Annotated in this window: 67 protein-coding genes (2 of these 67 only partly in view); 53 read left to right on the plus strand and 14 right to left on the minus strand. The window is 47.3% G+C overall.

Annotated elements, in window-relative coordinates:
* From larA to iadA, 10 genes are all read right to left on the minus strand, one after another.
* Positions 1-213, minus strand: the beginning of a protein-coding gene (gene larA, locus C7E00_RS01740) for a nickel-dependent lactate racemase (protein WP_105302641.1). 1,071 nt of this gene lie to the left of the window's left edge; only the first 213 of its 1,284 coding nucleotides appear in the window; it begins with the start codon at positions 211-213; the stop codon falls past the left edge of the window.
* A gap of 210 nt (positions 214-423) precedes the next feature.
* Entirely contained in the window at positions 424-954 is a 531-nt protein-coding gene (locus tag C7E00_RS01745) for a TetR/AcrR family transcriptional regulator (protein WP_105302642.1), read from the minus strand.
* Positions 955-988: 34 nt separating this feature from the next.
* On the minus strand, positions 989-1,804 hold the full coding sequence (gene larE / locus C7E00_RS01750) for an ATP-dependent sacrificial sulfur transferase LarE (RefSeq protein WP_105302643.1): 816 nt from the start codon (positions 1,802-1,804) through the stop codon (positions 989-991).
* Positions 1,801-3,015 carry a nickel pincer cofactor biosynthesis protein LarC gene (gene larC, locus C7E00_RS01755; protein ID WP_105302644.1) on the minus strand — a complete coding sequence of 405 codons (1,215 nt, stop codon included), beginning with the start codon at positions 3,013-3,015 and terminating at the stop codon, positions 1,801-1,803. The genes larE and larC overlap by 4 nt, the downstream gene beginning before the upstream one ends.
* On the minus strand, positions 3,012-3,788 hold the full coding sequence (larB, locus tag C7E00_RS01760) for a nickel pincer cofactor biosynthesis protein LarB (RefSeq protein WP_105302645.1): 777 nt from the start codon (positions 3,786-3,788) through the stop codon (positions 3,012-3,014). The genes larC and larB overlap by 4 nt, the downstream gene beginning before the upstream one ends.
* Positions 3,748-4,485 carry an energy-coupling factor ABC transporter ATP-binding protein gene (locus C7E00_RS01765; RefSeq protein WP_204378536.1) on the minus strand — a complete coding sequence of 246 codons (738 nt, stop codon included), beginning with the start codon at positions 4,483-4,485 and terminating at the stop codon, positions 3,748-3,750. Before C7E00_RS01765 ends, larB begins: the two co-directional genes overlap by 41 nt.
* A complete protein-coding gene (locus tag C7E00_RS01770) occupies positions 4,482-5,285 on the minus strand; it encodes an energy-coupling factor transporter transmembrane component T family protein (protein ID WP_105302646.1) in 804 nt (267 codons plus the stop codon). The genes C7E00_RS01765 and C7E00_RS01770 overlap by 4 nt, the downstream gene beginning before the upstream one ends.
* Positions 5,282-6,283: a cobalt transporter CbiM gene (cbiM, locus tag C7E00_RS01775; protein WP_105302647.1), complete on the minus strand. Its 1,002-nt coding sequence runs from the start codon at positions 6,281-6,283 to the stop codon at positions 5,282-5,284. The genes C7E00_RS01770 and cbiM overlap by 4 nt, the downstream gene beginning before the upstream one ends.
* 100 nt (positions 6,284-6,383) lie before the next feature.
* Positions 6,384-6,794 carry a DUF3842 family protein gene (locus C7E00_RS01780; protein WP_105302960.1) on the minus strand — a complete coding sequence of 137 codons (411 nt, stop codon included), beginning with the start codon at positions 6,792-6,794 and terminating at the stop codon, positions 6,384-6,386.
* A 95-nt stretch (positions 6,795-6,889) separates the two neighbouring features.
* Positions 6,890-8,035 (minus strand): beta-aspartyl-peptidase, encoded by a 1,146-nt coding sequence (iadA, locus tag C7E00_RS01785; RefSeq protein ID WP_105302961.1) that lies wholly within the window; start codon positions 8,033-8,035, stop codon positions 6,890-6,892.
* 112 nt (positions 8,036-8,147) lie between these two features.
* Between iadA and lysA the strand changes: the two genes are divergently transcribed.
* Positions 8,148-9,344 (plus strand): diaminopimelate decarboxylase, encoded by a 1,197-nt coding sequence (gene lysA, locus C7E00_RS01790; RefSeq protein WP_105302648.1) that lies wholly within the window; start codon positions 8,148-8,150, stop codon positions 9,342-9,344.
* On the opposite strand, the gene C7E00_RS01795 is transcribed toward lysA, so the two are convergent.
* Complete coding sequence (locus C7E00_RS01795) at positions 9,335-9,931, minus strand: class I SAM-dependent DNA methyltransferase (RefSeq protein ID WP_105302649.1); 597 nt, start codon at positions 9,929-9,931, stop codon at positions 9,335-9,337. The two genes, lysA and C7E00_RS01795, sit on opposite strands and share 10 nt — an antisense overlap.
* A 196-nt stretch (positions 9,932-10,127) precedes the next feature.
* Here C7E00_RS01795 and C7E00_RS01800 point away from each other — a divergent pair, with 196 nt between their 5' ends.
* The 11 genes from C7E00_RS01800 (at position 10,128) to C7E00_RS01850 (ending at position 24,675) form a co-directional block, all read left to right on the plus strand.
* Positions 10,128-11,882 carry an EAL domain-containing protein gene (locus C7E00_RS01800; protein ID WP_105302650.1) on the plus strand — a complete coding sequence of 585 codons (1,755 nt, stop codon included), beginning with the start codon at positions 10,128-10,130 and terminating at the stop codon, positions 11,880-11,882.
* 57 nt (positions 11,883-11,939) lie between these two features.
* Positions 11,940-13,469: an alpha-L-fucosidase gene (locus tag C7E00_RS01805; protein ID WP_105302651.1), complete on the plus strand. Its 1,530-nt coding sequence runs from the start codon at positions 11,940-11,942 to the stop codon at positions 13,467-13,469.
* A gap of 125 nt (positions 13,470-13,594) precedes the next feature.
* On the plus strand, positions 13,595-14,815 hold the full coding sequence (gene glyA, locus C7E00_RS01810; RefSeq protein WP_105302652.1) for a serine hydroxymethyltransferase: 1,221 nt from the start codon (positions 13,595-13,597) through the stop codon (positions 14,813-14,815).
* Between the two features lie 645 nt (positions 14,816-15,460).
* A complete protein-coding gene (locus C7E00_RS01815) occupies positions 15,461-15,898 on the plus strand; it encodes a hypothetical protein (protein ID WP_105302653.1) in 438 nt (145 codons plus the stop codon).
* Between the two features lie 19 nt (positions 15,899-15,917).
* A complete protein-coding gene (locus C7E00_RS01820; protein WP_105302654.1) occupies positions 15,918-18,749 on the plus strand; it encodes a DNA methyltransferase in 2,832 nt (943 codons plus the stop codon).
* A gap of 419 nt (positions 18,750-19,168) precedes the next feature.
* The gene (locus tag C7E00_RS01825) at positions 19,169-19,714 is read left to right on the plus strand and encodes a hypothetical protein (RefSeq protein WP_105302655.1); all 546 of its coding nucleotides are present in this window, start codon (positions 19,169-19,171) and stop codon (positions 19,712-19,714) included.
* A gap of 493 nt (positions 19,715-20,207) precedes the next feature.
* A complete protein-coding gene (locus tag C7E00_RS01830) occupies positions 20,208-20,591 on the plus strand; it encodes a hypothetical protein (RefSeq protein WP_105302656.1) in 384 nt (127 codons plus the stop codon).
* Positions 20,591-21,967 (plus strand): FtsK/SpoIIIE domain-containing protein, encoded by a 1,377-nt coding sequence (locus tag C7E00_RS01835; RefSeq protein WP_105302657.1) that lies wholly within the window; start codon positions 20,591-20,593, stop codon positions 21,965-21,967. Before C7E00_RS01830 ends, C7E00_RS01835 begins: the two co-directional genes overlap by 1 nt.
* Positions 21,960-23,087, plus strand: a complete 1,128-nt coding sequence (locus tag C7E00_RS01840; RefSeq protein ID WP_167836420.1) for a replication initiation factor domain-containing protein — start codon at positions 21,960-21,962, stop codon at positions 23,085-23,087. The genes C7E00_RS01835 and C7E00_RS01840 overlap by 8 nt, the downstream gene beginning before the upstream one ends.
* Positions 23,080-23,319 carry a helix-turn-helix domain-containing protein gene (locus tag C7E00_RS01845; RefSeq protein ID WP_167836421.1) on the plus strand — a complete coding sequence of 80 codons (240 nt, stop codon included), beginning with the start codon at positions 23,080-23,082 and terminating at the stop codon, positions 23,317-23,319. Before C7E00_RS01840 ends, C7E00_RS01845 begins: the two co-directional genes overlap by 8 nt.
* A 114-nt stretch (positions 23,320-23,433) precedes the next feature.
* On the plus strand, positions 23,434-24,675 hold the full coding sequence (locus C7E00_RS01850) for a tyrosine-type recombinase/integrase (protein ID WP_105302660.1): 1,242 nt from the start codon (positions 23,434-23,436) through the stop codon (positions 24,673-24,675).
* Positions 24,676-24,738: 63 nt separating this feature from the next.
* On the opposite strand, the gene C7E00_RS01855 is transcribed toward C7E00_RS01850, so the two are convergent.
* From C7E00_RS01855 to C7E00_RS01865, 3 genes are all read right to left on the minus strand, one after another.
* A complete protein-coding gene (locus tag C7E00_RS01855; RefSeq protein ID WP_105302661.1) occupies positions 24,739-26,250 on the minus strand; it encodes a recombinase family protein in 1,512 nt (503 codons plus the stop codon).
* Positions 26,251-26,602: 352 nt separating this feature from the next.
* Positions 26,603-27,112 carry an SWIM zinc finger family protein gene (locus C7E00_RS01860; protein ID WP_105302662.1) on the minus strand — a complete coding sequence of 170 codons (510 nt, stop codon included), beginning with the start codon at positions 27,110-27,112 and terminating at the stop codon, positions 26,603-26,605.
* 13 nt (positions 27,113-27,125) lie between these two features.
* Positions 27,126-27,455, minus strand: a complete 330-nt coding sequence (locus C7E00_RS01865; protein ID WP_105302663.1) for a helix-turn-helix domain-containing protein — start codon at positions 27,453-27,455, stop codon at positions 27,126-27,128.
* Positions 27,456-27,610: 155 nt separating this feature from the next.
* Here C7E00_RS01865 and C7E00_RS01870 point away from each other — a divergent pair, with 155 nt between their 5' ends.
* From C7E00_RS01870 to C7E00_RS02070, 41 genes are all read left to right on the plus strand, one after another.
* Positions 27,611-27,865: a DUF739 family protein gene (locus tag C7E00_RS01870; RefSeq protein WP_105302664.1), complete on the plus strand. Its 255-nt coding sequence runs from the start codon at positions 27,611-27,613 to the stop codon at positions 27,863-27,865.
* Positions 27,866-28,092: 227 nt separating this feature from the next.
* Positions 28,093-29,217 carry a ParB/RepB/Spo0J family partition protein gene (locus tag C7E00_RS01875; protein WP_167836422.1) on the plus strand — a complete coding sequence of 375 codons (1,125 nt, stop codon included), beginning with the start codon at positions 28,093-28,095 and terminating at the stop codon, positions 29,215-29,217.
* Positions 29,214-29,735, plus strand: a complete 522-nt coding sequence (locus C7E00_RS01880; RefSeq protein WP_105302666.1) for an ORF6C domain-containing protein — start codon at positions 29,214-29,216, stop codon at positions 29,733-29,735. Before C7E00_RS01875 ends, C7E00_RS01880 begins: the two co-directional genes overlap by 4 nt.
* Complete coding sequence (locus C7E00_RS16585) at positions 29,732-29,866, plus strand: hypothetical protein (RefSeq protein ID WP_275656049.1); 135 nt, start codon at positions 29,732-29,734, stop codon at positions 29,864-29,866. Before C7E00_RS01880 ends, C7E00_RS16585 begins: the two co-directional genes overlap by 4 nt.
* A gap of 51 nt (positions 29,867-29,917) precedes the next feature.
* Complete coding sequence (locus tag C7E00_RS01885) at positions 29,918-30,160, plus strand: hypothetical protein (RefSeq protein ID WP_105302667.1); 243 nt, start codon at positions 29,918-29,920, stop codon at positions 30,158-30,160.
* Positions 30,142-30,369 (plus strand): hypothetical protein, encoded by a 228-nt coding sequence (locus C7E00_RS01890; RefSeq protein WP_135358131.1) that lies wholly within the window; start codon positions 30,142-30,144, stop codon positions 30,367-30,369. The genes C7E00_RS01885 and C7E00_RS01890 overlap by 19 nt, the downstream gene beginning before the upstream one ends.
* A complete protein-coding gene (locus tag C7E00_RS01895) occupies positions 30,362-30,706 on the plus strand; it encodes a hypothetical protein (protein WP_105302669.1) in 345 nt (114 codons plus the stop codon). The genes C7E00_RS01890 and C7E00_RS01895 overlap by 8 nt, the downstream gene beginning before the upstream one ends.
* Complete coding sequence (locus tag C7E00_RS01900) at positions 30,703-31,065, plus strand: hypothetical protein (RefSeq protein WP_105302670.1); 363 nt, start codon at positions 30,703-30,705, stop codon at positions 31,063-31,065. The genes C7E00_RS01895 and C7E00_RS01900 overlap by 4 nt, the downstream gene beginning before the upstream one ends.
* Entirely contained in the window at positions 31,049-31,279 is a 231-nt protein-coding gene (locus C7E00_RS01905; protein ID WP_105302671.1) for a hypothetical protein, read from the plus strand. The genes C7E00_RS01900 and C7E00_RS01905 overlap by 17 nt, the downstream gene beginning before the upstream one ends.
* Positions 31,272-31,433 carry a hypothetical protein gene (locus C7E00_RS16085; protein WP_167836423.1) on the plus strand — a complete coding sequence of 54 codons (162 nt, stop codon included), beginning with the start codon at positions 31,272-31,274 and terminating at the stop codon, positions 31,431-31,433. Before C7E00_RS01905 ends, C7E00_RS16085 begins: the two co-directional genes overlap by 8 nt.
* A 196-nt stretch (positions 31,434-31,629) precedes the next feature.
* Complete coding sequence (locus C7E00_RS01910) at positions 31,630-33,009, plus strand: AAA family ATPase (protein WP_105302672.1); 1,380 nt, start codon at positions 31,630-31,632, stop codon at positions 33,007-33,009.
* Between the two features lie 3 nt (positions 33,010-33,012).
* Complete coding sequence (locus C7E00_RS01915; RefSeq protein WP_105302673.1) at positions 33,013-34,059, plus strand: ATP-binding protein; 1,047 nt, start codon at positions 33,013-33,015, stop codon at positions 34,057-34,059.
* A gap of 13 nt (positions 34,060-34,072) precedes the next feature.
* Positions 34,073-34,597: a hypothetical protein gene (locus C7E00_RS01920; protein ID WP_105302674.1), complete on the plus strand. Its 525-nt coding sequence runs from the start codon at positions 34,073-34,075 to the stop codon at positions 34,595-34,597.
* A complete protein-coding gene (locus tag C7E00_RS01925; protein ID WP_105302675.1) occupies positions 34,594-36,189 on the plus strand; it encodes a DEAD/DEAH box helicase in 1,596 nt (531 codons plus the stop codon). The genes C7E00_RS01920 and C7E00_RS01925 overlap by 4 nt, the downstream gene beginning before the upstream one ends.
* Positions 36,186-38,426, plus strand: coding sequence for an AAA family ATPase (locus C7E00_RS01930; RefSeq protein WP_105302676.1), 2,241 nt, complete (start codon positions 36,186-36,188; stop codon positions 38,424-38,426). The genes C7E00_RS01925 and C7E00_RS01930 overlap by 4 nt, the downstream gene beginning before the upstream one ends.
* A 223-nt stretch (positions 38,427-38,649) precedes the next feature.
* On the plus strand, positions 38,650-38,898 hold the full coding sequence (locus C7E00_RS01935; protein WP_105302677.1) for a hypothetical protein: 249 nt from the start codon (positions 38,650-38,652) through the stop codon (positions 38,896-38,898).
* 14 nt (positions 38,899-38,912) lie between these two features.
* On the plus strand, positions 38,913-39,209 hold the full coding sequence (locus C7E00_RS01940) for a hypothetical protein (RefSeq protein WP_105302678.1): 297 nt from the start codon (positions 38,913-38,915) through the stop codon (positions 39,207-39,209).
* Entirely contained in the window at positions 39,206-39,628 is a 423-nt protein-coding gene (locus C7E00_RS01945; protein WP_105302679.1) for a RusA family crossover junction endodeoxyribonuclease, read from the plus strand. The genes C7E00_RS01940 and C7E00_RS01945 overlap by 4 nt, the downstream gene beginning before the upstream one ends.
* Positions 39,628-39,774 carry a hypothetical protein gene (locus C7E00_RS16090; RefSeq protein ID WP_167836424.1) on the plus strand — a complete coding sequence of 49 codons (147 nt, stop codon included), beginning with the start codon at positions 39,628-39,630 and terminating at the stop codon, positions 39,772-39,774. The genes C7E00_RS01945 and C7E00_RS16090 overlap by 1 nt, the downstream gene beginning before the upstream one ends.
* Positions 39,775-40,027: 253 nt before the next feature.
* Complete coding sequence (locus C7E00_RS01955) at positions 40,028-40,276, plus strand: DUF6275 family protein (RefSeq protein WP_105302681.1); 249 nt, start codon at positions 40,028-40,030, stop codon at positions 40,274-40,276.
* 3 nt (positions 40,277-40,279) lie between these two features.
* Positions 40,280-40,789, plus strand: a complete 510-nt coding sequence (locus tag C7E00_RS01960; protein ID WP_105302682.1) for a class I SAM-dependent methyltransferase — start codon at positions 40,280-40,282, stop codon at positions 40,787-40,789.
* A gap of 207 nt (positions 40,790-40,996) precedes the next feature.
* Positions 40,997-41,560 (plus strand): hypothetical protein, encoded by a 564-nt coding sequence (locus C7E00_RS01970; protein ID WP_105302684.1) that lies wholly within the window; start codon positions 40,997-40,999, stop codon positions 41,558-41,560.
* Positions 41,557-41,976: a dCTP deaminase domain-containing protein gene (locus C7E00_RS01975; RefSeq protein WP_167836425.1), complete on the plus strand. Its 420-nt coding sequence runs from the start codon at positions 41,557-41,559 to the stop codon at positions 41,974-41,976. Before C7E00_RS01970 ends, C7E00_RS01975 begins: the two co-directional genes overlap by 4 nt.
* Positions 41,973-42,338 (plus strand): hypothetical protein, encoded by a 366-nt coding sequence (locus C7E00_RS01980; RefSeq protein WP_105302686.1) that lies wholly within the window; start codon positions 41,973-41,975, stop codon positions 42,336-42,338. Before C7E00_RS01975 ends, C7E00_RS01980 begins: the two co-directional genes overlap by 4 nt.
* Before the next feature lie 50 nt (positions 42,339-42,388).
* The gene (locus tag C7E00_RS01985; protein WP_135358132.1) at positions 42,389-42,787 is read left to right on the plus strand and encodes a hypothetical protein; all 399 of its coding nucleotides are present in this window, start codon (positions 42,389-42,391) and stop codon (positions 42,785-42,787) included.
* 856 nt (positions 42,788-43,643) lie between these two features.
* Positions 43,644-44,282 carry a hypothetical protein gene (locus tag C7E00_RS01995; RefSeq protein ID WP_105302689.1) on the plus strand — a complete coding sequence of 213 codons (639 nt, stop codon included), beginning with the start codon at positions 43,644-43,646 and terminating at the stop codon, positions 44,280-44,282.
* Positions 44,260-46,221 carry a phage terminase large subunit family protein gene (locus tag C7E00_RS02000; RefSeq protein WP_105302690.1) on the plus strand — a complete coding sequence of 654 codons (1,962 nt, stop codon included), beginning with the start codon at positions 44,260-44,262 and terminating at the stop codon, positions 46,219-46,221. Before C7E00_RS01995 ends, C7E00_RS02000 begins: the two co-directional genes overlap by 23 nt.
* Complete coding sequence (locus C7E00_RS02005) at positions 46,221-46,544, plus strand: hypothetical protein (protein WP_105302691.1); 324 nt, start codon at positions 46,221-46,223, stop codon at positions 46,542-46,544. Before C7E00_RS02000 ends, C7E00_RS02005 begins: the two co-directional genes overlap by 1 nt.
* Entirely contained in the window at positions 46,544-48,196 is a 1,653-nt protein-coding gene (locus C7E00_RS02010; RefSeq protein WP_204378537.1) for a phage portal protein, read from the plus strand. The genes C7E00_RS02005 and C7E00_RS02010 overlap by 1 nt, the downstream gene beginning before the upstream one ends.
* Positions 48,197-49,372: a head maturation protease, ClpP-related gene (locus C7E00_RS02015; RefSeq protein ID WP_105302692.1), complete on the plus strand. Its 1,176-nt coding sequence runs from the start codon at positions 48,197-48,199 to the stop codon at positions 49,370-49,372. It begins immediately after the preceding gene.
* Positions 49,372-49,713, plus strand: coding sequence for a hypothetical protein (locus tag C7E00_RS02020; protein WP_105302693.1), 342 nt, complete (start codon positions 49,372-49,374; stop codon positions 49,711-49,713). Before C7E00_RS02015 ends, C7E00_RS02020 begins: the two co-directional genes overlap by 1 nt.
* An 11-nt stretch (positions 49,714-49,724) precedes the next feature.
* A complete protein-coding gene (locus C7E00_RS02025) occupies positions 49,725-50,789 on the plus strand; it encodes a major capsid protein (RefSeq protein WP_105302694.1) in 1,065 nt (354 codons plus the stop codon).
* Between the two features lie 10 nt (positions 50,790-50,799).
* Positions 50,800-51,108 carry a hypothetical protein gene (locus C7E00_RS02030; RefSeq protein ID WP_105302695.1) on the plus strand — a complete coding sequence of 103 codons (309 nt, stop codon included), beginning with the start codon at positions 50,800-50,802 and terminating at the stop codon, positions 51,106-51,108.
* Entirely contained in the window at positions 51,109-51,435 is a 327-nt protein-coding gene (locus C7E00_RS02035) for a hypothetical protein (RefSeq protein ID WP_105302696.1), read from the plus strand.
* Positions 51,435-51,989, plus strand: coding sequence for a hypothetical protein (locus C7E00_RS02040; protein WP_105302697.1), 555 nt, complete (start codon positions 51,435-51,437; stop codon positions 51,987-51,989). The genes C7E00_RS02035 and C7E00_RS02040 overlap by 1 nt, the downstream gene beginning before the upstream one ends.
* Positions 51,990-51,995: 6 nt before the next feature.
* Positions 51,996-52,499 carry a hypothetical protein gene (locus tag C7E00_RS02045; protein WP_105302698.1) on the plus strand — a complete coding sequence of 168 codons (504 nt, stop codon included), beginning with the start codon at positions 51,996-51,998 and terminating at the stop codon, positions 52,497-52,499.
* Positions 52,496-52,783, plus strand: coding sequence for a hypothetical protein (locus C7E00_RS02050; RefSeq protein WP_105302699.1), 288 nt, complete (start codon positions 52,496-52,498; stop codon positions 52,781-52,783). Before C7E00_RS02045 ends, C7E00_RS02050 begins: the two co-directional genes overlap by 4 nt.
* Positions 52,784-52,787: 4 nt before the next feature.
* Positions 52,788-54,236 carry a phage tail sheath family protein gene (locus tag C7E00_RS02055; protein ID WP_105302700.1) on the plus strand — a complete coding sequence of 483 codons (1,449 nt, stop codon included), beginning with the start codon at positions 52,788-52,790 and terminating at the stop codon, positions 54,234-54,236.
* Positions 54,237-54,254: 18 nt separating this feature from the next.
* Positions 54,255-54,773, plus strand: a complete 519-nt coding sequence (locus tag C7E00_RS02060) for a phage major tail tube protein (RefSeq protein WP_105302701.1) — start codon at positions 54,255-54,257, stop codon at positions 54,771-54,773.
* Between the two features lie 104 nt (positions 54,774-54,877).
* Positions 54,878-55,225, plus strand: coding sequence for a phage tail assembly protein (locus C7E00_RS02065; RefSeq protein WP_105302702.1), 348 nt, complete (start codon positions 54,878-54,880; stop codon positions 55,223-55,225).
* A gap of 141 nt (positions 55,226-55,366) precedes the next feature.
* Positions 55,367-56,292 carry the start of a phage tail tape measure protein gene (locus tag C7E00_RS02070; RefSeq protein WP_105302703.1) on the plus strand. It continues 3,172 nt past the right edge of the window, so only the first 926 of its 4,098 coding nucleotides appear in the window; it begins with the start codon at positions 55,367-55,369; its stop codon lies off the right edge, out of view.

Here is a 56,292-nt window from a genome sequence, read left to right on the forward strand (position 1 = left end):
GCTGGTCACGATGACGACTTTCTTCTTGCCCTTGGCAAGTTCTTCCAGCTTCGGCGTTCCGATCGGATTGTCCATCGCTTCTTTCACGATTTCCGTTTCGGTCTTCTCTGTTCTGAATTCATGCATCTTGGCGCGGATTACTGCTTTCAGATTCTTTTCGTCAACATGCAGCTCCATATGGGAGGTGTAATACGGAATTTCAATGGTCTTCATGATTCCTCCTGATGTGTATGATGTATACAATCTACACATAGTAAAGCATTCGGAAGAATCAGTTTCAATATGTAAGGGGTTACACAAATCGGGATTGTGCAAACATCAGACTTCAAGTAATATGAAAAAACCTTTCATCAAGGCTTTTATGTCACATGCATAAATCATGGATGCAGGGAATGCAGGCATTTCTGAAGATCAGAAATCCAGTTACTTTCTCGGCAGATTCTCAAATCCGCTGATGATGAAGCTATCTATATTCTTCTTGTTGGCTGCCCATTCTTCGTCGCTGCGGCTGATCATGTGGCGGGTTGCATGCATGCAGCCATTCAGCTGGAAGTAGAGAAGACCTACCAGCTCACTGTCCGTGGAAGAAACCTTCTGATGCATGACTTCCAGATATTCTTTCCGGTTCATCGATACGAATTTGCGGATCACGGTATGAATGATGGCATCATCCGTGAAGAGGTTGCGGTACTCCGGATGGGAACGCACGAAAACACAGAGCGGGACTTTCTCAGCTGCCTTAAAGCCAAGCAGTTCTGTCTGCACGCCATCCACCTCTGAAAACAGCGTCTCCAGAACTTCGTCGAGAACCTCGGCGGTATTGCTGAAGTGCTTATAGAAACTGGTACGGCTGATTCCTGCTTCCTGGCACAGCATGGTCACGGTAATCTCAGAGAAATGATATTTCCGGATCAGCTGCAGGAAAGCTTTCTGTATTTTCTGATCGGTGTTCATTACCCTTATTATAGTTCGAAATCTGACTGCTGAATCACTCGTGGTTCTTGAGTACCCGATTCATACTGCCGCTATTGAATCCTTCCAGATCCATGGATACATAGGCAAATCCTGCCTGCTTCAGCACTTCAGCAGTTTCCTTACGCAGGGCTTCATCCTGGAAGCGATCCATCTCCTCCGGGAGCACTTCAATTCTGGCTAGGGATCCATGAACTCGGACACGCACCTGAGTGAATCCCTTCTTCAAAAGAAAGGTCTCTCCTGCTTCAACCATATGAAGCTTTTCTTCCGTGATTTCTTCTCCATAGGAAATCCGGGAAGCCAGGCAGGCAAACGATGGCTTGTTCCAGGTCGGAAGATGCTGTTCTTCAGAAAGGACTCGGATCTCCTGCTTATGAAGACCAGCTTCTTTCAGCGGACTGCGGATTCCGAGTTCTGCCAATGCCTTCAGTCCAGGCCGGTAGTCGCCGAGGTCATCCAGGTTCGTTCCTTCCATCACGCAGGCAAAGCCGTCTGCTTCTGCCTGGCTCTTCAGGGCAGAGAAGAGGGCGTGCTTGCAGAGATAGCAGCGGTCAGAGGGATTCTCTGAAACTCCTGGCACGCTCAGAATATCGAACTTGAGAAGTTTATGAGGAATTCCATCTTCCTTGCAGAAGGCAATGGCCTCCTCGTTCTCCCAGGAAGGGAAGAACGGAGATTCTGCGGTATACGCAATCATCCGGTCTTTCAGTACTTCGTGTGCTTCTTTCAGAAGATAAGTCGAATCTACTCCTCCGGAAAATGCGATGGCAGCACTGCCTGCTTCTTTCAGGATGCGATGAAGCTCGGCTCGTTTCTCTTCGGTATTCATTCTGCTTCGTCCTTTACTTCCCAGAGGGTCTTTCCGTTCTTCCGCGCAATCTCTGCAACATCGTCATACTCCATCTTGGACTTCTCAATTCCGTATCCGGAAGCATTCTTCTTCCGGATCGTTCCGTCTTTCACAAAGATCGGTTCCTGGCTGCGTTTCAGTACTGCCCGGTCCATCAGCTGATACCTCACTCCGAGGGTCGTCGTATAGCGGAAGATACATTGCAGAATCGTTTCCTCATCCTTCGGATGGCATAGCACGGATAAGAGATAAGCTGGTCGGTTTTTCTTCATGAAGATCGGAGTGATGAACACATCTCTCGCTCCAGCTTCAAATAACCGTTCCATCGCAAACCCGATCTCTTCGCCAGTCATGTCATCAATGTTGGTTTCGAGTTTCTCAATCTTCTGGTTCCTGCTTTCGGTCTGATCTTCACCAAGGAATGCCCGAACGCAATTAGCAGCTTCAAAGTCTTTTTCACCCATTCCGTAACCAGTCTGCTCAATGGTCATGATCGGTCTGGAACCAAAGGAAGACGCAAACGCCTTCAGCAATGCAGCACCGGTAGGGGTGCAGAGTTCTCCTCTGAACTTCTCCATGGAATAAGTCGGAATTCCTCTCAGCAGATATTCGGCCGCAGGAGCAGGGACCGGAACGATTCCATGCATGCAGCGGACTTCGCCATAGCCGGTATTGATCGGAGAGATGATCACCTGTTCTGCATGGATGGTATGCATCAATAGACAGACAGCAGTGATGTCCATGATGGCATCCTTCATGCCTACTTCATGGAAATGAATCTCTGATACGGGCATCTGATGGGCATGGCTTTCTGCCTCTGCAATCAGCTGATATACCTTCATCACATTGTCTTTCACTTCATCCCGCAGCGGGAATGAACGGACGGTATCTTCAATGGATTCCATCGAGGCATGATGATGTTCCTGTGCTTCGTTATGATGATCATGATCGGAATGGTCATGAACGTCATGGCTCTTCTCTTCTTCTCCATTTACGAGCACATGGAAATGCTTTCCGGCAATGCCGCACTTCGTGCTTGATTCCAGAGAAACAGAAACTCCTTCGAGGCCGAGGCTGTTGAGCTGATTCAGAATTTCATTCTGTTCTTGCTCGCTGAGCAGATCCAGCAGGGCACCCGCCAGCATATCTCCGGCCGCACCCATATTGCACTCCAGATACAACGTCTTCATTGATTGCCTCCCAGATATTTCGGATGATTGATCATGCTTGCCTGATAGGCAGCCCCGAATCCGTTATCGATATTCACGACACTTACTCCGCTCGCGCAGGAATTCAGCATGGACAGAAGTGCTGAGAGCCCGTGGAATGAAGCACCATAGCCGACACTGGTCGGGACTGCAATGACCGGACAATCCACCAGCCCGCCGATCACACTGGCAAGTGCTCCTTCCATGCCAGCCAATGCGATGACCGCATTTGCTGACATCAGAATATCCAGATTGCTTAACAGTCTGTGCAGTCCGGCAACGCCTACATCATAGAGACGAACTGTTTCATTGCCGAATGCCTCACACGTCAGCACTGCTTCTTCTGCAGCTTTCTGATCGCTTGTTCCGCCGGTTGCGACGACAATCTTTCCAAGTCCATCCGGCTCCGGAATTTCCCCGAATACTGCTGCTTCGGCAAGCTCATTGTAATGAATCTCATAGGGAGGATTGCTTGCGGCAATCAGGTCTTTCTTCTCCTGATTCATTCGTGTGACCAGAATGGTTTTCTGTCTATCCTGCCATGCGCGTTCTGCCAGCAGGCGGATCTGCTCTCCGGTCTTGCCTGCACCATAGATGACTTCTGCCTGTCCCTGTCTTAATGCCCGATGACGATCCAGCTTAGCAAAGCCAAGGTCTTCATAAGGCGCTTCTTTCAGTTTCAGCAGAACATCGTCTTCCGAGATTTCTCCTGCTTTATAAGTTTCCAGAAGCTGTTTCAGTTCTTTCTGATTCATGCCAGTCCTCCTTTGGTCCATCATAGATGATGGTATGAGATTCGCTGAGTTCGATGATCCGTTCCGGAATGAGACGGAGAAGTGTTTCATCATGACTTGAGATCAATAGGGTCTTTCCTGCATGCTTCCATTGTGTCAGGAAGCTGAGCATCCATTCTCTTGATTTCCGATCCAGTCCATTCAATGGTTCATCAAGAATCAGAACTTCCGGATTCATGGACAGCACACAGGCTAAGGCAGTCTTCTTCTGCTCTCCGCCGCTGAGATGATAAGGCGGTCTTGAAGCAAGATTCTCCAGTCCGATCATCTTCATGACATCATCAGTGCGTTTCTTTACTTCTGCTTGGGATAATCCGAGCTGTCTTGGCCCGAAGGCAATCTCTTCTTCTACGCTGCCGCAGAATAGCTGCACTTCAGGGTTCTGAAACACATAGCCGATGGAAGCGTGCAGTGTCCTTGCGACTTTCTGATTCTTCATGCTGGACGCATTGATTTCCTGGCCCAGGAAGGTCCAGGATCCATGATCCGGAAACAGAAGCCCGTTCAGAAGCTTCAGCAGGGTCGTCTTCCCGCATCCGTTGTCGCCAGCGATTCCGATGCATTCTCCCTTAGAGATAGAACAGGAAAGATCTGCCAGGGCAGGAATTTCTTCATAGTGATAGGAAACATGTTCCAGACGGATCAGTTCTTCGCTCATAAAGGCCTTTCTGAATAGAAAAACAGGAATACATAGAGAATCAGGATTGCTAAGAGGAATACGTCATAGCGATTCAGTTTCTCGGGCTTGCTGGAATGAATCGTGCCATCATACAGCCTGCACTCCATGGCATCAGAAGTCTGGTGACCGTAGTCTGCTGCCTTCAGAAACAGAGTTCCGAGAATTCCGGAAAAGCTTTTCTGATGATCTCTGCTTCTGGAGAGGTTTCTTAACTGCAGAGCAGTGAGCATTTCTTCTGCCTTTCTGCCGAGCAGCTCGATATAGCGCAGCGTCAGATCCAGAATGAATACCACAATGGAAGGAATATGAATCCGGTTCAGCGACGCAGTCAGCTGATTCCATGGCGAAGAAACCGAAACATAGGAAAGCATTCCGACCGACAGAAATACTTTGACGGTGATTGTGATAAATGCCATGGAACCGGAAAGAAAATATGCTGGGAACATTATCATGAATGACAGGAATGCAGCTCCGGCAGCACTTTCAATCACATCTTTCAGAATCTCAATCCGCTGAAAGCTCAGAAACAGTAAGAACGCGGCCGCGACGGTCAGCGTGAAATAGAAAGCCGGAGACAATGCGATCAGCAGAATCAGGACAAATGCCGCAAGCAGTTTGATGCCGGCATGGGCTTTCGTATCTGAAGATTGTTTATTGAGATCGATCTTCCGGAACAGACGGCAGAATTCCAGGAGGGAGTGCGTGAGAAAACCGTCCTGGCCTTTTACGGTCACAGGACGAGTCTCTTCTTTTATCCATTCCGGAAGAGAAGTACTCATTTCGAGTACGCAGGTTCCTTTCTGGTATTCGCTGCGAGGCGGAAGATGATGATCAGGAGGGCGACTCCGATCACAGCTGAGACGATATAGCCGAACGCATCCGGAAGACCGGAAACGGAATAATCCGGGAATAGAGTGCTGAGCTCAAATCCATTGGTCATGCCTGCAGGGGTATAGCCGAGGACAGTTCCTGCACTGGCATCTGAGGAAATCTCTTCTGCTCCCCATTCTCCCCATGCAGTTCCTTCCGCAAGGAGTCCCAGCGGGACGAGAACGATCAATGTACTTAATAATGCATAGAGCGGCTTCGTTTCGGAAACGGTGACAGAAGAATTCTTTACGAGGTCGGGGGACGTGCGGAGCACGAAGGCAAGCACGCCGGCTGTGAAGATGATTTCTGCTAATCCGAAGATCGTAAGGTGACCGATCATCATAGCCGGAATGGAAATAGAAAGACCATACGGGCAGTACAGAGCCTGGCCGGCAGTGTCATGGAATAATGCAGGCTGGATTCCGAACTCGATCGCTGCACAGAAGGCGGCAGCGTTGATGCCGGCATAGGAACCAAGTCCTGCCGCAAAGAGCCTGCGCTTCTGGCTGACTTCTCCTTTTGTCAGAGACTTATAGATGGCATAGCCGAGAAATGGCAGCACGAAGGCCATATTGAAGCAGTTTGCCCCGAAGGAAAGAATTCCCCCATCTCCGAACAGCAATGCCTGCAGGAGCAGAGCAACCGATACGGCAATACAGGCTGCTTCAGGTCCGAGCAGAATTGCAATGAGTGTTCCTCCCACCGCATGTCCGGTCGTTCCGCCAGGAAGCGGAACATTGAACATCATCGCCACAAATGAGAAAGCGGCGCCGACGCCGATCATGGAGACTTTTTCTTTCGGGAGTTCTGTTCTGACTTTTCTGACTGAGTGGATCCACACGGGTACCATGGCTGCAGTCATAACTGCGCAGGTGGAAGGACTGAGATAATTCTCCGGAATATGCATGATCTGTGTTCCCCTTTCATAGGCGCAAAAAGGCATGCACCATCATTCAGCGCATACCTTCGTGATATACCGATCCGCGGCTTCTGCCGTTTCCTGTTTTTCAGTGATTGAGATCAGCGAGAATCAGATTGACTGCTTCGCTGACTAAATGGCTGATGGAATAGTCTTCTACTCCGGCAACCGTATTATCGCAATGATGCATCGGAATCAGAATCCGCTTTGCCCGGCTTCTGCCGATGGCTGCGGCCATTTCTGCAGTGATCTCGCCATACATCGCATCTGCGATGACGATGCCGATGGGACCGAGAATAAAATCTGCTTCTCTGGAACAGACGATCACGGAGTTCTCTCCGCTTGCGGCGTGATCTGCACCAGCCTTGAGCATTGCTTCAGCTGCCCGGCTGTTGGTTCCTACTGCGATCACTTCTGCCTCAGGAAGTTTTGTCTTCAATGAGGAAACGAGGGCCTTCCCGATGCCTCCGCCCTGGCCGTCAATTACCAGTATCTTCATTCCGATTGTTCTCCCGGCATCTTCAGATGCCGCTCCTGTATTCATACAGTAAGGCTATTATACCATCTTGTGAAAAATTTCAGAAGTATTTCTGATCAGTCGTAGTCGTAATAGTTCTTCGCCTTCAGAACTTTGTTTTCCATCATGACCTTGCCGAGGGCAATGACGCTGTCAATGGAATAGTCTGTTTCATTCAGCAATACGAGGTCTGCATCGCTGCCGCAGGCAACCGATCCCTTGCGCGGATAGAGCAGAAGTCCGGTCGCGACGGTCTTCGTGATCGGAGAGATTGCATCACTGACGGAGACGTGTTCGTGGACTATCAGATACCGGACGGTATCATACAGGGTTTTCATCTTGCCGATGCCCATGCCGACAATTTCCAGACGGTCATTCCACTTCGGGAAACTGCCGTTGGAATCGGAAGATAAGGTGATCCGATCGAGAGGAGCTCTGCTCATGGCATCTTTCATCAGATGCGCAGTCTTAGCAGTCTCGTTGCCGCTGGTGAAGTCGATGTAGCCGCCCTTGTTAGCAAAGGTGATGGCATCTTCATACGCATTTGCGACATGCGTCGGACGGAAGATTGTGATCGGAATATCTGTCTCATCTACAATGGCTAAGACGTCTTTGTATCCCTTCTTTCCTCTGCCGGTATGCATGTGTACGATGCCTGCTTTCTTTGCTAAGAGGCCGGCAGTTCTGACCTGCGTGGCCAGACGGGCTAATTCTTCTTTTGAGACATTGGAAGAACGATGATCGCTGATCGCAATCTTAACGCCGATGACTTCATCGATGAAGGCAACATCATGAGCCACTGATCCAGTTAAGTTAACGGAAGGATATGCATAGGAACCAGTCAGGCACCATGCACTCATGCCTTGTTCTCTCAATGCCTTTGCCTTGGCAACGAGTGCAGCTACGCTCTTGGCATTGGCATCCGTTCCGAGCAGGCCTACTACCGAGGTGACGCCATATTTCACGCAGTCGGTCATCTGCACTTCGCGGATCAGCGAAGCGAAACCATCTTCTCCGCCTCCGCCGATGATATGAACATGCTGGTCGATGAATCCTGGTACCAGAATCTTGCCATGTCCGTCTAATACCTTGAATTCGCTGCTATCCCAGGTGAAGTCAATCTGATCGGCAATCTGAATGATGCGGTCATTGCAGATGAGTACGTCTTTGATGCCGAGGTCTTCTGGTGCAAATACATGTGCTTTTTCAATTTTCAGAAACATGTCATTTCCTCGCTTTTTCAAAATTATAGCGAGCTCTGGGCCAATAGGCTGAAGAAATTCCTTCATGGATACGATTTCTCTGGTATAACGGGAAAGAAAAAGGAGAAATGCCATGGATCGTCTGATTCTGAAGAAAGAACAGGCAGAAGAACTGATCCGGAAATACGGATCGCCTCTGTATGTGTATGAGGAAGAAGTCCTGAGGGAAAGATGCAGAGAGGTCGGAACTCTTCTGGCCCTGAAGACTTATCATCCCCAGTATTCTGCCAAAGCAAACTCCAATATCGAATTGCTGAAGATTATCCGGGAAGAAGGACTGGATGTCGATGCCATGTCGCCAGGCGAAGTCGTACAGGAGCAGGCAGCTGGTTTTGAAGCAGATCAGATCATGTACTGCTCCGGCAATATGTCAGAAGCAGAGATGAGATATGCCCATGATCATGCGGGGATTCTGATTCTGGATTCGCTGTCTCAGGCAGATCGCTATGGCACGCTCTTTCCGGGATCTGAAATGGGTATCCGGGTCAATCCGGGCATCGGTGCTGGTCATGATGCAAAGGTCATCACCGGTGGAAAGACAAAGTTCGGAGTCCTTTCAGAAGATCTGAAAGAGATTTCTGAGATCCTTCAGAAGCATTCTCTGAAGCTGATTGCTCTGCATGAACATGTCGGGTCTCTGTTCCTGGATGATACGGTATTCCTGGAAGCAGCAGAGATTCTGCTGAAGCTGGCACAGCAGTTTCCGGATGTGAGAATCCTCGATTTCGGCGGAGGACTTGGCGTTCCGTATAATGGAGAAGAAAGACTGGATCTGAACGGACTAGGAAGAAGACTGACAGATCTGATTGCTTCTTCTGAACAGAAGAGCGGAAGAACATATGAGATCCGGATTGAACCGGGAAGGTATATCGTTGCCGAAAGCAGCATGCTCTTAGGCACAGTGACAGACATCAAGGAATCTGCCGGGGTGAAGTATCTCGGAACGGATATCGGCTTCAACGTGCTGCTGAGGCCGGTGCTGTATCATGCCCATCACAGGATTCATGGCTATTCGGATTCGGAAGAACAGGAAACCTATACCGTATGCGGAAATTTATGCGAGTCCGGAGATATTCTTGCTGAAGGAGAACAGCTTCCATGCATGCGGATCGGAGATCTGATCGGCATTGAAAATGCCGGAGCCTATGGCTTCAGCATGAGCTCTGATTATAATGGACGCCTGCGCCCGGCTGAGGTGCTTCTTTCGGATGGGACGGATCGTCTGATCCGGAAACGGGAAAGCCTGGAAGATCTGGTAAATCAGATCTGAGCATGCTTTCTGCCGGTTGCCTGATAGCTCTGCTCGTCGGAGTTCGTATAGATGACTTCCAGGAATTCTGAGAAGAGTTCAGAAAGTTCTTCGATGCTCATCAGATCTTCGGAAAGACTTGTATTCATGCCTGCATGGTGTTCGTTGATGCGTTTGCGGCTGAGGCCATGTGCAACGGTCAGAGTTCCATCCGGTTTCAGAAGATCAGACAGATGCGCAATCAATGCTTGCGGATCCCTGAAGTGCGGAAGGGCGTTGTAGACCATGATGGCATCGAACTTCTTTTCTGGTTCATACGTCTCTGCCGGAGTGCAGATCAGGGTTACTTCCGGCTGCCTGAACTTCTTTTCTGCCTCTGCAATCATGTTCGGGGAGATATCAATCCCGGTGATGGAGGAAGCTCTGCGCTTCAGGTAGTCCGGGATCAGGATACCGGTTCCGCAGGCAACGTCGAGAATATCCATCCCGGGATGGATGTCTGCATGGTCCAGAATGCTCGCAATCACTGCTTCATTGCGGACCATCCTGCTGTCCCAGTCAGCTGCTTTCTGGTCAAAATAGGAAATCACATCAGATTCACGAATCATCTTCACACCCTCACAGAGTTCATGAGGTATATTATACCGGTATCTGAACAGGATTAAGAGGGCTCTGGAAGGACGTTGCAGGAACTAGCAAAATCGATGATAATTACATCAGTTCAGACCAGTCTGCACTGGGAAGGAAGGTGATTCGTGTGCTTTTCTTTGAATATTCAGATCGTGTTCCAGGGATGATCAGTTTATGACGTCAGAACAGTACAGGTTTTCACCGGAGGTGCAGGCAGTTGTGGAGGGTTCTCCGATTCCGTTTGCGGTATATCAGCTTTCTGACCACAGGGTCGTGACTGTGCTTCTTTCAGATGGATTTGTGAAGCTCAGCGGTGCTTCTTCACGGGAAGAATGCATTCAGCTGATGAATACGGATATGTATCGGTATACCGATCCGGCCGATGTGGCGAGGATTGAAGATCTGGCATACCGGTTCGCAATCGGCAAGGATGAGGTCTATGATGCGGTATACCGCAGCAAGCTCCCGGATCAGAATGAATATCATCTGCTTCATTCGATGGGCAGGCATATCACAGTGGATGGGAATGTGCAGCTTGCCATGATCTGGTATATGGACGAGACCAGTGCATCTCAGAAGACTGCTCATGGAAGAGAGCTGATGGATGCTCTGATTGAGAGCGCAGAGATTTCCCGGAAGCAGCGGGAAAATTATTACGATGATATGACGGGCCTTCCGACTGCCGCTTATTTCCGGGTTCTGGCAGAAAGTTCCGTGAAAACCATGCGGGCAGAAGGAAAAACTCCGGCAATCATCTATCTGGACTTCAGCAACATGCGTCTGTTCAATCATCGCTATGGCTTCGCAAAGGGTGATGAATTGATCCGGGGACTCGGAAAGCTTCTGAGCAGGATGTTCGGAACTGAGCACTGCGGGCATGTGGAGAGTGATCATTTCGCGGTTTATACGGATGCGGATTATGCTGAAAAGCAGCTGGATCAGCTGTTTGCTTCATTGAATCAGATCAATCATGGCAATGCGCTTCCATTACGAGCGGGAATCTATGTGCTTGCTGAAGGAGACTATGACATCAGCCGGGCATGCGATCGGGCCAAGGCTGCCTGCAATCATCTGAGAGGACAGTTTGCGTCAAGGCACATGTACTTCAACGAACAGATCAGCAAAGAGATCTCGGGGAAGGCATATGTCCTGGATAATTTCACCAGAGCACTTTCCGAGCATTGGATCCAGGCTTATTTCCAGAGGATCGTGGATCCTGAAACGGGAAAGGTGACGGATGAGGAGGCACTGGCAAGGTGGATTGATCCGCAGAATGGACTTCTGCCTCCGGATCAGTTCATCCCGATTCTGGAGGATGAAGGAATGCTCTGGAAGCTGGATCTGTATATGGGCCAGCAGATCATTCAGAGCATGCGTAAGAAACAGCAGAAGGGCATTCCTCTGGTGCCGGTTTCCATCAATCTGTCAGAGCGTGATTTCACGGTCTGCGATATGATCGACAAGCTTGCCAGAAGAATGGATGAAGCAGGAATCGAACGGAAGTATCTGGTCATTGAGATCACGGAACGCGCGATCGGCAGAGACCCGGAGCTTCTGAAACAGATCATCGAGGAATGCGGAAATTCCGGATTCCGGGTATGGCTGGATGACTTCGGCAGTGAGTATTCTTCTCTGAATATTCTGAGCAATTATCACTTTGATGTGATCAAGCTGGATCAGAAGTTCCTGAAAACAATGCAGAAGGGCAACCAGAAGGGAAAGCTTCTGATTGCAGAGATCCTGGATTTTGCAAAGAAGGCAGACATCACTGCTCTGGCCGAAGGAGTGGAGACCAGGGAAGAAGCAGTCTTCCTGATGGATCATGGCGTGAATAAGATCCAGGGCTTCCTCTTCAGCAGACCGGAACCGGAAAAGACTCTTCTGGAGTGGTATCAGAGTCATCAGGAAGCAGTTCAGCCGGAAAAATAGATAGATACAGCCCGGAACAATCTCTTCCGGGTTTTCTGAAGACATGGAGAAGAGAATATGATGAGCTATGACCACAATGCATGGATGAAGAAGATGAATCAGGTTCTTGCGCAGGGACCATATACCGATTCCTGGGAATCCTTGTCTGAACATCAAACACCAGAGTGGTTCCGGAAAGCAAAGCTTGGCATCTTCATTCACTGGGGACCGTACTCAGTACCTGCTTTCGGAAGCGAGTGGTATTCCCGGAATATGTACCGGGAAGGAACTATGGAGTTTGAGCATCATCAGAAGACATATGGCCTGCAGAAAGACTTCGGGTACAAGGATTTCATTCCGATGCTGAAGGCAGAGCGTTTTGATCCGGAAGCCTGGGCAGAATTATTTGAAGAGGCCGGGGCAAAGTATGTGATCCCGGTTGCGGAGCATCATGATGGGTTTCAGATGTACCGCAGTGAACTGTCTCACTGGAATGCCTATGAGATGGGACCGCAACGGGATGTGCTGAGTGATCTGAATGAAGCACTCCATCAGCATGGCCTGATTACGGGTGCTTCTTCTCACAGAATAGAGCACTGGTGGTTCATGGGCTCTGGGAGAAAGCCATTGAAGAATGGAACGCCAGCAGAAGAGTGGTCTGATATCCCATCTCTTTCAAAGACCCCGGATGATCTGTACTGGCCTTCGACCATCATGGATTCCGAGGATAATGACAATCGGTATGCGACACCGGCTCCTTCTGAAGAATTCCTGGAAGACTGGATGTTCCGTACTATGGAACTCATCGATCACCTGCAGCCGCAGGAACTTTACTTTGACTGGTGGGTATTCCAGGCTGCTGCCAAACCTTATCTCAGAAAGATTCTTGCCTATTACTACAATCGCGGAGCGGAATGGAACAAAGAAGTGCTCGTGATCACGAAGAATGACGGGATTCCGTATGGATGTGCCGTGCCGGATATGGAGCGGGGCGGCTTCCATACCATGCAGGCAGAACCATGGCAGACCGATACCGCGGTCGGAAAGATCTCCTGGGGCTATACGAGAGACAATGTATACAAGACTTCTGACATGATTCTTCAGGATCTGATTGATACGATTTCGAGAAACGGCGTGATGCTGCTGAATGTAGGCCCGAAAGCAGATGGAACGATTCCGGAACAGGATCAGAAGCTTCTGAGAGAGATCGGTTCCTGGCTGAGACAGAATGGCGAAGCAGTATATGGCAGCAGACCTTGGAGAATCTCCATGGAAGGACCGACTGCACCAAAAGAAGGAGCGTTCTCTGATCAGACGGATTCGGTCTATTCTTCCGAAGACTTCCGGTTCACGGTGAATCATGGCCACCTCTATATCTTTGCCATGAAGTATCCCGATCCGGTGAATGGAGTCTCAGAGATCAGAGTGCATACGTTAGCAGGAAAGGATCATCCGGCTGCTTATGAGTTCGGAGCATTGATCAGAGATGTTGAGGTTCTCGGATATGAGGAGAAACCAGAGTGGGTTCAGAAACAAGACGCATTAATCATCCGAACAAAGACCATTCATACGCACAGTCCGGTTGTCTTCCGGGTGGAGTTCCGGTGATTGCTACATATGTAAAATATTTCATATGGTTTGATTTATTTTCATAATGATGAAAGATTTTCTGTTGAGTCGCTGCCGGAACAGGAATATCATGTTTACTGTCAGAATTGAAAGGGGAATATCCTATGCGTGATGAAGCACTTTTTGAAGCAATCGGAAAAGAACAGGACCGCCAGAACCACAACATTGAACTGATCGCCTCGGAGAACTTCGTATCAAAGGAAATCAGAGAAGCAGCTGGTTCCGTACTTACCAATAAGTATGCAGAAGGCTATCCTGGCCATCGGTATTACGGCGGCTGCGAGTATATTGATGTCGTTGAGAATCTTGCCAGGGACAGGGCGTGTGAATTGTTCCATGCAGAACATGCGAATGTTCAGCCGCATTCCGGTTCCCAGGCGAATATGGCCGCATATTTTGCATTGATTCAGCCGGGAGATCGGATCATGGGCATGGATCTGGCCAGCGGCGGTCATCTGACTCATGGTGCAAAAGTTTCTTTCTCCGGCAAGCTGTTTGACAGTGTTTCATATGGGGTTGATCGGGAAACAGAGAAACTTGATTATGATGCAATCCGCAAACTTGCTCTGGAAGCCAGACCGAAAGTGATCGTGGCTGGTGCTTCTGCGTATGCAAGAGAGATTGACTTCAGCGAGTTTCGCAAGATCGCAGATGCCTGCGGTGCATATCTGGTTGTGGATATGGCGCACATTGCCGGTCTGGTAGCGACTGGATATCATATGAGCCCGGTTCCATATGCAGACATTGTTACTTCCACCACGCATAAGACCCTGCGCGGACCGCGCGGCGGCCTGATTCTTTGCAAAGAGCAGTATGCAAAGGCGGTAGACCATGCAGTATTCCCGAGAATGCAGGGCGGCCCGCTGTGTCATATTGTTGCGGCAAAGGCAGCTTGTTTCTATGAAGCACTGCAGCCGGAGTTCAAGGAATACATCAGGAACGTCTGTATCAACAGCAAAGCACTTGCTAAGGCACTGGAAGAAGAAGGAATCCGTCTGGTTACAGGCGGAACGGATAATCATCTGGTTCTGGCAGATGTGCTGAACTCCATCGGAGTAACTGGTGTTGAAGCAGAAAAGGCACTGGATGAAGTGAACATCACTGTCAACAAGAATGCGATTCCGTTTGATACCACAAAGCCTACGGTTGATTCCGGCATTCGTCTTGGCTCGGCAGCAATGACAACTAAGGGATATAGCGAAGCAGACTTCACTGCCATTGGTCATATGATCGGCAGAGTTCTGAAGAATATCAACGATGATGCGGTAAAGGCGGAAGTGAAGCAGCAGGTCCTGGCGCTCACGGAAGCACATCCGTTTGACTGAATAATTCAAAACGGACAGAGTTTTTCCGGAAAGATATGGACAAGCCTGAGCTTGTTCATGTCTTTTTTTGACCTTGATTCCTTCCTTGGATGAAGAACGCTACGCTTCCAGCTGGCTGCGCATCTAGGGAAAGCCTGCTGCTTCAAATGGGAACGGGAAACAGGGCCCGGGAGGAACCAACACTGAATCAAATTGACAAAATAATCCTCTGCTCCCTGCGGAACAGGAGTCCATGGAACTATTTAATACACTACATATACTTATAATATACGTATAAAAAAGATGATTTATCAGGATATATCTATACTACATCCTGCCTGTTCGCAGCAGACCTCAGCGCAAAAGAAAAGGCGTAGACCCTTTTTTTGGGTTTACGCCATTGACCGCTTGATTATGCGGTTTTCATCACTAATATGGTGAGCGCTAATTTACTAGCCCACCTCGAATTGAAAAGCATCTGGAAGTCGTTCATCGAATTTTAGTGATTCTGAAGCCTTTTCTCTCATGTTGGCGTTGCACAGAAGCGAAGCGAAAAGCATTGAGTGGAAGGGCTTTTTTCTACGAATTTTCTACGATTTTCAATAGTGCCAATAGATAATAAGAGGCAATAGTTGCATAATTACGTTGAAATAAGGGGTTGATGGGATGGTTGATAATAAGATCAGCATTGGTAGTTCTGGTGAGTATTATGTTGCGTATACCCTAGAACGTCACGGTTTTACAGCGGCTATGCCAATGGCGAACACAAAGAATTTCGATATTCTGGCAATCAATCGCGAAACAAATAAGCAGATCGCAGTGCAAGTAAAGACCACAGCAAAACACACACATACATGGCCTCTGTCATCTAAATCCGAAACTCTCAAAGGGGAAAATATTTTCTACTTTTTTGTTCTTCTACACGATGATAAAGAACCTGACTTGTATATTGTTCCTAGCCAAGTTGTTGCTGATACGATATACAAAAATCATCATGAGTGGCTTAAGACTCCTGGTATAAATGGAAGACAGCACAAGGACAATAACATCCGTAATTATTCTCCAGATCAAATGTATCTGGAGGCATGGAATATTCTGAGATAAACGACTAAGGGTAATACATATGGCAAATAAACAGGCAGCGAAGAGATTTGCTAACGAATGGAAGAATCGGGGCGATGAGAAACAGGACACCCAAACATTCTGGATCAGCCTGCTCCAGCAGGTATTCGGAGTCGGATTAGATGGTATCCAGAACGTAATCACCTTCGAGGTTAGAACCTCTAAGCAGAAAAAAGGGAAGGACTTCAAAGATGCTGTCCTCTACAGATTTGATCATGACAAGGAAGTGCTGATTGAACAGAAGTCATTCGGTATTTCGCTGGCCAAACAGATCAAGCAGTCGGACGGCGAACTGCTGACTCCTTTTGAACAGGCAAAGAGGTATGACGATCATTCGGCTTTCAATGACAAGGCTAGATGGATCATCTGCTGCAATTTTGGTGAGTTCTGGATTTATGACATGTCACTGGAAGGTGCCGCTCTGTATGAGCCTGTGAAGAGAGTTGACTTGGCTGATCTCCCGAACAATCTCGGATCATTCACGATGCTCGAATCCGGCGAGAATGATTCTGCTCCGAAGTTCAACGAAGAGGTTGCCGTGTCCGTTAAGGCGGGCAATTTGGTTGGCAAGATGTACGATGCCTTCGAAAAGCAGTATAAGCATGACGAAGACGGAAACCTGTCTGATTCGCAGAGACAGGCACTTAACAAGCTGTGTGTTCGTCTCGTCTTCTGTCTCTATGCCGAAGACAGCGGGCTTTTTCGGGATAAGCAGTTTCACGATTACATGGAGAGCTATCCTACGCTTCGGATGAGAAGGGCTTTGATTGACCTTTTCAACACTCTGAATACACCAATTGACCAGCGGGACCCATATCTGGAAGCGGATGTGGCGAGCTTTCCCTATGTTAACGGTGGCTTGTTTGCGGGTGAGATTGAGGTTCCGAATTTCACTGACGATCTTCGGGAGGTGTTGCTGGATGAAGAAAGCAGTCTTTTTGACTGGTCGGCGATTTCGCCCACGATTTTCGGAGCTGTTTTCGAATCTACTCTGAATCCTGAAACACGCCGAAGCGGAGGTATGCACTATACGTCCATTGAAAACATTCACCGAGTGATTGGCCCTCTGTTTTTGGATGACCTGAAGGCAGAATGCGACCGCTTGTTGTCAAATGCTTCAACCACAAATGCCCAGCTTCGGGCGTTTCAGAACAAGCTGGCATCTTTGACTTTCCTTGATCCCGCCTGCGGGAGTGGCAACTTCCTGACTGAAACCTATTTGTCTCTGCGTCGATTAGAAAACCGTGTTATTCAGGCACAGTCACGATTGATGCAGATGGGTAATGTCATTAATCCAATCAAAGTATCGATTCAGCAGTTTTACGGCATTGAGGTCAATGATTTTGCGGTATCGGTTGCTCAGACGGCATTGTGGATTGCTGAACATAAGGAGTTCAAAGAAACCGAAAAGATTCTGTTCATGGATATCGACTTTTTGCCCTTGAAGACATTTACACACATTTGGGAAGGCGATGCTTTGAAAATCGATTGGAGCGATGTGATCCCTTCGAACGAACTCAGTTATATTATGGGGAATCCCCCGTTTGTTGCGAATGCGGGCAGAGTGTCAAGAGAGGAACATGCTTCCAAAAAAGTGATGGATGATTGCCAAAAGGAAGAAAAGAAGGAGCTGTTTGGTGCCGATGGCGGTGTTCTCGATTATGTCTGCTGCTGGTATAAAAAGGCATCTTTATTCATCAAAGGAACAAATATTCATGTCGCATTTGTTTCAACGGATTCTATTTGTCAAGGTCAGCAGATTGCACCCTTATGGGAGTCACTGCTGAGTGACAACGTAAAAATTGATTTTGCATATAAATCTTTCAAGTGGGACGCAGAATCAAGCAAAAAAGCGACGGTTTATGTTGTGATCATAGGTTTCTCCGAAACCGCTCCAGCGGATTGCAAAATATACTATTCTTCGGAAATTAAACACGTCAAACACATTAGCCCGTATCTGATTCCGAGCGACGAAGACATTCTTGTGCGTTCAACATCTACTCCGCTGTGCGATGTGCCACAAATGAGAAGCGGCGGCAAACCTGTCGAAGGCGGCAATTTGATTTTTAGCGAAGATGAGAAAAATGAGTTCATCAAAAAGGAACCAAATTCGGAGAAATTCTTTAAACCTTTTATGGGCTCAGAGGATTACCTAAATAATAATTCTCGTTGGTGCTTGTGGCTGCTAAATGCAGAACCGAGAGAATTGAAAAGCATGCCACTTGTGATGCAAAGAATTGAAGCGGTTAGAAACTTTCGATTAAGCAGTAAGAAGGCCGCAACAAGAGAAGGTGCAAAATTTCCGCAAAGGTTTATGGAAATTAAACAATCGGATGGGGATTATTTGATGATCCCGCTGACTACTTCAAGAAACAGAAAGTATATCCCGATAGGGTATCTGTCAAAAGACGTTATCGCAAGTAATGCAGCATCTTTTGTGCCAAATGCAACCCTTTATCATTTTGGCGTATTAATTTCAATTGTGCATATGGCGTGGATGAGAACTGTCGCTGGATATTTTGGCCCGAGCTATAGGTATTCAAACAACATTGTCTACAATACATTCCCGTGGCCATCGCCTTCCGACTCCCAGAAGTCTCGAATTGAGCAGACTGCTCAGGCCATTCTTGATGCTCGGGCAATGTATCCGAGTAGCACCCTTTCCGATCTCTATGATCCCCTTACGATGCCTGCTGAGCTTCGCAAGGCTCATGACGAAAACGATAAGGCGGTTATGTGTGCCTACGGTTTTAATAAGAATATGACTGAAGAAGAAATTGTCTTGGCCCTGATGAAGATGTATAAAACAATTTCGTCGGAAGCAGGTATTTGATATTATTTGACCTTGATTGAGAAAATGCTATCATATTAATGCGCTGTGGAATCAATTTCCAGAGCATAGATATTTCATTCGGATATTTGTTTGTTTGGTTTGTTGTAACGCGAAAGCGTCTATCTTTTAGCTTTAGGGTGTGTTTTTATATTGCCCTATGAATACGAAATTAAGGCTGATGCAAGTGTCAGCCTTTTATATTTGAAAAGATGAACTGCAGCCGCTTGCGGCGGTGATTGTGACTATTGCGGAAGGAGGTGATGCGATGACGATGAACTATTTTCCCTATTGTTTTACCAGTTTCACTTTTGGATACATCGTTCTGTGCTTCACACTTATTATTCTTCCGCAGACGGTTGCAGCTCATATTGATCATTGAGTAAAGTCGGTTAATAGGTTGCGCTTTAGCGGTGATATCGATGAGCGTCAGCTCAAAGTATTACCCGACAACTCATGAAGAAAAAGCAGAATTTGCAAAAGCGCTTGATCACTTTTATGAATTCTGCGATGCAAAGGAAAATGGCATGTCTCGCAAAGGGCTTGAAAAAGCTGTACTGAGTTTCTTGAATCAAGAAGCCTCTGCAGTTGTTATGGAACGTCTGAGCAAAAAGTATAAGAAGGATTATTTTGCGGTAAGTAAAGCGTCAGGGGTTCCAAAGACCACCGTTTATCGGCTGGCAAAAAAAGAAACTGTAGACTACAGGAAGGTTAACTCTGTATGCAGGTATGACTTGTCAAGAATAGTGGCAGCATATCATTCGGCGGATCTTTCAGATGAAGATGATGAAACCTATTTAAATGTTGTGACAGGAGAATATGATACGGAGGAAGTGAACGCACTGTGCTACTCGGCTTCCCCTTGGGATAGAATTGCAGATTTCGAAAGAACATATAAGTTTTCGAGCGTCGATATTCACGATTTTGATACGTTGATTCGCAGTATGCTTGCTAAGAAGGAGGGCTAAGCTCTCCTTTTTTAGTGCAATTAAAGCTATTCCCGCATGCGGGAATGATTTTGAGATGCCAATGCTAAGTTATTGGCAGGAAGCGAAAGAGCAACGAGTTCTGACCACTCAGAGCTGGCCGACCCCAAACTTCCGATGATTCGCCTGAATGCGAGGGAGAAACAAGCTCAGTACCGGTGAGAGCAAGCGGATCCTAAGCTTCCGGTGTCTTGTCGGAAAACAAAGGAAGAGCAGTCCCAGAGTATGCCGGAGCAAGGTGGTCCCCAGCTTCCGAATCATCGCCGGAAGCCATGAAAAGAGTGAGTTTACACCGGGAAGAACGCACTCAATCATAGTCTCCGGCACATCACCGGAAAGCAAAGGCACGCAGGCTCAATACCGGTCAGAGCAAGCCAACCTTGGCTTCCGGTTTCTCACTGAATAACGTAGGAAAGGTTGTTCGTTTTACTGGAATGGCCTATTCCTTAGCTTCGAAGATTTAGAAGACAATACTATGAAAAACATTTACTTATTGGTCAAAAAGACATTTGATGTTGACACCTTTCTTAAGGCAACAGGGAACGAATACCGTATGGTATCGCAGACACCTTATATGGACAAAAAGGGAACGGCCGGAACGCGGGGCACAACACTGACGCTGATGATCCTGCATGATTCGCTGGATTACGGAGTGGATAAGAATACTGGCCTGCCGCGTGATAATAACGTTTTTGAGACATTCGACGTTACGATTCTGAACGGCCAGACACATGCAGATCTGAAAAAAGGCGATCTGGTTGCACTCGTAGACTATGACCCTGATCATTCGTATGTAATGGATTACAGCGTCATTCTGCGCTTCAAGGGCTATACCAAGCTGGAGGATAAGAATAAGTGATGAAACGGCATGTGATTGCGATTCATAATGCGGTTCTGTTTGCAGGTATGTTTTCCGTGGCAGGATTGATGGCAATTGCGATGCTGTGTGTCTCTCTGAGCAGGACTGATGGCGCTGGAAGCAACTCTATTCCAGCGCTGTCCACTGCTTGTGTCATTTTGGCACTTGCAATTGCAGCTTCTGAACTTATCTTGTTCCTTTACCAGAATCGTTACTATCGCGGGCTGAAGTATGGCAACGCGTATCATCGGGTAACAAGCCGGTTGCGTCGCGCACTTCTTGATGCTGGATACTACGAAGCAGACTTCCTTGGTTTTGCTCATCCTGCGGCGATAGAACTGGATTTCAATGGCGATCTGACAACAGGGACCCTGCGAATACGGAATTCTCCGCACTATGACAGTTCGCTTGAAACGGTCAATATGGCCTCAGCTCTCGGACAGTATATAGTCGAACGATGGTATCTGTCGGATGACCAGAATTGGTACATTTATGAAATCTACGATTATGAGGTGTTTCAACCGCTGGTTCTTCACTGCTATGCAGATTTCTGGGATTACGCTAATTTGCCAGACTGGTACAAGTTGCGAATCGATGAGCGCCTGAATACTAAACTCCAGCATATGCTGATAGTCGGGGCAACTCGATCTGGCAAAACGTACATGTTGTATGAATTGATTTTGGAAATGCTGCAGAAGCCAGTTCATTATGAACTATATCTTGCAGATCCAAAAAGATCGAGTCTCTGGGCAGTCGGCAATGCAATTGGCGCCCAGCATAATGCAGTGACGATTGAAGACATCATCGTAGAACTCGATAATTTCCATTCGAGTATGATGAATCGTTCTTCAGAGCTGGCAGATTTGCTGAAAAAACAAATTGATGCTGACTATCGCACATTTGAGTTATCACCAAGCATATTCATTTTTGATGAATTTGCAGCATTTATGGGAGCCCTGCAGACCTATCCGAAGGCAACACGCGATGAGGTAATGGCAGATCTTAGGGATATTGTGTTGATGGGCGCACAGCTTGGTTTCTTCATCATCATCGTCATGCAAAAGTCGGATGCGAGCACACTTCCAACCATGTTGCGAGACTCTCTGACTCTCAAGGTGGTATTGGGAAATGCGGAAGACACTACGTATACGACCGCATTTGGCACAGGGGTGGAAATACCGAAACACAACTACCGGATCGGAGAAGGGGTATATACCGATGCCGGATATGCCAATACTCCTAAACTTGTTACTATCCCTACGCTGGATTTCAATCTTGCCAGTGCTTTCGAACTTGCTTCACATATTGCGCGGGGGGCATGTAATGACCCCCGCCCGATAAATAAGGATAACCATGGTAAGGCTGAGTGTGGATGAACTCACAATTGTGATTCTGCTGGCAGAAAAGGCTGTTCTTGGCACAACGGACTGGGAATGGATTGCGTATAGAATCATTAACAGAACCGAGTTAGATTTGCAGCTTATTCAGATCTTTGGCCCAAAATGCACGTCAGAACAGTCTAATATCGCTGGTTACTCAATTGGATACAGCTATGGAAACCATCCGTTTTACTTTCGCATCTGTTATCACGAAGCATACTGGAATATGGGCGTCGCAGTAAAATTCTCTGCACAGTCACTGGCATATTACTGTAGCCGATACAGTGAGTTGACAGGAACGCAAATTGAGGTGTTCCAAATTTTACAGATACTGAGTGCTGATTTTCAAAAAAACTACATTGTGAGATTGTCACGCATCGATTTTTGTTCGGATTTCATTAATGAGGGCCTGTCGGTCAATGAGTTGAATGTGGAGCTGAAAGATAATCATATTCACTTCGAACACAGTACTGGAAAAAAGAATACTTCTAAGATCGCATTTTATACCGATGCAGGTATTGTCGATACGATCTACGTTGGCAGTAAGAAAGCAAACGTGACAACATTCCTCCGGATCTACAACAAGCGGAAAGAGCAGATTCAGCAGCATGGTATTCATTTTGATGAAGCTATCAACTGTAAGGATTGGATACGGATGGAAAACAGCATTCGAGGTGCATATGCACATGACATCACACAGAGACTGTTAATGATGAATTCACGCAGCGAACTAGTCTCTCTGATATCTGCATGCATGCTGAATAAATATACGCTGGTTGATGAGAATGGGGCTGATCACAAGATTACGGCATTATTGAGATCAGCAGCAACGGAGCCTTCGGATTATTACTATACCGACGCAAAATATCAAGATTTTTCGCTCGATGAGTCACTCGGGTATCTGGTGGAAAAATCAGGATTAATGCCGTTTTTATACAAAGCAAAACAATTTGATCCAGAAGCCCTAACACTTTTCACACGATATCTCGCGGATAAATTAGAGCAGTACTCACCAACATGGTCGGTTACTCATTGGCTAGCGGTGCATGGGCAATACTATCAGGATCATGGAATCAAGAACGTCTTTGCGACTAGGAAGGAAAAAGAGCATGGCTAGAATCAATTCATTTCTGGAAACAAAGGAAGTCGCACAGCTTCTGCACTGCAGCACGCATTACGTAACTACACTGCGGAAGTCCGGGCTGCTGAAGGGAACTCGGTACGGAAAGCGCTGGCTGTATTATGATAGCGATATTCAGGACTTTCTCACGGTAACCCATGGGAAGGATCTGAATAACATCAAAGATTTGACCCCTGAAGGAGTCGTAAAGAAATTTCTTCAGCAGTAAAATTTCCAATCTTCCTTCTGCCCGCTGTATTCTAATGGCGGGCATTCTTATGCCCAGATGAACGATTCTAGGTGCTTAATGCACCGGGAGGTGCAAGAAAAGGATATGTAATACATGAATAGCGAAAAATATATTATTGCCCGCAAATCGACGCGGAAAGGGCATGAAAATGAAGTTACCGCGTATGTCGTTCTGCTGCCTCTTCCCGATGGGACGAAATACAACAAGAGCTTTCCCGTAAAAGACTATAAAACAGAAGGGGCATGCAAACGGGATGCGATCAAGGAACGTGATCGGATTCTTGGAAAACTGGCTGCGAATGAATCGGTGAAGGCAAAGAAGTCGATTCCAACTGTAGACGAAGTTTTTGAAATGACATTGGTGCAGTTCAAGAAGCGCAAGGGCAGTAACACAAAGTATGAAAAGATTTATAGCAAGTGGATTAAGCCCAAGTATGGAAATGTCAAAATTTCGGAAATCACGAAGCTTGATGTTTCGTCAACCTTGAATGAAGCTGCTGAAACCTGTGTCAGGCAGCATGTTAGTAATATCAAAACCGTCTGGAAACGTATTTATGATGTGGCAATTGATACGCTTGATATTCCGGTAAAGGACTGCTCAAGAGTGGAGATGCCGCCTTGTAATAAGAAGACAAAACGCTCTAAGAAAGGCGAGCAGAATGTCACACAGGATGTGTTTGATGAATTTTGCAAATATGCTGCAAACTACGGGAACTATCTGGATGATGAGAAGAAACTGATTTACAACAGGGACATTATGATCTACGCTCTCAGGCTAAACCGTTACATCGGAGTGAGGCCGCAGGAAGTCAGAGCGATTACCCGTGACTGTATTCAATTCCGGGATCTGCCATATAAGAACCCAGAGACAGGGAAGATTGAGAATGTAGAAGGTGCACGTATTGCAATTGATAAAGCGGTTGGCTCGACAATAACCGAGGAAATCGCTTTGCGTGACACGAAAACAGAAGAGTCCCAGAGATGGGTTTACTTAGGCAAGGAAGGTGCAGATCTCCTGAGAGAGATTCTTGCGTATTCCAAGTATGATATCGTCTTTGCAGACTACGATGGTAATTTGATCAGTTCAACTGTTTACTCCGATTTCATGAACAGGGTGAAGCACAAGTGGTGGAAAGATACTGGACATAAGGAAGACGTCTATGCTGAGCTGATGCGCAAAGCATTATCCGCTGATAACTACAGCCATAGTGTGAGTGCGGTAGTCACTAAACAGCAGATGGGCCACGAGAGCGAAAACATGTCTGCAAACTGGTATGCCACCGCTCCTGATGTTGATGTTGTGACCGCTTTCCTGAACAGACAGTATAAAGAGTAAAAGTCTACGAATTATTCTACGAATTGCCTATAACATAAAGAAAACCGCATTGTTATGCGGTTTCTACAAACTATAATGGTGAGCCACAGTGTGCGAAACACGAACACTTTCATCATAGACATTCAGCGCGGTCTCATAGCTGATCGGCTCTCCCTTCGTGCCCTGGAAGTTGATCGAGATCACGAGCTTATTATCGTCCGGGTAAACGTAGACGGCATTCAGAAAGATGCTGACCATCTTCTCACGGTAACGCGGATCAGACGGATCTCCTCTCATGTGCTTCATGACTGTGATCACATCGTCACGTGTGATTCCTGCAGGCTTTGTGACCTGCGCTCTGACAATTGCCTCCTCCAGATCTTCCTTCCGCTTCTGCAGATCAACCATGCGCTGCTGAGTGGTGTCATTGAAGATGCCATGCTCCACAGCCTCCTCAAGGTTGTGCAGTCTCTTATCTACATCATCCAGCTGAGTCTTCAAGGACTGCTCTTCGGAGTGGTCCTCTTTTTTTTGTTCCTGGTATTGGATGACCAGATCAGCGATCTCACTAATGAACTTGTCATCGTTGACCTTCTCGACCAGAAAAGAGACCACAGCGTCCTCGATCCGGTCTTTGCTGATCCGCTTCATGCGGCAGTCCTTGTCGTTTCTCTTTGTGTCCTGATAGTAGTAGTACTTCTTCTTCAGTTTTCCGGTGGCTGAGACTCCGATCATGGGAGAACCACAGAGACCACAGAAGATCTTTCCAGTGAGCAGGTACTTTGTGGACCTGGAAGCAGCTGGAGCTATTCTGTTCTTCTTGATCGTCTTCTGACACTGATTCCACAGATCCCGGCTGATGATCGCAGGCATCGCACCTTCTTCTCTGTAGTCTCCAAAAATGTAGACGCCTGCGTATCTCTCATTCCGGAGAATATGCTGCAAAGACGTCCGGCTCCACTCCTTGCCTCTCAGTGTTCTGAGCCCGTCATTGTTGAGACCTTCGATGATGTCCTTGATCTTCTTTCCGGAGGCGTATTCGGTGAAGATCCGCTTGACGATCGGAGCGGTGTCCGGATCAATCATGAAGTGGTCTGCCTGATCCGGCTTATACCCAAGCATCCTCATACCCACTGTCTTGTGTTCCATTGCACTCTCCCTGTTGCCTCTTTTGACCTTGAGGCTGAGATCCATTGAGTAGTATTGAGCCATTCCCTCAAGCATGGACTCCATGATCACTCCTTCAGGTGTCGGACTGATCGGCTCCATTGCTGAGATCACACGGACTCCGTTCTTTCCGAGAATGTGCTTGTACATGGCAGCGTCGTACTTATCACGGGAGAATCTGTCTAGCTTCCACACAATGATAGCCTGGAATTGTTTATTGGCGGAGTCGCTGATCATCTGCTGGAAGGCCGGCCTGTTGTCGTTGGTGCCAGTCTTGGCACGGTCCTCATAGGTATTGACAATCTTGAAACCGGCACGATCGGCATAGGCTTTGCAGTCTCTCAACTGTCCGGTGATTGATTCCTCACGCTGGCCACTGGAAGAGAAGCGGGCGTATATTACTGCAGGTGTTAATTCAAGATCTGACATAGTTTCTCCTGTTTGATATACTTAAGTAGCAAAAGCACGTAAGAAAATCGATAAAAAGCATGCTGACGTGTATTGCTGAAATGCAGCCATCATTGTTCTTTTCCGAGGGCAGATGGCTGCTTTTTTATTGCGAGGTTATTACGAGGCTCGGTTAGGTACAAGTCAAGACAAAAACGGCTGAAATCAGGTACCGCAGGTACCACATTAGGTACTGATTTGTCTTTGCCGTTGTTTTGCCTATGTTTTCCCGGTGCTTTTCCCAAATGTCCCACATATCTCCCACAGGTTTCCCAAGTCAATAGGGGTGAACTGGGGATGGAATATGGGTAGGCTATGGCTTTATTTCAATTTTTTATTTCATCTTAGCAAGTGCCAAGCATACTTTGACGTAAGTATCATCATCAAGTTCGCCATCAATGTATAAATTCTTGTAGCGTTCAATCTCAGTAGCTGGATCAAAGGTCCTATCTTTCTTTCTCTTTTTCTTCAACTCAGGGAGAGCTGAACAAACTTTGATAAAAGTATCATGATCAATCTCACCAGCAAGATACAGTTTTTCGAAATGATCGATTTCTGCAGCGAAATCAAAAGTGCGATCCTGCACCGGCTTTGGCTCATGAACATCCAGAAGGCCACAGTCAAGCATCAGTTTATACATGTGTTTACATGGCTTATTATTCATTGCAAAGTCAACACATGTACATCCATCCAGCGTTACCTCATATGGAGTGTCTGAACTGCCTTGAATCACAGCAGATTCATGGCCAGGTGTTCGATCTTCAGATAGCACTGCACTATCTTTGATCTTTTTGGCAGATGTAATTCTTTTCACTTCATTAAAATCGTAATAATTCCTTTTCATGTTCATTTTCCTCCTATTTTTCCAAATGTAACATGATACGAATAGCTTTCTGAGTAGATGGATCGGCAGCATGATAAGCATTGAGAATAGTTTGATCTTCCTCACTAATGTCTTTGCTGTCATCCCAATACATAGGGACGTTAGCGCCGATCAGCCATGATGGATTAACATGTAACGTTTTTGCCAGTTTATATGTATTATCGTTTTTTGGAGCATACCGACCATTTAGGTAGCTGGAAAGCGCGCCTTTTGTGATTCCAGTACGTTCACATATATCTGTTTGTGATAGACCGCTTTTATCAATAGCCATCTTCAATCTTCTTATAAATATGTCGTTTTCCATGGTCTTTATCTCCTAACTGGATTATAGGAGAAAATTTTAGAAAAATAAATAATATTCAAGAAAACTAAAAAATGTTATTGAATTTTTGATTTTGTGCTGTATCATTATGGCGTAAGGTTTAGAAAACGAAACCTTTAAAGAAAGGAGATACAAACATGAGCGAATTACAAGAAAAAGATGTTAACCATAATAGTCTGCAGTTTTCTTATAACGCATTACGTGGAAGAATCATTGAAGTATGTGGGCGTAATAAGGTTTTTGCTGACAAAATGGGAATGAGCGAGGCATCTTTAAGCTCAAAGTTATCAGGAAAAGCAGGATTCAGCCAAGAAGATATTTTCAAGGCTTGTCAGATCCTTGATATTCCGGATAATCAGATCAATCATTATTTTTTTACCTTAGCAGTTTAGAAAACTAAAAAGTGCCAACGCACTGAGGCACGCTGGCAGATCCTAGGAAGATCAATCAAATCATACGCCTCAGAAAAGGAGATTTATGAAAGACCGATATCTATCAGATCGTTTTTGTGGAGCTCAAGGGATTCGCTTCCTGAAGAAACATATCTTGAACTCTTCCGCAGCATCTCAACAATTTCAGAAAAAATCCGTAAAGAGCTCGGATGGAAAAAGGAAAACTCATGGAACTGATTGAAGTATCAAAGCTGAAGCCATTTCCGAAGAATGATTACTTCTTTGATGATCTGACCGGGCCTCAGTGGGAAGAGTTCAAGAAGTCGATCAAGTCATCCGGAGTAATTGAGCCGGTGATTGTCACCACAGATCTAGTAATTATCTCAGGTCACCAACGTGTCAGAGCATGCAAGGAACTCGGGATCGATAAAGTCTTATGCGATATCCGCAAGTTCGACACCGAGGATGAGCAGCTCAAGCAGCTGATCGAAACCAACATCAAGCAGCGCGGGATCGGAAACCCGAACAGCGTAAAACTTGGACGGTGCATTCGCGAGCTTGAACGGATCGAAGGAATCTCCCATGGAGGTTCAAGAGTGCAAAATGCACCTTTGAAAAATCAAGAAATGCTTGCAAACGAGATCGGCATCTCAGTAGATCAGCTGAAGCGCTACAAGTCTCTGACTAACCTGATCCCGGAATTGTCCAGCCTGGTTGAAACCGGGAAAGTCACTGTCACGACGGCTGCAGCAATTGCCCGGAAACTCAGCACTGAAGAACAGAGAGCATTGCTGAGCAAGCTTGCAAAAATGACTGGAGAATTTTCAACAAACGAGGATCTGAAGATCCTGCTGAACGAAGCCAGCAAGAGAAATGCTTCCTACATTAAGGAAATCCAGGATCTAAGCAAAGAAAGAGATCAGATGAGGAAAGCCTATCTGAGTATGAACGACGCATTTCAAGCGGAGAAGCAGAATCCTACGATCATCCAGAAGATTATTGAAGTGGTGCCGGATGACTACGACGCAATCAAGAAAGACAATGTCCGCCTTGCAGCAGAAAGAAAGAAGTTCCAGGAAGAAGCTGCTGAGTGGGAGCGAAAGTACAAGGAATCCGGAAAGACTGAGGTTGCTCTTGATCAGCAGGCTCAGAAAGATATGGACTACCTCACAGCAGGAATCATTGAGTTTCTAAAGAATTACTCTGGTCATGCCTGGGGCATTGATCGCAGAGCTTCAGTCGCTGATCACTACACAGCAGACCTGAAGGTGCAGTCAATGAATCTCCTGGCATTCGCACAAAACCTATACGAGATCGTCTCAGATGACAGAAAGGAGAAGAAATTGTCATGAACGAACTTGAAAAGAAAGGAAGCAGCACCAGTCTCGAAGCGATTGTCGAGCAGACAGCACTAAATGTGCAGGCAGTTGCCAGTCAGATGGGAGTCCTGGTCGCAGGATTCAATGATCTGAAGAACCACATGGACACCACAGATCAGGCCATTGAGAAGCTGGACGCACGAATGGATGGATGGGAGGAAAGAGAGCGGATCAGCATCTCAGACAGCAGAAGACTGAAGTTGGCCATCCATTCCAGATGTTTCTACATACTCGGAATCGAACACTCGAAGGGAGTGGTATCAGAGAAGTCCATGCTGGACTACAAGAAGTACTTCGGAAAGTTCTGCAGCCGCTGCTATACGGATGCGAGAAACAAGTCAAGACTCGGAACGCCTTACTACGACACACGCAAGCAGGACTTTGAAGAAACAATGAAATACATCGAAAACTGGGAGCCGGAAGTTTCCTTCGGAGGATTCACCGGGACAGTCGCCTACAAGATGTATCTCAACAGCCTGCAGGAGTTATGACTCAGATCGAGGCAATCCCTCAGAGCCAGAAAGAGGATCTCATTGAGTTCATTTACATGATGACACTCGAAGAGAAAGAAGAAACAAAAAAAGAGAGCGCAACGTCCGCCAAGACCAGAAGCGCTCAGTGACTTGGATAACAAAGTCACTCTCATTTTAACCGAAAAAGAGAGGAAGAAAACATGAGAACAAAGCCAAGAATCAGATGGGGAAGAGTCGTGATGATCGTTGTGGGGTCAGCCCTGCTTGTCATGGGCATGATGTATGCCTTCATTCTGGGAGTAGTTGACTACTCGCTGAAGCAGTACCCGCCTACAGACGCAGAGCTGCAGGAAGATCCCTCGCTTGTCAGATATCTGCCGGAAGGTGATCCGAGAATTGAGGTCTATGGCCATGCAGGCGGAAGGTGGGTGAATGCAGAATGATCGTCGTTGCCGTGAATGCCAAGACTCAGAAGAGAGAAGCAATCGTCAGAGGAGATACGGACACACTGATTGAAGAATTCTGCATGCTGCTTGGAACAATCCTCAAGGACGAGAAGGCCACCTACTGCTTTGATCAGGCGATAACCATTGCAAACGAAGCAGCTCACAGAGTTGCAGATGAGAAAGGAGATAGACACTTTGATGCCTGAAACATTAAGAAATGACACGCAGCGAAAGAACTACGTGGACGATCCGAAAAACTGGACCGTTGCCGCTGAAACGAACGACGCAGTTCCGCTGGTAAGAATCGAGCGGCTCAGATACAAGACGCTGGAATTCTTCAAGGTATGCATTCGTGAGGACTACTCAACCAACTGGTACGACGGATCCTTCCACAGAGGAAAGCCAATCAGAGTCAAGCGGTTCGATGATCATCACATCTATTACATGAAGAACGAAGAAAAGGATGCATTCATCCGGATCCAGAAAGGCACCATCATTGATGCTATCCGGAGCCTGGACAATGCCGGAGGTTCTGACGAATGAAATGGGCAATTCTGATTCTGTTCATTGCAGTGTTCGTCATCTGTGTGAAGCTCGCCTGGATCTGTGATGATCTCGATCAGATCTATTACAGGCTCAACATTCTGGACATTGCAAAGGATAAGACATGGAAAAAGTTCAATAACATGGATCTTGAAAGCGAACAGTTCAAGAGAGCACTGGAAGCAGTTCAGAAAAATGCTTCAGAAGATATGAAGAAGGAAGCTGATCAGAGACGGAAGGACTTCCTAAAGCTGCACCAGCGCATCGCCTACTGTGAAAACTGGATCCATTTAGTGAATATCAATCAGAAGAAATACAGAGAAAGAAAGGAGAAAGAAGAACATGGCGATCAGACATGAAGATGACTGTGTTGGATGCCCTTCCGATCGCGGATGCCTCGGATCAGCGTGCCCGCACAAGGACGTGAAGGTCTACACCTGCGACGTATGCGGTGAAGAGTGTGATCCAGAAGATCTGCACGATGTAGACGGGAACATGGTCTGCAGTGACTGTCTGATCCCCTACCTCGAAGAAGAGGGAATCATTGGAAAGGTGCGTGAAGAAGATGATTGAAACAAAGATCCAGATGGAACATGCAGATGAAACTGCAGCAATGGCCATGGATGATGTGGCACATGTTGTCTATGACAACGACACAGAAAAGACGATCAATGTTGAAGGTGACAGCTATCAGGCAATGGTCCTCGACATTGTGAGCCGAATCTAAAAGAGATCAAACAGCAGCCGGTATCATGCAGAGCATGAGCAGACTAATAATTCAGTACTCAAAATCCTGTATGAGCAGGCAGGATTCCTTCTGAAAGGCATTGATGATACCCTCCCCCGAAAACTTACATCGTCATAGCTGTTCGTGCTTTGCATGATGCTGGTTGCTGAAATCAAAAAAAGGAGAAGAAAATCAAATGGATGAATCAGTAAAAATCACGAGTCTTGAGCTTGAAAACGTGAAGCGAGTAAAGGCCGTGAAGCTGGAACCTACCGAGAACGGACTGACCGTGATCGGCGGCAAGAACAATCAGGGCAAAACAAGCGTACTGGATGCCATTGTGTGGGCACTCGGCGGAGACAAGTACAAGCCCTCACAGGTAAAGAGAGAAGGATCCATGGTGGATCCGCATATCCACATCGAGCTCAACAATGGGATTGTCGTTGAGCGTTCTGGGAGGAATGGCACTCTGAAGGTCACAGACTCAACCGGAAAGAAAGCCGGTCAGAAACTTCTCAGCAGTTTCATTTCTACCTTTGCGCTGGACATGCCGAAGTTCATCGAAGCAAGTCCAAAAGAGAAAGCAAGCACATTGTTACAGATCATCGGAGTGGGTGATCAGCTGGCGGAATTCGATAACAAGGAAAGTGCTGCATATAATCGTCGCACTGAAATCGGAAGAATTGCAGATCAGAAAAAGAAATATGCCGATGAGATGCCGCAGTGGGATGGAGTTCCTGAAGAAATCGTCTCGGCGAGTGAACTAATTCAGAAACAGCAGGATATATTAGCGCGTAACGGTGAAAACCAGAGACAGCGCAATAATCTGGATGATCTCAAGAAACAGTGCAACGCTAAACGCTGGGAACTTGATCGGATCGACGATCAGATCAAAGAACTTCAGAAAAAGCGTGATGCGTTGATGGATGATCTGCAAGATCTGGATAACAAGATTGCAGAAGGTTCCAAAACCATTGAGCAACTGAAAGATGAATCTACAGTTGAACTGGAGGAGAACATTTCTCATATTGATTCGATCAATGCTAAAGTCCGGGACAATCTGAACAAACAGAAAGCAGAGGATGAAGCCTCCGAGTACCAGAGGCAGTATGACGCCCTGACAAAAGAGATTGAAACAGTCCGTGAGGATCGTATGAAGCTTCTGGATAATGCCAAAATGCCACTTCCTGGTCTTTCCGTTGATCACGGAGAGCTGACATATAAAGGCCAGAAATGGGATGGCATGTCTAGCTCTCAGCAAATGATCGTTGCCACTGCTATCGTTCGAGAGCTCAATCCGAAATGCGGATTTGTCCTGCTGGACAAGCTGGAGCAGATGGACGTTGACACAATGAATGAATTCGGAGCATGGCTCCAGAAAGAAGGTCTTCAGGCTATCGCCACCAGAGTAAGCACCGGCGATGAGTGCAGCATCTACATCGAGGATGGCTACAGCATCAAGAATGGCGTCAAAACAGCCGCTACAGAAGTCAAACCAGCTGAGCTGATAAAGACACCGGAGCCATCCGAAAAGCCCGCTCAGGCGGCTCAGAAATGGGGCTGGAAGGAAAAATAAATCATGTTTGAGATAAGCAGAGGAAAAATTGAAAAAGCCATGCGTGTATGCATCTACGGAATCGAGGGAATCGGAAAGAGTACATTCGCAAGCCAGTTTCCTGGAGCAGTGTTTATTGATACCGAAGGGTCCACAAATCAGATGGATGTTGCCAGATATCCTACTCCATCGACATGGGAGATGCTTCTCTCGGAGGTTGAGCAGACAATCAGCAATCCATCGGACATCGGCACTCTTGTAATTGACACCGTTGACTGGGCGCAGCAGCTCTGTGTTGTTTCTGTGTGCGAGAAGAATCAGGTCAAAGGAATTGAAGATTTCGGATACGGGAAAGGATATTCCTACGTCAAAGAAGAATTCGGACATCTCCTGAATCTGCTGAATGATCTGGTTGATAAAGGCGTAAATGTGGTTCTGGTTGCTCACTCTACCATCCGAACATTCACAAAGCCGGATGAAATGGGGCAGTATGACCGCTATGAGCTGAAATTGATTGACACTCCGAAGTGCAGCATTTCCGGCTTAGTTAAGGAATGGGCTGATGTTCTGCTATTTGCTAACTACGAAACATATATCACCGAGGATCCAAAGACAAAAAAGAAATATGCCTCGGGTAACCAGCGTGTCATGTACACCACGCATACAGCTGCTTGGGATGCAAAGAATCGTTTCGGAATGCCGGATAAACTCCCGTTTGAATTCAACTCAATCGCTCAGTTATTTGAGAAAAAACAGGAACCGGTAAAAGAAAACCAGACTGAGCAGAAACCTGCAGAACCTGTTCTGGATCTGAACAGCGGATGGATGCCAGTACCATACACTCAGGAAGAAGAAGCTGTGATGTCTCATCTGCCAAAAGAGCTTACTGATCTGATGAAAGCAGATAACGTACATCCTGAGGAACTGATGGCAGTCGTAGGGGATCAGGGGCACTTCCCGCGTGATATGCCGATTGACCAGTATGACAAGGATTATTATCTTGGGTTCCTTGTACCTAACTGGAAAGCAGTCATGAATAGCATCATTGAACAGCGAAATTTACCATTCTGAGGAGGAATAGAAAATGGAATACTATACGAACAATCAAAACATGCCGTCTGGCGGAGAACTGAATGATTCTGCTGTCTTCTCCGCAGCTGATCTTGGAGATTATGATCGAGGAAATTATGTTCTCCTTCCAGAAGGAGATTATGAGTTCACAATTGTGGATCTGAAGGAAAGCCGGCATCAGGATGTCGGTGGCAAAGTCGGAAACTGCAAACAGGTCAATCCGGTGTTCCGCGTTAAAAATCCGGAAGATGGATCCAATGTCGACATTGAAAACTTCAATCTCTACATGTGGAATTCACGCGGGTGCCTTGGCATGATTGCTCAGTATTATGATTCAATTGGCCTGCATAAGAAAGGGGATCCGATTCATTTCGACTGGACCAAGGATCATCACATCGGAAAGACCGGAAAACTCCAGATCAAGCATGAAAATTACAAAAAGAAAGACGGGACAGATGGGACTTCTATGAAGATTTCCAAGCTGTATCCGAAAGAAGAAACTGCATCCAATAACAATTGGGGGAGCTGGAAGAAATGACACAGCTCCGCCCATATCAGGAGGCGGCACGAGAAGCGATTGAAAATGAATGGGCCAGCGGAACGAAAAGGACTCTGCTGGTCCTTCCTACAGGTACAGGAAAGACAGTTGTTTTTTCCAAGATAGCAGAGGATCAGGTAAGAGCTGGAAACAGAGTTCTGATCCTCGCACACCGCGGGGAATTACTTGATCAGGCAGCTGACAAACTATACAAGATGACCGGCTTGAAATCATCGATTGAGAAGGCAGATCAGACGGCACTGGGGACATGGAATCGTGTCACAGTCGGATCCGTTCAGTCTCTGCAACGTGAAAACCGGCTTGATCGATTTGACCCGAACTACTATGGAACAATCATCATAGACGAAGCGCATCATGCAATTACAGATGGATATCGACGCATCATTGATCATTTCAGCGATGCAAATGTCCTGGGAGTTACTGCTACCCCGGATCGGGGAGACCAGCGTCACCTTGGAGAAGTGTTTGAATCCTTGGCTTATGAATACTCGATCGTCCAAGCAATCAAAGACGGATATCTTTGTAAGATCGTTGCGCAGACCGTTCCGCTGCAGCTGGATATGACAAGTCTGAAGACGCAGGCAGGAGACTATACACCTGGATCCATTGATACAGCTTTGGATCCGTACCTGGATCAGATCGCGGAAGAAATGAAGAAATATTGTCAGGACAGGAAAACAGTTGTGTTTCTACCTTTGATTGCCACCTCTCAGAAATTTCAAAATATTCTGAATTCAAAAGGATTTAAAGCTGCCGAAGTAAATGGGCAGTCTGATAACAGGGAACAGGTTCTGAAGGACTTTGCTGCTGGTAAATACAACGTAATTTGCAACAGCATGCTGCTGACGGAAGGCTGGGATTGCCCGGATGTCGATTGCGTTGTATGCCTGCGCCCTACGAAAGTTAGATCTCTCTATTGCCAGATGGTGGGAAGAGGCACACGAATCTGCAAAGGAAAAGAAAATCTTCTGATCCTAGATTTTCTGTGGATGACAGAAAAGCATGAACTTTGCCGACCGGCTGATATCATCTGCGCGAATGATGAAGTTTCGAAGCAGATGACTAAGAATCTGGAAGAAGCTGCAGGAGAAATGTTCGACATTGAAGAAGCCGAGCAGGAAGCTGCCACAGATGTTATGCAGCAGCGTGAAGCATCTCTGGCGAAACAGCTTGAAGCAATGCGGAAACGGAAGCGCAAGCTGGTGGACCCGCTGCAATTTGAAATGAGCATCCAGGCTGAAGATCTCGCGTCTTATGAGCCATCACTCGGATGGGAAATGGGACCGGTTACTCAGAAACAGCTTGAAGCTCTTGAGCGTTACGGAATATTCCCGGATGAAATCGAATGTGCAGGAAAAGCTGAACTGATTCTGCATAAGCTGGAGAAAAGACGGATGGAAGGACTGGCTACACCTAAGCAAATTCGTTTTCTGGAAAGCAGAGGATTCCAGCACGTCGGAACATGGCAATTTGATGCTGCTAATAAGATGATTAGTCGAATCAGCTATAACAACTGGCGTATTCCTGAAGGCGTCGTGCCCTCAACCTATACTCCTGGAGCAACCTTATGACAGATGAAAAGGAATTAAGAGCAGCGCTTGAATATATCAATCCAGCTTCTCTGTCATATGGAGATTGGATGCAGATTGGCATGGCCATCAAAGCAGCCGGTGCATCGTGCGAGCTATGGGATGAATGGAGCCGCAGAGACCCGGAACGTTACGATGGCGGATGCTTCAAAAAATGGGAATCATTCCAGAGCTCAGGAATCACGGAAAATACTTTGTTCAAGATGGCAATTGAGCGAGGATACAGTAATTCGTCCGGTGAGCACGGAAGAGAAATTCTGGACGATGAGATTGTAAATCTCTCAGACTATCAGTTTCTTGACCGAGACATGATCGACTCCAAAGAAGTCCCAGAGCCAGGTGCTAATTGGGATCAAATCGCAGACATCCGAAATTACATTTCTGCGGTATTCGAGCCAGATGATCATGTTTCCTACTGTACGTCCTGTTTCAAAGACGATAAAGGAAAGTATCATCCAGGGAAAAGAACTTATGACCGGACAGCCGGAAGACTTCTGGAAGAACTTGATTCCGCGCAGAAAATCGAAGACGTATTTTACGACTACGATCACGAATGCGGGGCATGGATTTCTTTCAATCCGATGGATGGGCAAGGCGGAAAAATCGGGAACATTACTGACTATCGGTATGCACTAGTAGAATCAGACACTAATGCAATCGACATGCAGTACGCAATCATGACAGAGCTTCAGCTTCCGATCGCCGCTCTGGTACACTCCGGAAACAAGTCGCTTCATGCGATTGTTCGTGTAGATGCCAACAATGAGAAAGAATACAGCCGTCATGTTGACTACCTATATAAAATCTGCAAGCAGAACGGTCTTGATGTGGATCCAAGCGCTAAGAACCCTAGCAGGCTATCACGAATGCCAGGATTCTGGCGAGGGAAAAAGAAGCAGTTCCTGATTGCAACGAATATCGGGCAGCCCTCCTGGGATGCATGGACGGAATACATCGAATCAATCAATGACGATCTGCCGGATCCTGAGAATCTTGCTTCAGAATGGAACGACATGCCGGATCTGGCGCAGCCATTGATTGAGGGCGTACTTCGTCAGGGACACAAGATGCTGCTTGCGGGCCCATCTAAGGCAGGAAAATCATTCTCTCTGATAGAACTATGCATCGCTATCGCAGAAGGCAGAAAATGGCTTTCATGGCAATGCGCTCAGGGGAAGATCTTATATGTCAATCTGGAGCTTGATCGGGCAAGCTGCCTGCACAGATTCAAGGATGTTTATGATGCACTGAATATTCCTCCGAATAACATCAAAAACATTGAGATCTGGAACCTTAGAGGAAAATCCGTGCCGATGGACAAGCTGGCGCCGAAGCTGATCCGCAGAGCGTCGAAAGAAAACTTTATCGCAGTCGTGATCGACCCGATCTACAAAGTGATCACCGGAGATGAAAATTCTGCAGAGCAGATGGCCAAGTTCACGAACCAATTTGACAAAATTGCTACATCGCTGAACTGTTCCGTAATTTATTGCCACCACCACAGCAAAGGGGCTCAGGGAGGGAAGAGATCTATGGACCGTGCTTCCGGATCTGGAGTATTTGCCAGAGATCCGGATGCCATGATCGATATGATTGAGCTACCGTTGAATGACTCAGTGATTGATCGTCAGAAGAACATGGAAATCTGCAGAGCTCTCAGAAATCTGATTAAGAAGAATGCTCTTTCAGAATTTGAAAAGATACCACAAGAAGATCTATATAAGCGAAAGGAGATGATGCTGCACACGAGAAGGATCCTCGGAAACAGATATTCGGACAATCAGCTGCAGGATATCGTCCATGAAGCAGAAGCAAAAGCCGAGACAATGACAGCCTGGAGAATTGACATGACGCTGCGAGAGTTCCCGAAGCCTGCTGAGACGAACATCTGGTTCTCATATCCGATCCATGAAGTGGATCATACAGGAGCACTTGAAAATCTGGATCCTGAAGAAGATATGCCGATGTGGAAAAAAGGCAAGATGGCACAGAAGACTCCCGAAGAAAGACAGAACAAACGTCAGAATGAGTTCGAGATTGCGTTTGAGAATTTGTCACAAGAAAACGAAACGGTGACAGTCAAAATGATGGCAGAGTATATGAACGTCTCAGAAAGGACAATCTGGAACAGGTTGAAAGATTTATCAGGCATCTACAAAGCAAAGAGAGAAGACGGCTCAAAAGGTGCAGCAGCACCCGCAATCATCATTAAATGCTGATCTGCCGTGAAGAAAGAAAAAGTCAAGAGTTTTTCACGTGAAGCAAAAGTCTATATAAATATACATTTATTTTCTTCACGACGTGCAGATGAGGGTGTCAGGCTGTGCAACAAGGGTGTGGCTATGGCCCGCCACACCCTTATTGACACGGCCGCCCAACACCTTAATGAGATTTTCAGATTATGAAAAATAGAGTTTTTTCACAACGTACAGGAGTTTAGAAATGACAGACTTGAAATGGAGACCATATCCAGAGACACTGCCTCCCCTTCCCGTTGATGAAATCAAGGAAGAGGACAAGGTGCTAGTGACAATTCTATATAATGATGGGCACCGCAAAGTTGATTTTGACTATATCCAAGCGGACGGCACCTGGACACGATATGCAGGAACGCAAAGACATAAGGTCATCGGCTGGATGCATTGCCCAAATCCGTATGTCAAAGAACCTGAGCAGCAAAAATTATTCTGAAAGGAGGAATAGAAATGACGCAGTACAAAAATGAGAATTTCAAAATTGATACAGATGCTCTGATGAGAGCTCTGCAGGATGAAAAGAAAAAAGTGATGGATAACATCAACGACATCAGATCAGATCCAAAGAAAGCACGGCACATTGTCATCGATGTTGCATTCGAGCCTGATCCAAATAATGGAGATGTAAAGATCACCAGCACGATTGTATCGAAGTTAGCACCTTATTCATGCAGTGCCCTGTCTCATGGGATTGAGCAGTTATCAATCGATGATATTGAAGATCCGGAAACCGGAGAAATCAGATGATTATCCGGAGACTGAAGTTCACAGTCCCTGGCGAGCCAAAAGGTAAGCAGCGTCCCCGTGTTACGCGAACGGGGCACGCTTACACTCCCAAACAGACGCAGGTCTATGAGAATCTTGTTGCTCTCGCCTTCCGTGAGAGCTTCCCGGAATGGCTGCCGACAGAGGAACCAATCAACATGTACTTCGATGCCTACTTCGGCATTCCGAAGTCATGGTCCAACAAGAAGAGACAACAGGCTCTTTCAGGACAGATCAGACCGACAAAGAAGCCGGACACTGACAATGTCTCAAAAGTAAAAGATGCGCTCAATGCAATCGCATTCAAGGATGACGCTCAGGTTATTCATGAAGAAACATCAAAGTTCTACTCGGACAATCCGAGACTGGAGATTACTATCGAGCTCTGGAGGCCGAACTGATGATCAGCGTTGTGTTCGCACTGTTACATGCCATGGTCTGGATGATCTTGTGGTTCGTCAGGACACTGGCGATTTCGGCTGGGCTGCTGATCGTGATACTTTTGATCATAGCAATTTATTCATGGATGAAAGGAGACAAAGCATGAGACTGTTTGACCCTAAAGAAATTCATTTTGCGGCATGTCAGCATGCAGCATTCATGGAGGATATAGACAAAATGCGGAGGAGTAAAGCAGAGACAGTAAAACATTCGCACTGGATCATTAACGCCCCGCATGACATTAACGGAGAAACCGATTTCGTATGCAGCTCCTGCAGTATGCATTCCTGGCTTAGCACCAGATACTGCCCGAACTGCGGGGCGCTGATGGATGGAGAAGTAGAAGGGAGGAAGAAGAAATGACTAATTTTGATGATAGAGCACTTGAAATCGTAAGGAATTACATCACGGAGCATCTGGATAAGTCTGACCCGACGCCAGACTTTCAAGTATTTACCGTATGGAAGTGCAAAACTCTGCAGAACTGGAAGTACCTGCTTAGTTCAACCCTTTTTGATGGTATGTACTATGAGCTGACATACAACGGTGATAAACACGAGTGGTATCTGGATGCTTACAAGAAGTTTCAAAATGTGGTGGTGAAATAAGCAATGAATAAGCAGATCCTTGATATGACATGCGGAGCACGGACTATGTGGTTCGATAAAAACGAGCCTCATACTATCTACTGCGATAAGCGGAAAGAAACGCTCTATAACGTTTGGCGTTCAGATAAATCCGAACGAAAGCTAATTGTCAATCCCGACGTGCAGTGTGATTTCACGGAGCTTCCGTTTAATAACGATTCATTCAATCTTGTTTTGTTTGACCCGCCGCATCTGATCCAGGCAAAAGAGACCGCGTGGCTGGTTAAGAAGTACGGAAAACTGGATGCTTCATGGCCGTCAATGCTACATGATGGCTTCGCAGAAGGAATGAGAGTACTGGCACCAAACGGTACGCTTGTGTTCAAATGGTCTGAACACGATATTCCCGCCGAAAAGGTGTGGAAAGCCATAGGACGCAAGCCGCTGTTTGGTACGCACTCAGGTAAGAGAATGCAGACGTTTTTTGGAGTATTCATGAAATTCGAGGATATGGAATGGGAGAGAAGATGTTGATAGGATGGAAAGAGAACGGCTTTGAAATAACCTGCAAGGTAATGCCGGAAAGTTGTGCAGACTGCCCCTTCCTTACGGAGAGATTCAAGGGAGATCTGATTCCAAATGCAGCGCTCTGCTTTCTTACCGGATCAGAGTTCGCTGTGAGTAAACATGCAAAAACGAGGCAGGCAGATTGCCCGCTGAAACAGAAACAAGGAGAAGAACATGGAAAATAATGAAGCAATCGGCATTCTGAATGGAATGGCCAGAAATTGCAGAAATATGCCGAGAGGCTATGAAGATCCAGATCGAGAGATCAAACAGGAAGCACTCAGCAAAGGAGTTGCAGCACTGGAAAGTCAGGACATCGCAGAAAATGCTGAGCCACTCACTAACGCGAGATGGCTGCAGATGCAGAAAATCCCGCTGAATTCTGTGCAGATCAATTCGACAGGTTTCAGCATTGCCGGAGAAACCTATCACACGGATGCCGGATGCGATGACGAAGAGGAAGCACTGGAAGCCTTCCTGGAATGGTTAGACAAAGAACACGAGGAGGACATTCTCACTGCTCTTGATCGGAAGCTCCTCATTCAGATTCTCAGTCCTGTCAGAGACAAGGTGTACTACATCATCAGACACCGGATCAACGGGATCACATCACTGGAACTGATCCACAGGACAAGCAGAAGATGCCGCAGAACGATCGGCAACGTTCCGATCAGTTCGGAATCCTTCAAAGGTATGAAGGACAACACCTACTACAGAGTGGAAGATCTCAATTTATGAAAGCTCAAGTCTATGATGGCGGATACATTCCGCAGAGAGGGCACTGGCTATATGACGGTGCAGGATTCAGATCATGTGAGAGCGTTACACTGGAACCACATGATGGTCACGTCTTTGAACTGAATGTCGATGTGCAGCTTCCGATAAACTGCTTCGGCTGCATGGTAAGCAATTCCGGACTCATGATGAATCACGGCATTATCTGTATGGGAGGCATCATTGATGCAGGTTTCAGAGGACCAATTAAGGTCAGAATGTACAACACATCAAATGAAAGATACAGAGTCCACAAAGGAGACAAGATCGTGCAGATGGTTATGATTCCGTGTCAGTATGAAAATTCCGCGAAAGTCGTCTCTCTGGATCCATCAGAAGATAGCAGAGACTTCGATGGATGGTGGTCTACAGGAAAATGAATGAAGAAGAAAAACTCAGCTTCGATATTGTTTATAGAAAGAACGCGCCGGATGGATGTGTTGCTTGTCCATTCTGGGGCATCTGTGATGATCCTCCGGACTACTTATACGGAGGCTGCTCAATCACAGGTACAGTCATCAAGACAGACACCGGTGATCAGCTGCATCGCATGAAAAACTGTCCGATTAAAGATCCGGCAAGAGTTGAACTTGATGCTCTGGCACCAATGGAAGAAGGCGGTCCACCTTACGAGGTTGAACGATGCACCCACTGTGGCGAGATTCTCGGGGAGGATGTGGATCCGGGCTGGAAATACTGTCCATACTGCGGCGCTTACATTGGAGAAAATGGCGATGATTGAACCTTTATCTAATATAAATCAATTGCTAAAATTAAAGAAAAGGCATGTCGATGAAGATCACACGCAATGACTTGAAAAATTACCAGAACAACATTCTGGCCATTCATGAACTGGATGATGAACTGAAGGCAGCATACAATACCTACAGATCTCCATCGTTCAGTTCCGATGGATCCGGAAAGCAGCTGAATCCTTCAAGCCCTACAGAGAGAGCGATGAAAAACATCCAGCGACTTGAAAAAAAGCAGAACGAATTCTACGCAAAGATAGAAGCGTGCGAGGATTTTGTCAACGGCATCCAGGATGGTCTGATCTATGCAGCGTGCAGAGATCACTACATCAATGGATTCAGTTGGGAGGCCACATGCAACCATCTGAAGAATTACAGGTCAAAGAGCGTGATCATTAGCATGGTAAACAATTACTTCGATGAAGCAGGACTTGAATGAGAGCCCTGCTTTTTATTTTGCCTTCTCAAAAAATGCCTAGACCTTTTTCTGAAAAAACACTCGAGGTTTTTGCCAGAAAATATGCCGACTATTTCTACCGAAAAATGCAAAGGCATTGCTGGAAAAATCGAAAGGTTTTTCTCAGAAAATAAAATCAGAATAAATCAGAACATTCCGACCAAATCATTCAGCTCCGACCGAACTTGGCTAACTCATACAAAGCCGGACACCATCAGTCTTCAAATGTGTGTATATTGATAGCGTCGAGAAATCGGCAGACAGAGAACGATACCTCTTTCCGGAAGCATGCAGCCAAGCGATCTGCATGCTTTTATATTAACGGCTGACTCATGCAGTGCTGCTGTGCATCCCTTCTCCTGTGTGCGGAACAACAGCATCATGCGTCAGCCGTTCCACTTCTCTGCCATGCCAGAGAGTGAGTGCTTATGGATGAAGATATGAAGGACCTGAGTCACATGAGTGAGCGTGACTACAAAGCGGCTATGAGGAAGATCGAACATGATTCAGCACAGCCGTGCATCTACTGCACTGTGAGATGCTGGGACGCAGGACTGATGGCTGAGTGCAAGGCGTACCGTGACTGGTGGCGTCGTACTCACGGTCTGAGGCGTCGCTGAAGCCGACAACGAGACGAAGAACAGACACGAGTGCTGCTCATGAGTCACTTCAGTGGCTCGTTGAGGTCAGCAAGATCGGCGGACCGGCTCCATTTTCAAGGTACTGCGACGGCGATCGATGCGATGCGGCTCGGGGAAAGCCCAAAACGTTCTTAGTTTTTGATTCATTTTTTGAGCATTTCCTCAGCATCCCGGAGAACGGTCATGGGCGGTGAACGATGGCAGAGAAAAAAACAAAAACGGTCAAAATACAGAACAATATTCCGAAAAAAAATCCAAAAAGCAACGACATCCCAGAGATCTGCTCGAGTTCAAGGCTTGCCAAGCATCTGGGCATCACGAGGCGCAGGATCACGCAGCTCACCGATGACGGGATTCTGAAGAACATTGAGACATCACGCGGCAGAGGTGTCGCCGCAAAGTATGACTGGGACGATTCAACGCAGGCATACATCAAATACGTCAGCAAGGAAGAACAGAGTGAGGACGAGGCTCAGCTGAATTTGCAGAAGCTGAAGGCTGAGGTGCAGTACAAACAGGCGAAGGCGAAGAAAGCCAATCAGGAACTGAAAGAACTGGAGGGTCAGTATCTCAGAGCGGATGACGTCAAGGACTTCACAACTGATCTGATCATGGCCATGCGTTCTGATCTTCTGGCCATGCCTGGCAAGATGGGAGTGATTATCGCACAATGCAAGGATGCTCAGGAGATCACAGGGATCTTGGAACAAGAAGCTGCTTCCATCCTGGAAGACATTTCAAAACACAAGTACGATCCGGCGGCCTATGCTGAGCGATTAAAAGAGAGGCAGGGAAGACAACAGATGCAGAACGATGAGGAAGACGAAGAAGTCTAAAAAGAAAGCGGACTATTCAGCCAGCTTTTTTGATCGCACGCAGAGAGTTTTTTCGGCAGCACAGAAGGTGGCCATTCCACCAGAAAAACTGACTGTCTCTCAATGGGCTGACAAGTACCGGAGACTTTCTCCGGAAAACTCAGCAGAAGCCGGAAAGTGGAGAACGTCCCGGACTCCTTATCTCAAGGAGATCATGGATTCCTTCACGAATCCGCGAGTGCATGACATAGTGGTAGTCGCATCTTCACAGGTCGGAAAGTCTGAAATGATCAACAACATGATCGGTTATCTGATCGACAACGATCCAGGACCGGCAATGTTCTGTATGCCGACACAGGAAGATGCAAAGGACTATTCCAAGAGAAGACTTGCACCGATGTTCCGGGATACGGCACATCTGAAGAAAAAGGTTGCGGCTGCTAAAGGCAGAGACGGCAACAACACAGTCACCAAGAAGAAATATCCAGGCGGAATGCTGACACTGGTCGGATCCAATGCTCCGCGAGAGCTGGCATCTGTTCCTGCAAGGTACATCTTCGGCGACGAAAGAGACCGCTGGGCTAAAGATGCAGGCGGTGAAGGTGATCCATGGAATCTCCTGACAGCCAGAACAATCACGTTCTACAATGCCAAGAGAGTACAGGTCTCCACTCCGACGATCAAAGGGCACTCCCCTATTGCTGCAGAATTCACCAAAGGGACGCAGGAATACTGGTGTGTGAAGTGTCCGCACTGTGGTGAGTATCACTTCATCGATTTTGATGACATCCATTTCAAGGACACCTGCGAAGTGATTGGCGGCCGGAAGCAATACACGGTCAGCGACATCGAATACTGCTGTCCTGAATGCGGCTGCATGTCTACAGAGGACGATATCCGTCGAACTGATAAGAAATGGATTGCAAAGAATCCGGATGCTATCGATCACGGGTACAGATCCTTTTGGCTCAATGGTTTCTGCTCTCCATGGTTGACATGGGAGACGATCATCCGGAAGTTCCTTGAAGCAAAGGATGATCCAACACAGCTCAAGACCGTGTTCAACACAATTCTCGGACGACTCTGGGAAGAAAGAAACGACGCAGCAGACGAAGGCGAGCTCATGGCCAGACGTGAGCACTATGATGCAGAGCTACCAGATGGAGTTCTGTGCCTCACCTGTGGTGTTGATACGCAGGACAACCGCCTTGAGTATGAGGTTGTCGGCTGGGGCAGATATGGTGAGTCCTGGGGAATCAGGAAGGGTTTCATCATGGGACGACCGGAAGAAAATGGCGACGTCTGGGAGTCACTCGATGGAGTCCTGGACCATGTATACAAGTTCAAAGATGGCAAAGGATTAAAGATCTCACTGACATTCATCGACTCCGGCGGACATTTTACGCAGGAAGTTTACGAAGAATGCCGGAAGAGAATCGGCAAGCGTGTTTTTGCTATCAAAGGACGTGGCGGCGAGGGTGTCCCCTACACTGCCATTCCAAAAAAGCAGGACTGTGTCCTCCCGAATCACAGGACGACAAAAGTGTGGCTATACACGCTGGGTGTTGACTCCGGCAAGGAGCGCATCATGTCGAATGTAACTGTCCAGGAACCGGGAGCAAACTTCATGCACTTTCCGGACAACGAGGATGCCGGATATGATGAGAACTTCTTCAGCGGATTGCTGTCAGAAGTCATGGTGCCGAGTACCTCCCACAGTTCGCAGAGATGGACCTGGAAGAAGTTACCTGGTCACAACAGAAACGAAGCACTTGACTGCCGGAACTATGCGATGGCAGCTAAGATGGTCCTCAATCCGAACTTTGACGCACTCGATCGGAGACTCAAAGGGCTGGATGATGAAGATATCCAAGAAGAAAATCAGGCCAAGCAGGAAGCACGGGAGCGCAGACGCATGGCCAGACGCAGAAGAAGACAGCGAGAGGAGGATGACTGGTGATGAACATGATCAGAGTGTCAATGAATGCAAAGTCGCCGCATGGGATTCCATTCAATAAGGGACTCTATGACCGCAACTTTGAATATCAGATCGTGATCGATGATCTGGACGGCCTTGTGGAGACCAGAAAGACCATCATGTCCGGCTCTGGATCCGTAACTCACTACAAGATCGGATCTCGTGAGATCACAAAGGGAGCGATGAGCGCGTCTCAGGTCTTGAAACAGTGGGATTCACTCATGGCCAAGAAGCGGGAACTGGAAGGCTACAATGGCGGAAGATCGCACAAAACTTATGGAATTATTCCGAGGGATAACTGGTAATGGCAAAGAAGAAAAAGCAGAAAAAAGCTGAAATGAAGGCCAGACAGTTGTCTGAGGCGATGGCTTCCGAAGTCAACCGGAAGGTCTACAACAAGGGATACTCCGATGCTGGCGCATCCCACACAAAAAGAGCCCTGAAAGGATTCAAGGCAAGATCCGGAAGCGCCAAAGAAGACATTGATGAGAATAATTACACGCTTCGACAGCGTGCGAGAATGCTCTACATGGCCTCCCCTATCGCATCCGGCGCGATCGGAACGATGCGGACGCATGTTGTCGGTGTCGGAATGAAGCTGAATCCATCCGTTGACGCAGATGTTATCGGAATGTCTGACGAAGAGGCTCAGAATCTCAACCGGCAGATCAAAAGAGAGTTTGCTCTGTGGGCAGACAGGAAGAACACATGCGATGCACTGCAAATGGCCAACTTTTACCAGCTGCAGCAGCTCGCTTTTTCTTCGTGGCTGCTCTCCGGTGACGTTTTTGCTCTGAAGAAGCAGGCGAATCCGACAATTGCGGCACCTTACGGGCTCAGGATCCAGCTCGTTGAGGCGGACAGATGTTCCACTCCGGACATGGCCGCTCATGATTATCTCGGATTCACGCAGGCAAAGCTGGAGAACGGGAACTGGTGCTATGACGGTGTGGAAGTAAACAGCGACGGTGCAGCTGTCGCTTATCACTTCTGCAATCAGTATCCAGATTCAACGGACATCTCACAAGGTCCGAAGAAATGGACGAGAGTCAAAGCATATGGTCAGAAGTCAGGGCTTGCAAACGTGATCCATCTGACCATCCAGGAACGTCCGGAGCAGTATAGAGGAGTCACCTTCCTTGCTCATGTTATCGAACCACTCCTGCAGATTCGCAGATATACGGAAGCAGAGATCCAGGCCGCAATCATTGAATCGTTCTTCACTGTTTTCGTCAAAACAGAGAGTGATTCAGACTCGATTCCATTCAATGAGGTCGGAGCATCAATCGAGGGCTGCCCTCCTTATGATGACGAATTTCAGAACGATACAGAGTACGAGATGGGACCGGGCAACGTGAATGTTCTGAGGCCTGGTGAGGATGTCTCCTTCGGTGATCCGAAGAGACCACAATCAGGCTATGACACATTCGTCTATTCAGTATGCAGGCAGATCGGCACATCGCTCGGCATTCCTGTCGATGTACTCATGCAGAAGTTTGACTCGTCATACAGTGCATCGAGAGCGGCACTCATGGAAGCATGGGAAACTTACAAGATGTACAGATCATGGTTCGTCGATGGTTTCTGCAAGGTTGTGTATGAATGGTGGTTCACGGAAGCAGTATCTTCTGGTCGAATCCCTGCTCCTGGATTCTTCCTGAATCCGATCACGCGCGATGCATATCTGAAAGCGTCATGGGTTGGACCTGCACAGGGTCAGCTGGATCCGGTGAAAGAGATCAACGCGACGAACATGGAAATTGCGAACGGTTTCATCACCCATGAAGATGCTGCGATTCAGATCAACGGATCTGACTGGCATGACAATGTGAAGAAACTGGAACGTGAGAATGAAATGCTGAAGAAAACAAGCGGACCAGATCCGCAGAATACTCCAGATCCGGTGCCAGTACCGGGCGGAGAAGATCCGGATGGAGATTCCATCCGAGGGAGATGAATGATGAAAGATAAAGCAAGAAAAGCATGGAATCTGGTCAGAAGCAATGATGGCCAGACTGCGACCGTTGAACTCTATGGAGATGTCGCAGAAGAAAGACCACCGTTCAACTGGTGGACAGATGAGCCGGATCCGGGTGAATACATTATCCCGGCAGAGATCCAGAATGATCTGGACTCCATTGCAAACTGTCCGAATGTAGACATTCACATCAACTCCACAGGTGGTGAGGTCTATGCGGCAATTGCAATCTACAACAAGATTAAGAACTTCACAGGCAATGTGACAGTCATCATCGATGGCATTGCAGCATCTGCTGCTTCCGTCATTGCAATGGCAGGAAAGACGATCAAGATGGCAAGCGGTGCCCTCTTCATGATTCATGATCCGGCAATCGCTATGTATGACTATGTGCAGCTGGATGATCTGAAGAAAGCAGAGAACTGGCTGGAAGGAACATCCAAAGCAATCGCAGGAATCTATGCACGGAAAACCGGAAAGTCTGAAGACGAGATCCGCGATCTGATGAAAGCAGAGACATGGATGACTGACAAAGAAGCAGTCGAGATGGGTTTTGCGGACGAAGTTGCTGAAGGCACTCCAGTCCAGGTGACCATGAGCACTGATCACAAGATGCTCATGGCAGCGGGTCGGAACTTTGACATTTCAAGGTGCATCAATATTCCGAAACTCAAAATCAGTGATAAGCAGCCTAGTGGGCAGGCGGCGATTCACATAGACAACAAAAAGGAGGAAGAAGAGATGAATCTCACTGAACTCAAAGAGAAGTATCCTGAGCTCTATGCCTCACTGATGTCCGAAGCCACTGACGCAGCAAAGGCTGCACAGGGCAAGGCGGTCAAGGACGCAGTCGAAGCAGAAGATGAGCGCATCAAGGCAATTGATGAAATTGCCAGCATGTGCACTCCGGAAATGGTCCAGGAGGCCAAGTACGGCGAGCATAAGTGCTCAGCTGACACTCTTGCTCTGAGAGCAATCAAAGCACAGAAGGAAGTGCAGACTCAGATGTCCAAGAACATCGTCGAGGATGTAAAGAATTCTGGTGCAAACGATGTTCATGCTCTTGGCAACGGCGGCAATGAGCCGGTCAAGCCGGAAAGCATGGAAGATGAAGTCACTAACATCGTCAACAAGATCAAGGAGGCGAAGAAGTAATGGCTAACAAGTTTGAACCGATCGCAGATGTGCAGCATGACAATCTGTACAAGTCTGCAGGCGCACTCAAGCTGATTGACATCACCACAGCGAAAGACCTGAAGAAAGGCACAATCCTTACTTCCAAGGGTGCCGTCTATCAGGGCACAGACGGAACGGATCCAGCTTTCGTGCTGGCTCAGGACGTAACTGCTGCAGGAACAGCACAGACAGTGGAAGTCTGGCAGGAAGGTATTTTCTTCCGTGAGACCATTGAAGCTCTGATGAATTACACATTCACAGATGCAGATGAGCTGGCTCTCAGAAAGAACAACATTCTGCTGGAGTCCATTGTTTACTAAGGAGGTAAACCATGAATTTATCTGAATTTTATTACAACACGCATGCCTTAATGGTTGCGGAACAGCTTGTCACACCGAAGCCTTGCTGGCTGCGTGATACATTTTTCGCAGATGTGCAGACTCCGGATGCTGACAGGATCCTTGTCGAATACAAGGACGAGCAGTCCAGAATGATTGCTCCGGTTGTCGTTCCTGGAAAAGGCGACGTCGCAGTTCGCAGAGCTGGCTATAAGGCAAGCGATGTCATTGCTCCGCTGATTGCCCCTTCCAGAACTCTGACAGTTGATGATGTTTCCAAAAAGCAGTTTGCAGAATCTCTGTATTCCAATCTGTCCCCTTCTGAAAGAGCAGTCCAGCTGATCTCGCAGGACATGCAGGATCTCGATGAGATGATCTCAACTCGTGAAGAGCAGATGGCTGCACAGGTCCTCACTGAGAATGCTCTGGATCTGAAGCAGATCGCAGACGATCAGAGCAAGACTGAAGACTTCACTCTGAAGTTCTATGATGGCGATACAAACGGTGCCAAGGTAACCTTCAGCAAGGCACTGACATCTGCTGATGACTTCTTCGATGTTGTCAGAAAGATGGCTGCTCCTCTGAAAAAGAGAGGATTGCCGCATGACAAGTTTGTCATGGGCGCAGAAGTTGGTGAAATCTTCTTCAACAACGAGAAGATCCAGAAGCTCCTGGACAACCGTCGCATCGTTGTTGGTGATATCAACATTCAGGATCTCAACGGAGTCACCTTCTATGGCACTCTGAATGTTCCTGGCGTTGGACCGGTTGACTTCTACTCTTACGATCAGACTTATGTTGATCTGGACGGCACTGAGAAGTTCTTCGTTCCGACAAAGGGTGCATTCATCACCGGTCAGAGATTCGGTAAGAGAATGTATCAGAGGATTACATTCATCAACGATCAGACCAAGGAGATCGAGTCTCAGCCTGGCACAAGAGTTCCGCATGTCTACACTGACAGCAAGAACTCTGCGAGAACACTGGCACTCAAGTCCAGACCTCTGAATGTTCCATACTTCAAGAATTCCAGCATCTATGCTGATCTGATTTTCTGAGAGGAAGACCATGATTGAGATCTTGAATACAGTGGGCTCTCTGCTTTATGCTGACAAGCTGAAACTGAAGCCTGGTGACATGGTTGGTCTTGATGCTGATCTGGAAGAATCTCTGATCAAGCGCGGACTGGCTGAGAAGATCACACCAGGTCCAGAGATTCCGGAAGAGGATCCGGAAGATGCTCCTGAGTCCGATCAGGAAGAAGAAAAGACAGACGAGCCGGAAGAGGATCCGGAAGATGCTCCTGTCATTGAGGCAGAGGCTCCGGTATCCAAGACAAAGAAGAAAACTTCAAGCCGCAAGAAAGGTACAAAGTAATTGTCCGCATTCAAGGACATGGTTGCCGCTGACATCGGCAGCGTCTTTCTGAATGATCTGGAGTTTGCTGATGAACATGAAGTCAATGGCAAAAAAATGCGGCTGATCATTGATAACAATGAGCAGATCGAGCGGGAAAAGAGATTGAACCAGCACATGGATGGCATATATGTCAAACAGATGCTGGTTTTTCTTTCCGCTGCTGACTTCGGCAAACTGCCAAAACACGGCGCACTCTTCTCTCTTGATGGCAAGGACTACAGAGTCACGGATGCCATCGATGAGATGGGAGTCTATTCGATCACGCTGGAGGCGAACAGAGGCTGATGGAGATCAAGTATGAAGTCGATCAAGATGATCTGAGAATGGTTGTTGAGAAGCTCGGATCTTTGAGCTATAAAGCACCGACAGTGATCTCCAGGGCGTTGAACAGAACCGCAACGACCGCGAGAAAGGACCTCGGAAATAAAGCCCGGCAGCGCTACACGCTGAAGTCCGGAGGCTTCAAGAAGAACATGGTCATTCACAAGGCCAATGCAGGAAATCTTGAGGCAGAAATTGAATCCAAGGGTGCTCCGATCTCCATTGTACGGTTCCACACTACGGCTCCAAAGAAAGCCGGAGGCAAGGCTAACATTGTCAAAGGTAACGGTCTGAAACAACTGCTATATGGAGACATCAAAGCCTTCAAAGGTCCGAATGATCAAATGTATCAGAGAAGATCTGACAGACGTCTTCCGATCAAACGGTTGTCTTCTGTATCAATTCCAAAGATGCTTGAAAATGAGAACGTCTACGGAGTGACAAAGCCAGTCATCCAGACGAATCTGCACCACTACATGGAGCAGCAGGTTGAAGTCCTGCTTGCAAAGGGAGGATGATGAATCATGGACGATTTTGAAAACCTCACCGGGAATCTGATGGACATTCACGGTCTGCAGGTGTCACTGAAAAAGGAGATCAATCGTCTTCTCAGTGGAATGCATCTGACAGACGATGCCGGGAATGAAGTTCAGATCCATGCGTTTGAGCAGCAGCTTCCGGAGACCTATGATGACGAAGATGATCCGTCTCAGTTTTTTCCGTATTTCATCGTCCAGGTGTTCACGGGAGATACTGAAGATGATGAGGATCCATGGCATGTCACCACTGTGATTCAGTTTGGAGTCAAGGACAAAGGCAAAGACAGGCAGGGTCACGTCCAGATCCTCAGCATGATTCAGAAGGTGGCGAACCGCTTCCTTCAGGAGGCACTGCTGGACAATCAGTACCGCGCATCTCCAAAGATGAAGTGGGAGATCCTGGATGAAAACACTTACCCGTTTTACTTCGGTGCAATCGAAATGAAGTTTTCCACTCCAAAGATGGAAAGGATTGATGAATTTTCATGAGTGATGAGAAGAAAAAGACCACTGCAACAGTGGCAAAGGTTCCGGCAAAACCGGAGCTCGTTTTATATGTCGGACCGACGATCAAAGGGATCGCAATCACCGGCACAGTTTATGCAAGCATCCCGGATGCAGCGCTCAAGGCAAAAGAGGAAGCTCCTCTGATCGCCAATCTGTTCATCAGCCCTGCTGAGTATGGCAAGGCTCATCAGCAGATCAAAGCTGAGAAAGGCTGGGCCTGGGAAGCATACAAACAGACTGAAGGTCTGAGAAAGAAGGAGGGCTGATTAAATGCCTATTAAGCATGGAACTTACGTTCGTGAAGAGGCAACCGCTGTCACAGTTCCAAAGACTGGCAAGTCTTCGGTGCAGGTTGTAGTTGGTTGTGCTCCGATCAACATGGTCGCCAATCCAGCATCAAAGGTCAATGTTCCGATCCTGGCCAACTCTGCTGCAGAAGCAATGAAAGAACTCGGTTATGTCAACGACGTGAAGAACTTCACGCTTTGCCAGACGATGTATCTTTCTGCTAATGCGTTTGCAGTCGGCCCGGTTGTGTACATCAACGTTCTGGATCCGGCAAAGCACAAGTCTGCAATTGAAACAAAGACCGCACAGGTCAATGACAAGCAGGCTGAGATTCCTGAAGTCGGTGTCATTGCATCCTCTCTGTCCGTTAAGGGCACAGAAGATTCTGCTGGAGTCTTGAATACAGACTACACAGTTTCATTCGATGCAAAAACTGGCTATGCAATCATCACACTGATTGATGGCGGCGCTCTGGATGGAGCAACCACACTGACTCTCACCGGTGACAAGCTGGATCCGAAAAAGGTCAATGATGAAGACATCATCGGTGCGGTTGATTCTGCAACTGGCAAAGAAACTGGAATCCAGGCAATCCGTCAGGTATTTCCAAAACTGGGAATCGTTCCTGGTCTCCTGCTTGCTCCGGGATATTCTCAGAGTGCAGCAGTCGGCGGTGCTCTTTCTGCAAAAGCAGCACAGCTGAATGGAGTATACAAGAGCTTTGCCCTGCTTGACATCGACACCAAGCAGGCAAGAGTCTACACAGACACAAAGAAAGTCAAAGATGACAGCGGATTCACGTCTGAATTCTCTGCATCCTTCTGGCCATGCTCCAAGATCGGTGATCTGGTATTTGCAAAGTCTGCAGTCGCTGGATGCCTGATCGAATACATCGACAGCAATGCAGACGATGTTCCGTATCAGAGTCCGTCCAACCATCCAATGGGAACCACAGGTGAATGCCTTGACGATGGAACTGAAGTTCTGCTCGATCAGGATCAGGCGAACACTGTCAATGGATATGGCATTGTCACAGCCATCAATCAGAATGGCTGGAGACTGTGGGGCAATTACACCAATGCATACCCGACATCCGATGATGCAAAGGACATCTGGATTGCAGTTCGCAGAATGTTCACATGGCAGGAGAACACGTTCATCAACACCTACTTTGCAAAGGTAGACAATCCGATGAACAAGAAACTGATCCAGAACATCGTTGACTCCGAGAATATCAGATGCAACAGCTATGCACCGGACTACTGGGCAGGCGCTTCCATCGAATATCTTGACGATGACAATCCGATCACAGACATTCTTGCTGGCAAGATGACCTTCAGACATCACATTGCTCCGTACACACCGGCGCAGGATATTGAAGACATCGTCAACTACGACATTGACACTCTGCAGAGTGCGCTGCAGGGATAATGAGAGGAGGACAGAACAATGCCTGAAATCCCTAGTTTATTGAATAACTACAACGTTTACGAAGACGGAAACAGACTTATCGGTGTATCCGGTGAGACTGAGCTTCCGGAATTCCCTGCCATGACGGATACACTCGAAGGAGTCGGCATGAACGGCGAGATCGAGGATCCGGCAACAGGTCAGTTTGAATCCATGACCGTGAAGATTCCGTTCTCGGTTCTCTATGGATCCATCTATGATCTGGCAGACGTCAATAATCCGCCACTGCTGACACTCAGAGGCTCAGAACAGGTCATCGATCCGGCAACGGGTGCGACGGTCTATGTTCCGGTCAGAGTGGTTATCAGAGGCAAAGCCAAGACCATCACAAACGGATCCCTGAAGAAGGGCAAGAAGGTTGAACCTTCCGTCGAACTTGAAGTGCTTTACATCAAAATCGAAGTCAACAATGAAGTTCTCGTTGAACTTGACAAGCTGAATCAGGTATACATCGTCCGCGGCAAAGATCTGATGGCTCAGGTAAGAGCACAGTGCTAATTTAGCATTACTCTATTGTCATCAAATGCAGCCGGGCGGATCATGAGTATCTCCCCGGCTGTTTTTATTTATTAAAACCATAAGAAAAAGGAGAAAAAGTAATTATGGCTGAAGCTGAAAACAAAGAAACGAAAATCGTCAAGATTGAAGACAAGAAGAAAGATGAAAACAAGATCAAGCTGAGCAAGACCTACCTGTTTGAAGGCCATGAGGTCTCTGAGATCGATCTCACTACACTGGAAGATCTGACTGCAGACGATCTGATCCAGGCAGGAAAGATATACTCGAACAACGGCAATATCTCCGCCGTTCGTGAGCTGGATCTTGAGTACACACTGACAGTCGCAGCACTGAAGAGCGGGCTTCCGATTGAGTTCTATCATCAGCTCAGTGCCAAAGACGCAATGAAAGTGAAGAACCGCGTCACAACTTTTATGTACGGCGAGGACTAAATCCCGCCGATCTCACGGAATTAAGGAAGTGCTGTCTCGCGTTGAGTCTAAACCTCAACACTGGACTGGATTACTTCATGAAAATGGGGATCTTCGACATGATTGACATGTGTCAGGATCTCAAGGAGGTTACACGCAAGAATGGCAAGTGAGTACGAAATTGCGATCAAGATTGCGGGCACGCTTGACAAGTCACTACAGAGTGCAATCTCCGGAGCTCAGAAAGAACTGCAGGGACTAGGAAAGACTCAGTCCGTATCACAGAACCTCAACGCAATCGGCAATACTATGACGAAGCTCGGCACAGGTCTGACGGCAGGAGTTACGGCTCCGATCGTCGGCCTGACAGCCACTTCAGTCAAAGAATTCGGTGATGTGGATAAGACTCTCCGCCTTGTCCAGGCAACGATGGGATCCACACAGGATGAAGCGGATCAGCTGGCTGCTGCTATCAAAACGGCGGCTGCTAACTCTGTATTTGGAATGCAGGATGCCGCAAATGCGACTTTGAACTTTGCACGTCAGGGCTTTACAGCTGCACAGGCGGCTGACATGATCACTCCTGCCCTCAACCTGGCAGCAGGAACTGAGACAGATCTGTCTGAAGTGACTGGTGGTCTGGGAAATGCACTGAAGATGTTCGGCAAGGACTCAAGCTACGCATCGACAGCTGCAGACATCTTGGCCAAAGCTCAGGCACAGGCAAACACGACAACCTCTGACCTCTTTGAGGCAATGGCGGTCGCTGGACCTGTGGCCAACTCTGTCGGATGGAACATGCAGGACCTGGCCACTGTGGTCGACATCTTCGGTGATGCCGGAATCAGTGGAGCTGAAGGCGCAACTGCCCTGAAGACAGGTCTTGCAAAACTGGCCAGCCCGGCAAAAGATGGCGCCGCATGGATGGAGAGGTTGAACCTCAACATCTTCAACGCGGACGGAACCATGAAGAGCATGGCGGATGTTCAAGGCCAGTTGCACACTGCTTTTGCTGGTTTGACGCAGGAAGAACAGCTGCAGGCGGCTGCGGCACTCTTCGGCAAGAACCAGATGGCAAAATGGATGAC

The sequence above is a fragment of the Anaerolactibacter massiliensis genome (assembly GCF_900290205.1).
Lineage (GTDB): Bacteria > Bacillota_I > Bacilli_A > Erysipelotrichales > Erysipelotrichaceae > Bulleidia > Bulleidia intestinalis.

Bases quoted from the DNA above. Each gene is read 5' to 3' on its own strand.
- C7E00_RS01870 (WP_105302664.1), top strand. From the start codon at position 27,611: ATGAGCGAATTACAAGAAAAAGATGTTAACCATAATAGTCTGCAGTTT.
- C7E00_RS01970 (WP_105302684.1), top strand. From the start codon at position 40,997: ATGGAAAATAATGAAGCAATCGGCATTCTGAATGGAATGGCCAGAAAT.
- C7E00_RS01920 (WP_105302674.1), top strand. From the start codon at position 34,073: ATGGAATACTATACGAACAATCAAAACATGCCGTCTGGCGGAGAACTG.
- C7E00_RS01855 (WP_105302661.1), bottom strand. From the start codon at position 26,250: ATGTCAGATCTTGAATTAACACCTGCAGTAATATACGCCCGCTTCTCT.
- C7E00_RS01955 (WP_105302681.1), top strand. From the start codon at position 40,028: ATGACTAATTTTGATGATAGAGCACTTGAAATCGTAAGGAATTACATC.
- C7E00_RS16085 (WP_167836423.1), top strand. From the start codon at position 31,272: ATGATTGAAACAAAGATCCAGATGGAACATGCAGATGAAACTGCAGCA.
- C7E00_RS01975 (WP_167836425.1), top strand. From the start codon at position 41,557: ATGAAAGCTCAAGTCTATGATGGCGGATACATTCCGCAGAGAGGGCAC.
- C7E00_RS01865 (WP_105302663.1), bottom strand. From the start codon at position 27,455: ATGGAAAACGACATATTTATAAGAAGATTGAAGATGGCTATTGATAAA.
- C7E00_RS02045 (WP_105302698.1), top strand. From the start codon at position 51,996: ATGGACGATTTTGAAAACCTCACCGGGAATCTGATGGACATTCACGGT.
- C7E00_RS01875 (WP_167836422.1), top strand. From the start codon at position 28,093: ATGGAACTGATTGAAGTATCAAAGCTGAAGCCATTTCCGAAGAATGAT.
- C7E00_RS01820 (WP_105302654.1), top strand. From the start codon at position 15,918: ATGGCAAATAAACAGGCAGCGAAGAGATTTGCTAACGAATGGAAGAAT.
- larB (WP_105302645.1), bottom strand. From the start codon at position 3,788: ATGAATCAGAAAGAACTGAAACAGCTTCTGGAAACTTATAAAGCAGGA.
- C7E00_RS02025 (WP_105302694.1), top strand. From the start codon at position 49,725: ATGAATTTATCTGAATTTTATTACAACACGCATGCCTTAATGGTTGCG.
- C7E00_RS01745 (WP_105302642.1), bottom strand. From the start codon at position 954: ATGAACACCGATCAGAAAATACAGAAAGCTTTCCTGCAGCTGATCCGG.
- C7E00_RS01940 (WP_105302678.1), top strand. From the start codon at position 38,913: ATGACGCAGTACAAAAATGAGAATTTCAAAATTGATACAGATGCTCTG.
- C7E00_RS01830 (WP_105302656.1), top strand. From the start codon at position 20,208: ATGAAAAACATTTACTTATTGGTCAAAAAGACATTTGATGTTGACACC.
- C7E00_RS02050 (WP_105302699.1), top strand. From the start codon at position 52,496: ATGAGTGATGAGAAGAAAAAGACCACTGCAACAGTGGCAAAGGTTCCG.
- glyA (WP_105302652.1), top strand. From the start codon at position 13,595: ATGCGTGATGAAGCACTTTTTGAAGCAATCGGAAAAGAACAGGACCGC.
- C7E00_RS02015 (WP_105302692.1), top strand. From the start codon at position 48,197: ATGATGAAAGATAAAGCAAGAAAAGCATGGAATCTGGTCAGAAGCAAT.
- C7E00_RS01900 (WP_105302670.1), top strand. From the start codon at position 30,703: ATGAAATGGGCAATTCTGATTCTGTTCATTGCAGTGTTCGTCATCTGT.
- C7E00_RS01800 (WP_105302650.1), top strand. From the start codon at position 10,128: ATGACGTCAGAACAGTACAGGTTTTCACCGGAGGTGCAGGCAGTTGTG.
- C7E00_RS01825 (WP_105302655.1), top strand. From the start codon at position 19,169: ATGAGCGTCAGCTCAAAGTATTACCCGACAACTCATGAAGAAAAAGCA.
- C7E00_RS01905 (WP_105302671.1), top strand. From the start codon at position 31,049: ATGGCGATCAGACATGAAGATGACTGTGTTGGATGCCCTTCCGATCGC.
- C7E00_RS01925 (WP_105302675.1), top strand. From the start codon at position 34,594: ATGACACAGCTCCGCCCATATCAGGAGGCGGCACGAGAAGCGATTGAA.
- C7E00_RS16585 (WP_275656049.1), top strand. From the start codon at position 29,732: ATGACTCAGATCGAGGCAATCCCTCAGAGCCAGAAAGAGGATCTCATT.
- C7E00_RS01960 (WP_105302682.1), top strand. From the start codon at position 40,280: ATGAATAAGCAGATCCTTGATATGACATGCGGAGCACGGACTATGTGG.
- larC (WP_105302644.1), bottom strand. From the start codon at position 3,015: ATGAAGACGTTGTATCTGGAGTGCAATATGGGTGCGGCCGGAGATATG.
- C7E00_RS01945 (WP_105302679.1), top strand. From the start codon at position 39,206: ATGATTATCCGGAGACTGAAGTTCACAGTCCCTGGCGAGCCAAAAGGT.
- C7E00_RS01980 (WP_105302686.1), top strand. From the start codon at position 41,973: ATGAATGAAGAAGAAAAACTCAGCTTCGATATTGTTTATAGAAAGAAC.
- larE (WP_105302643.1), bottom strand. From the start codon at position 1,804: ATGAATACCGAAGAGAAACGAGCCGAGCTTCATCGCATCCTGAAAGAA.
- C7E00_RS02065 (WP_105302702.1), top strand. From the start codon at position 54,878: ATGGCTGAAGCTGAAAACAAAGAAACGAAAATCGTCAAGATTGAAGAC.
- C7E00_RS01850 (WP_105302660.1), top strand. From the start codon at position 23,434: ATGAATAGCGAAAAATATATTATTGCCCGCAAATCGACGCGGAAAGGG.
- C7E00_RS02005 (WP_105302691.1), top strand. From the start codon at position 46,221: ATGAACATGATCAGAGTGTCAATGAATGCAAAGTCGCCGCATGGGATT.
- C7E00_RS01835 (WP_105302657.1), top strand. From the start codon at position 20,591: ATGAAACGGCATGTGATTGCGATTCATAATGCGGTTCTGTTTGCAGGT.
- C7E00_RS01845 (WP_167836421.1), top strand. From the start codon at position 23,080: ATGGCTAGAATCAATTCATTTCTGGAAACAAAGGAAGTCGCACAGCTT.
- C7E00_RS16090 (WP_167836424.1), top strand. From the start codon at position 39,628: ATGATCAGCGTTGTGTTCGCACTGTTACATGCCATGGTCTGGATGATC.
- C7E00_RS02020 (WP_105302693.1), top strand. From the start codon at position 49,372: ATGGCTAACAAGTTTGAACCGATCGCAGATGTGCAGCATGACAATCTG.
- C7E00_RS01880 (WP_105302666.1), top strand. From the start codon at position 29,214: ATGAACGAACTTGAAAAGAAAGGAAGCAGCACCAGTCTCGAAGCGATT.
- C7E00_RS01765 (WP_204378536.1), bottom strand. From the start codon at position 4,485: ATGAGCGAAGAACTGATCCGTCTGGAACATGTTTCCTATCACTATGAA.
- C7E00_RS01935 (WP_105302677.1), top strand. From the start codon at position 38,650: ATGACAGACTTGAAATGGAGACCATATCCAGAGACACTGCCTCCCCTT.
- C7E00_RS01915 (WP_105302673.1), top strand. From the start codon at position 33,013: ATGTTTGAGATAAGCAGAGGAAAAATTGAAAAAGCCATGCGTGTATGC.
- C7E00_RS01985 (WP_135358132.1), top strand. From the start codon at position 42,389: ATGAAGATCACACGCAATGACTTGAAAAATTACCAGAACAACATTCTG.
- C7E00_RS02040 (WP_105302697.1), top strand. From the start codon at position 51,435: ATGGAGATCAAGTATGAAGTCGATCAAGATGATCTGAGAATGGTTGTT.
- C7E00_RS02000 (WP_105302690.1), top strand. From the start codon at position 44,260: ATGAGGAAGACGAAGAAGTCTAAAAAGAAAGCGGACTATTCAGCCAGC.
- iadA (WP_105302961.1), bottom strand. From the start codon at position 8,035: ATGTTTCTGAAAATTGAAAAAGCACATGTATTTGCACCAGAAGACCTC.
- C7E00_RS01860 (WP_105302662.1), bottom strand. From the start codon at position 27,112: ATGAAAAGGAATTATTACGATTTTAATGAAGTGAAAAGAATTACATCT.
- C7E00_RS02030 (WP_105302695.1), top strand. From the start codon at position 50,800: ATGATTGAGATCTTGAATACAGTGGGCTCTCTGCTTTATGCTGACAAG.
- C7E00_RS01770 (WP_105302646.1), bottom strand. From the start codon at position 5,285: ATGAGTACTTCTCTTCCGGAATGGATAAAAGAAGAGACTCGTCCTGTG.
- C7E00_RS01895 (WP_105302669.1), top strand. From the start codon at position 30,362: ATGCCTGAAACATTAAGAAATGACACGCAGCGAAAGAACTACGTGGAC.
- C7E00_RS01885 (WP_105302667.1), top strand. From the start codon at position 29,918: ATGAGAACAAAGCCAAGAATCAGATGGGGAAGAGTCGTGATGATCGTT.
- C7E00_RS01995 (WP_105302689.1), top strand. From the start codon at position 43,644: ATGGCAGAGAAAAAAACAAAAACGGTCAAAATACAGAACAATATTCCG.
- cbiM (WP_105302647.1), bottom strand. From the start codon at position 6,283: ATGCATATTCCGGAGAATTATCTCAGTCCTTCCACCTGCGCAGTTATG.
- C7E00_RS01910 (WP_105302672.1), top strand. From the start codon at position 31,630: ATGGATGAATCAGTAAAAATCACGAGTCTTGAGCTTGAAAACGTGAAG.
- C7E00_RS01780 (WP_105302960.1), bottom strand. From the start codon at position 6,794: ATGAAGATACTGGTAATTGACGGCCAGGGCGGAGGCATCGGGAAGGCC.
- C7E00_RS02055 (WP_105302700.1), top strand. From the start codon at position 52,788: ATGCCTATTAAGCATGGAACTTACGTTCGTGAAGAGGCAACCGCTGTC.
- C7E00_RS01805 (WP_105302651.1), top strand. From the start codon at position 11,940: ATGATGAGCTATGACCACAATGCATGGATGAAGAAGATGAATCAGGTT.
- C7E00_RS01795 (WP_105302649.1), bottom strand. From the start codon at position 9,931: ATGATTCGTGAATCTGATGTGATTTCCTATTTTGACCAGAAAGCAGCT.
- C7E00_RS02060 (WP_105302701.1), top strand. From the start codon at position 54,255: ATGCCTGAAATCCCTAGTTTATTGAATAACTACAACGTTTACGAAGAC.
- C7E00_RS02010 (WP_204378537.1), top strand. From the start codon at position 46,544: ATGGCAAAGAAGAAAAAGCAGAAAAAAGCTGAAATGAAGGCCAGACAG.
- C7E00_RS01930 (WP_105302676.1), top strand. From the start codon at position 36,186: ATGACAGATGAAAAGGAATTAAGAGCAGCGCTTGAATATATCAATCCA.
- lysA (WP_105302648.1), top strand. From the start codon at position 8,148: ATGGATCGTCTGATTCTGAAGAAAGAACAGGCAGAAGAACTGATCCGG.
- C7E00_RS01815 (WP_105302653.1), top strand. From the start codon at position 15,461: ATGGTTGATAATAAGATCAGCATTGGTAGTTCTGGTGAGTATTATGTT.